Here is a 54,910-nt window from a genome sequence, read left to right on the forward strand (position 1 = left end):
CTATAGGCGGCACCATCTTTCCCGGCCATGTTATGAATTAACGCGATTCGCATCAAGCGGCTCAACGTCCGCAAAATGGTGCCCAGAAGAGGACTCGAACCTCCACGCCGTTACCAGCGCCAGCACCTGAAGCTGGTGCGTCTACCAATTCCGCCATCTGGGCACGGGGTAGGCGGCGCGCTTAGCGGCTTTCGATTGTTGATGTCAATCCAAAGCGGGGCGCATGACGCATTATTTAACTTAAAATCGCAACGCCGGGGCTTGGGCGTTCGATAAGTATCAGCGGCAGGTCGCCATCGGGTGTTCGGTAACCCTGTTCTACTACAGAGCGCACATGGCCAACCTTGTCGGCGCCAAGTATCGCTACACAAGCCCCGCCAAAGCCGCCGCCGGTCATCCGTGCGCCGCCCTGCGGCCCAATCGCTGTTTGCAATAATGCAACAAGCTGATCGATCGCAGGGACCGTAATTTCAAAATCTTCGCGCATCGATGTATGGCTTTGCGCCATTAAAACACCAAGTGTTGCAAGGTCACCCTTGGCAAGTGCGGCTGCCGCATCAAGAGCGCGCTTGTTTTCGCCGATGACGTGGCGGGCACGGGCGCAGGTTATAGGGTCCAATGGGGTGGCGTTCAGAAGATCCATGTCGGCATCGCGCAAAGCCGTGACGCCCATTGCCTTTGCCGCCGCCTCGCATTGGCGACGGCGTTCATTATAATGTCCTTCCACCAGACCCCTGGTAACGCCGGAATGCACGATCATGATCGCCATATCATCCGGAACCGGCGCGTCGGTCAGGGCGAGTGATCGGCAATCAATCAGCAACGCATTCCCGGCTTTGCCTTGAGCCGAAATGAGCTGGTCCATGATACCGCATTGGGTGCCGACAAAGTCACACTCCGCCGCTTGTGCAATCTGTGCAAGGCGGGTGCGATCGACAGATGTGGCGGTCAGGGCAAGCATGGCCTGCCCCACCGCAACCTCCAGCGATGCCGAGGATGACAGGCCGGCCCCCTTGGGTAAATTGCCGGCTATGGCAAGGTTGGCACCGACCAAAGGAAGCCCAGCTTTTTTCAGGGCATCGACCATACCGCGAACATAATTGGTCCAGCCTTGGGTGGAGGCTGTAATGTGGTCCAGAGCAAAGCTGTCCGTCGCACCTTCAAAATCCGCAGCGATGACATTTACTTTGCCGTCGGTGCGGGCGCTGGCGGCGACCATGGTTGCAGGGCCGATAGCGCAGGGTAGGACAAAGCCGTCATTATAGTCTGTATGCTCGCCGATCAGATTGACCCTGCCGGGAGCGCGGACAGTATAAGCGGGCTGTTCTGCAAAATGTGCCTCGAAGGCTGAAGTTACCCGTTGGCGCAGGGCGTTGTCGGCGGGGGTCATGTCATGCTCCGGAAGTGGACTGGGCTTTGGGCCCGCAACCGGGCGGCTGCGGTTTCTGGGGTCAGGTCGCGTTGGGCTTCGGCGAGCATTTCGTAGCCGACCATGAATTTGCGGACGCTGGCCGATCGGAGCAGGGGCGGGTAGAAATGGGCGTGCAGTTGCCAGTGGGCTGCGTCCCGTTCCGCCGACGGCGCGCCGTGCCAGCCCATGGAATAGGGGAAGCTGGTCCGGAACAGATTGTCATAGGCTGTGGTGATGGCTTTCAGGATGTCGGCGAGGGCGTCCCGCTGCTCGTTGTTAATTCGGCTGAAGCTTGCAGCGGCAAAAAGGGGAAGGAGGAGGACCTCGAAAGGCCAGCTTGCCCAAAAGGGGACGACCGCCAGCCAGTGGGTGTTGGCGGCGACGGTGCGGCTACCGTCGGCATGTTCGGCCTCAGCATAGGCCAGCAACATCGATGCGCCATGTTCATTAAACCATTGTTTTTGCGTAATATTTTCTTGAAAAGGCTCAGCAGGAACATAGCTTGTAGCCCAGACCTGGCCATGGGGATGCGGGCTTGAGCAGCCCATCATCGCACCCTTATTCTCGAATATCTGCACATAGGCGTGGGTTTTCGCCAGTTCCTCTTCTTGCGCGGCCCAGACGTCCACGACGCGGCGGATCGCGGCCACGGGCAATTCGGGCAGGCTCTTGCCATGGTCGGGCGAGAAACAGATCACGCGGCAGGTCCCGTTGGCGGGCGCCGCCTGAAACAGTGAACTTCCGCCGTCCACCGACGCATCATCGCCGGGGATCAGCGCCGCAAAGTCATTGTCGAACACAAACACATCGGCATAGTCCGGATTGGCCACACCGCCGACACGTTCATTGCCGGGGCACAGATAGCATCCGGCATCATAGGCGGCGCGCACGCTATTGTCCGGCTCATCCTGCTGCCCCTGCCACGGCCGCTTGGCGCGGTGCGGGGAGACGAGCACCCATTGCCCGTTCAGCGGATTGAACCGCCGGTGTGGCTGGTCATCAAACGACATCAGGCAGGCTCCAGTCGATGGGGGGTTGTCCGTGCTTTTCCAGAAAAGCATTGGCTTGCGAAAAATGGCGGCACCCCCAAAAGCCGTTATAGGCCGACAAAGGCGAAGGATGCGCCGCCTTCAAAACCAGATGCCGCGACCCGTCGACAAAAGCCGCCTTCTTTTCGGCCTGTTTGCCCCACAGGAGGAACACGACCGGATCGGGTTTGGCATCGACCAGCCGGATGACGGCATCGGTAAAGTGCTCCCATCCCTTTTTGCTGTGCGAGGCGGCCTTTGCCATTTCGACGGTCAGGACACTGTTCAACAGCAACACACCCTGCTGCGCCCAATGTTCCAGAAAGCCATGCGTCGGCCGGGGCAGGCCCAGATCGCTTTCCAGTTCCTTATAGATGTTTACAAGGCTCGGCGGCGGGCGAACACCGGGCTTCACGCTGAAGCACAGGCCGTGCGCTTGACCCGGACCATGATAGGGATCCTGCCCGAGGATCACGACCCGCACCTTGTCGAGCGGCGTGAGGTCCAGTGCACGGAACCATTCGCTGCCCTTGGGGTAGATGGTCTTGCCAGCCGCCATTTCCGACACCAGAAACTGCCGGAGCGCCGCCATATAGTCCGAAGAAAATTCGGGCAAAAGCGGCGCTTTCCAGCTTTCATGAAGTTGGATGTCAGGCATGGGATGCCGCTCGGCTAAATCTTGTAAAAGAGACGGGAGAAGGGGAGGGCGCGGTGTGGGTCATGAATGCCGGTTGTTTGCGATGCGCTGCATTTCGTCTTTGAGCATGGCACAACTTCCATAAACGGATTCGATCAAACCCGGCCCGACGTCCCGATGAATTTCCAAACCCAAGTTGAAGGTCATCTGAATCGGCCCCTCAATGTTAGCAAGTTCTGTCTTCACAAACTTAGCTCTCCCCTTCTCCCGCCTCTTTTACATCATTCTGCTTTTTCCGCCGTCAGCAACGCCGCCCAGGCTTCGACCTCCTTCTTGCTCGCAGGCCCCAGCAATTCCATCGCATGGCGCAGGCGTTCGCGGATGATGTCGCGGCCCAGATGGACGATGGCATCGAACAGCGGCACGCCCTGCGGTTGGCCGGTTATGGCAATGTACATCGGCCGGATCACATCCTTCAGCTTGGTTTCCAGCACTTCGGCGGTGCGGCGCAGGGTGGCTTCGACACCTTCCTTGTTCCATTCGATCAGGCCGTCAAATTGCTGCAGCGCCAGCATATAGGCTGCGCGCTGCTGGTCCTGTTCGATCTTCACGCCATCGCGCAAGGCGTCGGCGGTCAGGCCATCGATACGGTTCATGAAGAACATACCAACCAGACCACCCAGATCCGACAATTTCGTAATCCGCGCCTGCGCCATTTCGGCAATCGGCGTCAGATAGGCGTCGTTCAGCGCCCACGCCTTCACCGCATCGAGAAACTGGCCTACATCCAGTTCTTCGCGCAGATAGCGGCCATTGAGCCAGTCGAGCTTGGATGTATCGAACACAGGCCCGCCCAGCGAAATATTGTGGACGTCAAAACCGTCGATCAAATCTTGCAGACTGGTTTTTTCATCCTCCTCGCTCGCGCTCTTGATGAACAGGCCGAGGAAATTCTGCATCGCCTGCGGCAGATAGCCGGCACGCTGGTAAAACAGGATCGAGGTCGGGTTCTTGCGCTTCGACAGTTTCGACTTGTCGGCATTACGCAACAGGGGAAGATGCGTCAGCACCGGCGGTTCCCAGCCGAAATAGTGATAGAGCAGCAAATGCTTGGGCGCAGACGATATCCATTCTTCGCCGCGCATGACATGGGTGATGCCCATCAAATGGTCGTCGACGACATTGGCCAGATGATAGGTCGGCAAGCCGTCCGACTTCATCAGCACCTGCATATCGACGACGGCATATTCAAATTCGATTTCGCCGCGCAGCGTATCGTGCACCACGCATTTCCCTTCGGTCGGGATTTTCATGCGGACGACATGGCTGACGCCTTCGGCATCCAGCTTGGCGCGGTCGGCATCGGTCAGCGACAGGCAGCTGCCGTCATATTTCGGCGGCTGTTTGGCGGCGACCTGGTGCCGCCGCATCGCGGTCAGCTTTTCCGATGTGCAATAGCATTTGAATGCGTGGCCGTCGGCCAGCAGCCGGTCGCAATGTTCGGTGTAGATCGCGCTGCGTTCGGATTGGCGATAGGGTCCGTGGGGGCCGCCGACATCGGGGCCCTCGTCCCAGCTAAGTCCCAGCCAGCGCAGCGAATCCAATATCATCTTTTCCGATTGCGGCGTTGACCGGGCCTGATCGGTATCCTCGATACGCAGCAGAAATTCGCCGCCATGCTTTTTGGCAAAGCAATAATTGATGAGCGCGATGTAAGCGGTGCCGACATGGGGGTCACCAGTGGGCGAGGGTGCTACGCGGGTACGAACGGTCATGGGTAACAAAAGCCTTTGGTTTGATTTGCCAGCGCTCTATCAAGGTGAAACGGCATTGTCATCTTTCGGGTGCAGCCTAAAGCCTGCAAAGTTAAGGAGCCTTTCATGAACTTCACCCGCCGCCAATTGGGTTTCGGCCTTGGCAGCATCGCCTTTGCCGGACTTGCCGCACGGTTGATCGCGCAGGCGCCCGTCGCCGGTATGAACGAGGTTACAGGCTATGGGCCATTGGTGCCCGACCCTGACAATCTGATCGATCTGCCCAAGGGGTTTGACTATCGGGTTATCTCGCGGCTGGGCAATATCATGGATGACGGTTTTCTGGTTCCCAATGCCGCCGATGGCATGGGGGCGATTGATTTGGGGAAGGGCAAGATTGCCCTTGTCCGCAACCATGAATTGAGCGTCGACGAATATGGCTCTGGTCCTTTTACGGGGAACGTTCCGCAGGATATTCTGACCTATGACAGAATGGCCGATGACAAATCCCGGCCTTTGCCCGGCGGTACAACGACCCTGATTTATGATATGAAAACGGGGCGGCGGGAGGCGGAGTGGCTTAGCCTGTCGGGCACAATCCGCAATTGTTCGGGCGGCATCACGCCATGGGGCAGTTGGCTGAGCTGCGAAGAAAATGTCACCCGTGCCGGAAATGGGGTGGGCAAGGATCATGGCTATATTTTTGAAGTGTCGCCAAGAACAAGGGGGCTCGTCGACCCTGTGCCGCTTAAAGATATGGGCCGTTTCAACCATGAAGCTGCGTGCGTCGATCCGCGCACCGGCATCGCCTATCTGACCGAAGATCGCGGCGATGGATTATTATACCGGTTCTTGCCCAACCAAAAGGGCGAATTTGCCAAGGGCGGACGTCTGGAAGCACTGGCCTTTGTCGAAACCGGCATCACGGATTCGCGCAACTGGGCCGAAGCGCAGGTTAGCAAAGGCAGGCAATATAAAGTGCGCTGGATACCGCTGACCGACCCCGAAAGCCCCTATGATGATTTGCGGAAACAGGGCGCGGCCAAAGGCGCGGCGCTCTTTGCGCGTGGCGAAGGGATTTTCTGGGGCAAAGGCGAACTGTTCTTTGCCTGCACCAATGGCGGGGCTGCGAAATATGGGCAGATTTTCCGCTATGTTCCGTCAGTGAACGAAGGTGCGTCTGGTGAAACCGATGCACCCGGTTTGATTGACCTGCATATGGAATCAACCAACCCTGCCTTTTACAATTATGGCGACAATCTGGCCATCATGCCCAATGGGCATCTGCTGGTGTGTGAAGACCAATATACCGACATATCCGCCAATCATCTGCGCGGGGTGAATGGCAAAGGTGAAACCTATATGGTCGCCCGAAGCAAGGTGCAGACCGAATTTGCCGGTGGCTGTTTTTCACCTGATGGATCGACATTGTTCGTAAACCTATACGAACCGGCGATGACACTGGCGATCAAGGGGCCGTGGGGACGGGTGTCGGGTTAGGGAAACAAAAGGCAGAAATCCCCCTCCCGCCTGCGGGAGGGGTTAGGGGAGGGGGCGGGCCGAAGGCACGCCTTGCGACTTCGCCGTGTCACCCTCCCCCAGCCCCTCCCGCAGGCGGGAGGGGAGTAGCAGATACTAAATCTCGCTCGCGTCACCCCGAAACCCAAATCTCCGTCACCCTGAACTCGTTTCAGGGTCTTAGTTTTCAACGCCGCAATACTAAGACCCTGAAACGAGTTCAGGGTGACGGGTAAATAGGATTCAACGGGAAGGGAACGAAGGTTCAGGATGAAATCTACCTCCTCCGCGAACTCCGCGAACTCTGCGTGAACCAAAAAAAGCGGCGTTGATAGGTTCACGCAGAGTCCGCGGAGGAACGCAGAGAGAGTAAAAAGAGCGTCGCCTGTTCACCAAATCTTTGTGCAAACCAATCCCCCTCCCGCGTGCGGGAGGGGAGTTAGCGGGCTGAAATCTCGCTCCCGCCACCCTGAACCTCCCGAACCGTCACCATGAATCCCCGTCCCGTCACCCTGAACTTGTTTCAGGGTCCATCGCGCCGCCCGCCCACCGCAAGAAAGCAAATCCAACCGCACGTCGTCACTCGGCGAGCCACGACAAGGCAGAAATGGGCTGATAGATAGACCCTGAACCAAGTTCAGGGTGACGGTTTTGTGTTGGTGTAGGGGGAATGGAGGACGGTTGTTGAAACTCTGCTTCATGTGTTCAAAAATGCAGAATATTTCACGCAAAGGCGCGAAGGTTTTTAAGAGGTCAGTCAAGCGCATCAAAGTCACTCACGCCAAAGCGCGCGTGACATATTCATTAGGCAACCGCCCTCTTGAAAATCTTCGCGCCTTTGCGTGAAACTATCCCCGGATAAGGTCAACTCAAAGATTTCCCTCACGCACCCCGTCACCTTTCCCGAAAAACCATAACACCGCCAAAAACCCGAACAAAGGTACCATTTCAGCACCACATCACAGCCCTCAATTCCAAAAAACCTAACCTTACAATCACATACATTGTAAGACTATGTTTATATCTTTTGTTGCTATATGATTGCTGGCTCTTTGCCCCCGGCCTGTGTAACATTTGGAACTTATGATGTCTCTCCCCCCCCGTTTGCGTGCCGTTGGCACGGCTTTGCCTGCACATCCGATTACCCAAAAACAGGTTCTCGAAATCCTCGCGCAGGCCAAAGGCACGAATTTGCCGCCGCGGCTCGCCGATATTCTGGGTAATACCGGAATATTAAAGCGGCACATTGCGATGCCGCCGGAATATTATTTTTCCGAACGATCATGGCCGGACCGCGCCCGTGTCTATCAGGAAACGGCGTCCCAAATGTTTCAGGCCGCAACATCAATAGCGCTTGAAAAGGCAGGTTTAACCGCCGCCGACATTGGCCAGATTGTCTTTGTATCGACGACCGGTACGATGACGCCCAGCCTGCCGAGCCGGATGATTGCGACAATGGGCTTTGCGCCGGACACACGCTGCATACCGTTATTTGGCTATGGCTGTGCAGGCGGCGTCATCGGACTTGGCGTGGCCGCCGATTTGTATCGCGCATCGCCCGAAAAGCCCGTGTTGCTCGTCAGCCTCGAACTGTGCAGCATTGCCTATGACCATAGCCGGATGGACAAGAAGGACATGGTTGCGCTCGCGCTTTTTGCCGATGGCTGCGCTGCTGTGGTGATCGGTGAAGGAGAAGGCCCCGAAATATCGGCCTTTGCGAGTCATATCTGGCCGGATACGCTTGACATGATGGGGTGGGAAATTGGCGATACAGGCTTTGATCTGGTGCTGTCGCGCAATATTCCGCAATTTGTGAACAGCCATTTCGCGCCGTCTTGCGATGCGTTTCTGGCCGGGCAAGGGTTGGACAAGGCGGATATGGCAGAATCGGCCTGCCATCCCGGTGGTGGCCGTGTCGTCGATGCGCTGGCGGACTATATCGGCGATGACCTGAACGAAACGCGCGCGATTCTGCGCGATCATGGCAATATGAGCTCGCCGACCGTCCTGTTCGTCCTCGAACGGATTTTGGCGAAGGGACCGGTGACCAAACCGATGTTGATGACCGCGCTTGGTCCCGGATTTGTCGGCGCGATGGGAGTATTGCGGCCATGACTGTTTTAGACTGGCCATTATGGGCGCAGATCGTGTTTGCCTATGTCGTCATTCAACGGCTGGCGGAGCTTGTCTATGCAAACGCCAATACGCGGCGTTTGCTGTCTGAAGGGGGTCAGGAACATGGCGCGCGCCATTATCCCTTGTTCATTATATTACACGGCGGATGGCTGATATCGATCGCGCTCTTTGCAGTTCCCGAAACCCAGCCCAGCCTGTTTCTCCTCAACGCCTTTATCGCCAGCCAGACGTTCCGTTTCTGGACGTTGGCGAGTATCGGCCGCTGGTGGACCACCCGCATCATCAGCGCGCCGCACTTCCCCAGGGTCAAAAAGGGGCCGTACCGGTTTATCAAGCATCCAAATTATGCGCTGGTGATCGTCGAAATCGCCCTGCTGCCCTTGCTGCTTGGTGCGCCGGCGATGGCGATTACATTTTCGGTCCTGAACGCGGCATTGTTGTGGTGGCGGATACGGGTGGAGAATGCGGTGCTGGTGGAACGGCAATCTTGAGATGTGCGGTGTGCCTCCACTATTATTTTGTTGAACCTTGACCCAAAACCAAACCGGCGCTAATGGCGCGCCTTCGCGGGCGGATTGGGGATGATTCCCGAATGCGTCGTGAAAAATCAATATAGCTCGCACATTATGTGTCAGGTCGGGTGGATCAAAGGCTGAGCCTCCACCGCAACAACGCCTTGCCACCTAAAGTAACCGCTTAACAAAGGTGAAGATATGCCAACGATTAACCAGCTGGTCCGCAAGGGCAGGACACCGCAGAAGACCAAGTCCAAGGTCCCTGCGATGGACCAAAATCCACAAAAGCGCGGTGTTTGCACCCGCGTGTACACGACGACCCCTAAAAAGCCGAACTCGGCTTTGCGTAAGGTTGCGAAGATCCGTCTGACCAACCAGCGCGAGGTTATTTCCTACATCCCTGGCGAAGGCCACAACCTGCAAGAGCATAGCGTTGTGCTGATCCGTGGCGGTCGCGTTCGCGACCTTCCCGGTGTGCGCTACCACGTTCTGCGCGGCGTGCTCGATACGCAGGGTGTCAAGGACCGCAAGCAATCGCGTTCCAAATATGGTGCAAAGCGTCCGAAGTAATTCGTACCGCTTCCCATTGGCGGATCGGTTTGGCGCGCTTCGGTGCGGCCAAGCGGTCCACAGAGATAAAGGAAATACAATATGTCACGTCGTCGTCGTCCCGAAAAGCGCATCATTCTGCCGGATCCCAAATTCGGTGATATCGTGCTTTCGAAATTCATGAACAACCTGATGCTGGACGGTAAGAAGTCCGCAGCAGAACGTATCGTTTACGGTGCATTGGAAACCGTAGAATCGCGCGCGAAGAAAGATCCGTTGCAGACCTTCCATGAAGCGCTTGATAACGTAAAGCCCGGCATCGAAGTCCGCAGCCGCCGCGTTGGCGGGGCCACCTATCAGGTGCCTTGCGAAGTGCGTCCCGAACGCGCGCAGGCATTGGCGATCCGGTGGTTGATTTCGGCCGCACGTAACCGCAGCGAAACCACTATGGCCGCCCGTCTTTCCGGTGAGTTGATGGATGCTGCGTCAAATCGCGGCAACGCTGTCAAAAAACGGGAAGATACGCACCGTATGGCCGAAGCCAACCGTGCATTCGCACATTACCGCTGGTAACCTAAACAGGGCCGTATTGGCGGTCCACACTTCGGAGTAACGATCATGGCACGCAGCCATCCACTGAATATGTATCGTAATATCGGTATTATGGCGCACATCGACGCCGGTAAGACCACGACCACCGAGCGTATCCTTTTTTACACCGGCAAGTCTTACAAGATCGGTGAAGTCCATGATGGCGCTGCTACCATGGATTGGATGGAGCAAGAGCAGGAACGCGGGATTACGATCACGTCGGCTGCCACCACCTGCTTTTGGAACGATCACCGGATCAACATCATCGACACCCCCGGCCACGTTGACTTCACCATTGAAGTTGAACGCTCGCTGCGCGTGCTCGATGGTGCGGTTGCGTGCTTTGACGGTGTTGCCGGTGTGGAGCCGCAATCGGAAACCGTATGGCGTCAGGCTGACAAATACGGCGTTCCGCGCATGTGCTTCATCAACAAGCTGGACCGGACCGGCGCGAACTTCAAATATTGCGTGCAGTCGATCATCGACCGTCTCGGCGCAAAGCCTGCGGTGCTTTACATTCCGATCGGCCTTGAATCCGAATTGAAAGGTCTGGTCGATCTGGTCAACAACCGCGCGATCATCTGGAAAGATGAAAGCCTGGGTGCAGACTTTTTCTTCGAAGAAATCCCCGCTGATCTGGCCGCTGAAGCCGCCAAATATCGTAGCGATCTGATCGAACTTGCTGTCGAGCAGGACGATGACGCCATGGAAGCCTATCTGGAAGGGAATGAGCCTGACGTTGCAACGTTGAAGGCCCTGATCCGCAAGGGTACGCTCAACCAGTCATTTGTCCCTGTCTGCTGTGGCTCTGCGTTCAAGAACAAGGGCGTCCAGCCTCTGCTCGACGCAGTGGTGGATTATCTGCCTTCGCCGCTCGACATCGAAGATGTTCAGGGCGTGCACATGGATACGCTGGAACCAGACAGCCGTCCGCCAGCTGACGATGCCCCGTTCTCGGCATTGGCCTTCAAGGTCATGAACGACCCGTTTGTGGGCTCGCTGACCTTCATCCGCATCTATTCAGGTTCGCTCGTCAAGGGCACCTATCTGAACTCGGTCAAGGACAAGAAGGAAAAAGTCGGCCGTATGCTTGAAATGCACGCCAACGAACGTAAGGACGTTGACGAGGCATTTGCAGGCGACATCATCGCGCTTGCCGGTATGAAAGAAACAACGACCGGCGACACGCTGTGCGCCGAACGTTTTCCGATCATTCTTGAACGGATGGAATTCCCTGATCCGGTTATCGAATTGTCGGTGGAGCCCAAGACCAAGGCTGACCAGGAAAAGATGGGCATTGCGCTTAATCGTCTGTCGGCTGAAGATCCCTCGTTCCGCGTATCGACCGATCATGAATCGGGCCAAACGATCATCAAGGGCATGGGCGAACTTCACCTCGACATCATCGTCGATCGTATGCGTCGTGAATTCAAGGTAGAAGCCAATGTCGGTGCGCCGCAGGTTGCCTATCGCGAATATCTCGCCCGCGAAGTCGACATTGATTACACCCACAAGAAACAATCGGGTGGTTCGGGTCAGTTCGGCCGCATCAAGTTCACCGTAAAACCGGGCGAACGCGGTTCGGGCATCACCTTCAAGGATGAAGTCAAGGGCGGTAATATTCCGAAGGAATATATCCCCTCGGTCGAAAAAGGCATGCGCGAGACTGCCGAATCAGGTTCGCTCATCGGCTTCCCAATCATCGATTTCGAAATCATCCTCTATGACGGTGCCTATCATGACGTCGACTCGTCGGCGCTGGCCTTCGAAATTGCTGGCCGTGCCGGTATGCGTGAAGCCGCGCAGAAGGCAGGTATCAAATTGCTCGAACCGATCATGAAGGTTGAAGTTGTTTCTCCGGAAGAATATCTGGGCGACGTCATCGGCGATATGAATTCGCGTCGTGGTCAAATCCAGGGCACCGACAGCCGCGGTAATGCTCAGGTTGTTGAGGCTATGGTGCCGCTGGCTAACATGTTTGGATATGTAAATCAGCTCCGCTCGTTCACGCAAGGGCGTGCCAACTATTCGATGTTCTTCAATCATTATGATGAAGTTCCGTCAAACGTTGCAGCGGAAATCAAGGAGAAGCTTGCCTGATAGGCAAAAGCGGATTAAGGGCGGCGCCTGATTCAGCAGGCGTCGTCCCAACTGATCAATATATTACCTAATCGAAAGAAGGTTTGATAAAATGGCAAAGGCTAAATTTGAGCGGACGAAACCGCATTGCAACATCGGCACCATCGGTCACGTTGACCATGGTAAAACAACGCTGACCGCAGCGATCACGAAGATCATGGCAGACGCATTTGGCGGTACTGCTGTTGATTTTGCCAACATTGACAAGGCACCTGAAGAGCGTGAGCGCGGCATCACCATTTCGACGGCCCACGTTGAATATGAAACTGCTGGACGCCATTACGCGCACGTCGATTGCCCAGGCCATGCTGACTATGTGAAGAACATGATCACCGGTGCTGCCCAGATGGACGGCGCGATCCTCGTTGTGAACGCAGCCGACGGCCCGATGCCACAGACTCGCGAGCACATCCTGCTTGCCCGTCAGGTTGGCGTTCCATCGCTTGTTGTTTACATGAACAAGGTTGATCAGGTCGACGACGAAGAAATTCTCGAACTCGTTGAAATGGAAGTGCGCGAGCTTCTCTCCAGCTATGATTTCCCAGGCGACGATATTCCAATCGTAAAGGGATCGGCTTTGGCTGCTCTCGAAGGCCGTGACGACAATATCGGCAAGGAATCGATCCTTGCGCTGATGAAGGCTGTTGACGATTACATTCCGCAGCCTGACCGTCCTATTGACAAGCCATTCCTGATGCCAGTCGAAGACGTGTTCTCGATCTCCGGTCGTGGTACGGTTGTGACCGGTCGCGTTGAAACCGGAATCGTCAAGGTTGGCGAAGAAGTTGAAATCGTTGGTATCAAGGACACAAAGAAAACGACCGTTACCGGCGTTGAAATGTTCCGCAAGCTGCTCGACGAAGGCCGTGCCGGCGACAATATTGGTGCGCTTGTTCGTGGCGTAGGCCGTGAAGAAGTTGAGCGTGGTCAGGTTCTCTGCAAGCCCGGTTCGGTTACGCCGCACACCGAGTTCTCGGCAGAAATCTACGTGCTTTCGAAGGATGAAGGCGGCCGTCACACGCCGTTCTTTGCGAACTATCGTCCGCAATTCTACTTCCGCACAACCGACGTAACCGGCGAAGTGATCCTTCCTGAAGGCACGGAAATGGTTATGCCAGGCGACAACGTAACCATCTCGGTTAAGCTGATTGCACCAATCGCTATGGACCCAGGTCTCCGCTTCGCAATTCGCGAAGGTGGCCGTACTGTCGGTTCAGGGGTTGTCAGCGCAATCTCTAAGTAATATAGGCCGCGCATCCCGCCCGATTCTCTGATTCGGGCGGGCCGGCTATTAGATTTTCAGAACAGCTGCTCCGGCTTCCAAAAGGCAAGTCGGACATGCTGTTTTTCGGCTCTTTGATATTGATAGAATTTGGAATTTGGTGAACCCATGGAAACGCAGAATATCCGCATCCGCCTGAAAGCATTTGACCATCGCGTTCTCGATCAGGCCACTGGCGATATCGCAGACACTGCACGCCGCACTGGCGCGCTTATCCGTGGACCCATTCCACTTCCTACCCGTATCGAAAAGTTCACGGTAAACCGTGGACCGCACGTCGACAAAAAGTCACGCGAGCAGTTCGAAGTTCGCACTTACAAAAGGTTGCTCGACATTGTGCAGCCCACGCCGCAGACCGTTGATGCTTTGATGAAGCTTGACCTTGCCGCCGGTGTGAATGTCGAAATTAAGCTGGCGTAAAAATCAGCTGTCACCCTGAACTCGTTTCAGGGTCTTAATTAAGATGCTGAAACAAGTTCAGCATGACGAATTGGGGCTTCGGCCCTGAGGACATAGGAATACCGCCGGAGAATCCTCCAAGGATTTGCCCGGGCTGCGTTCCCCGTCTTACCGAATGGCTCTCCTATTGAGCCATCGGTGCCTAGCCCGGACGGGGCATGCTTTAAAATTCAGGGCTGGATTTAGGCGTCACGCCCTCCTGGCAATCCTGCCAGCCGGGCCTCTGACATAAGTTGGAGTATGGATCATGCGTACTGGCGTGATCGCGAAAAAGATGGGTATGATGCGCCTCTTCAATGAAGATGGCCGCCACGTACCCGTGACCGTTTTGGCGCTGGAAGGCTGCCAAGTGGTCGGAGCCCGCAGTCAGGAAAAAGACGGCTATTTTGCTGTTCGTCTTGGTGCCGGCGCCCGTAAAGCGAAAAATGTAAACAAACCGCAACGTGGCGAATTTGCCAAGGCACAGGTTGAGCCCAAGGCGCGCGTTGCCGAATTCCGCGTTGATAATGCCGACGGCCTTCTGCCTGTTGGCGCATCGCTTTCTGCTGACCATTTTGTTGATGGTCAGTTGGTCGACATTACCGGCCACACGCAGGGTAAGGGCTTTGCCGGTGCCATGAAGCGTTGGGGTTTCGGCGGTATGCGTGCATCGCACGGTGTGTCGATTACCCACCGTGCCCATGGTTCGACTGGTCAACGCCAGGATCCGGGCAAGGTGTTCAAGAACAAGAAAATGGCCGGCCATATGGGCGACCGTCAACGCACCCAGCAAAATCTTGAGGTTGTCCGCACCGATGTGGCGCGCGGTCTCATCTTTGTGAAGGGCTCTGTTCCCGGCGCGAAAAATGGCTGGTTGATGGTGCGTGATGCCGTCAAGCACCCTGTTCCTTCGGAGGCACCTTTTCCCGGTGCGCTGAAGAATGACAATGAAGCTCCTGTGGTCGAAGAAGAAATCGTCGTCGCCACTGAAGAGGTCGTTGCCGACACTCCCGCCGTAGAAGCCGAAGCGCCTGCCGCTGAAGCTGCTCCCGCTGTCGAAGCTGCTGCTGATGAAGCACCCGCTGCCGATGCCGGTGAAGAAAAGAAGGAGGGCTAAGCCATGAAGCTCAAGGTTCAAACCCTCGATGCCAAAGCCAAGGGCGACATCGATCTGAATGACGATGTGTTCGGCCTAGAGCCGCGCGCAGACATTCTGCATCGTGTTGTTACATGGCAGCGTGAAAAGGCCCGCGGAACGGCCCGCCCAACGCGTGAGCGTTCGGATGTTGCCCGTACCGGCAAGAAATTCGGCAACCAGAAGGGTGGCGGTACGGCCCGTCACGGTGACCGCGCTGCCCCGATCTTCATCGGTGGTGGTAAGGCCCATGGTGCCCGTTTGCGTGACTTTAACCCGTCGCTGAACAAGAAGATCCGTTCACTGGGTCTGAAGATGGCGCTTTCGAGCAAGGCCAAGTCTGGTTCGTTGATCGTTCTTGAAAATCTCGATCTGGCTGCTGCAAAGACCGCGGCGCTCAAGGGTCAAGTGGGCAAGCTCGGTTTCGGCAAGTCGACACTGGTTATCGATGGCGACGCCGTCAGCGACAATTTCCGTCTGGCTTCGGCTAATTTGGTCGGCATCAATGTGATGCCTGCCGTTGGTGCGAATGTTTATGACATCCTGAAGCATGACACTCTGGTTTTGACCCGCGCTGCGGTTGAAAAGCTTGAAGCACGCTTCGCCCTCACGGGAGGTGCCAACTAATGGCTAAGGATAAAGCAATCGACGTGCGTCATTACGACGTGATCGTTGCCCCGCACATCACTGAAAAGGCGACGCTGCTGTCCGAAAACAACGCCGTTGTTTTCAAGGTAAACGGCAATTCGACCAAGCCGCAGATCAAGGCCGCTGTTGAAGCCTTGTTCGACGTCAAGGTTCTGAACGTCAACACGCTGGTGCAAAAAGGCAAAACCAAGCGCTGGAAGGGCAAGCCCTACACGCGTTCGGACGTCAAAAAAGCGATCGTTACTTTGGCTGAAGGCCAGAGCATCGACGTGACCACCGGAATTTAAGGGCAGGAAAATGGCACTCAAAAGCTACAAACCAACTAGCCCCGCCCGTCGCGGTCTTGTGCTTGTTGATCGTTCGAGCCTTTATAAAGGTAAGCCCGTCAAGGCGCTGACCGAAGGCAAGAGCAAAACTGGCGGCCGTAACAATAAAGGCCATGTCACCTCGCGCGGCATCGGTGGCGGTCACAAGCAGAAATATCGTTTGATCGACTTCAAGCGTCGCAAATGGGATATGCCTGCAACGGTCGAGCGTCTGGAATATGACCCCAACCGTTCGGCGTTTATCGCGCTTGTGAAATATGAAGACGGCGAACTCGCCTATATCCTCGCGCCGCAGCGCCTCGCCGTTGGCGACAGCGTTGTTGCCGGTGAAAAGACCGACGTGAAGCCAGGCAACGCCATGTTGCTGAGCCAGATGCCGGTGGGCACCATCTGCCATAACATCGAAATGAAGCCCGGCAAGGGCGGCCAGATCGCCCGTTCGGCAGGCACCTATGTGCAACTCGTCGGCCGTGACGGTGGACGCGTTATCGTGCGTTTGAATTCGGGTGAACAGCGTTACATCCTCGGGACCTGCATGGGCACCGTTGGCGCTGTGTCGAACCCGGACAATTCGAACACCACGCTCGCCAAGGCTGGCCGCAATCGCTGGCGCGGCATTCGCCCGCTGACCCGTGGTGTTGCAAAGAACCCAGTCGATCACCCCCATGGTGGTGGTGAAGGCCGTACCTCGGGTGGCCGTCATCCGGTTACGCCTTGGGGCAAGCCAACCAAGGGTGCGCGTACCCGCAGCAACAAGTCGACCGACCGGATGATCATCCGTTCGCGGCATGCTAAGAAGAAGAGGTAACTCATGTCTCGTTCCGTCTGGAAAGGTCCGTTTGTTGACCTCTATCTGCTGAAAAAAGCAGAAACCGCTCAGGATGCCGCGAAAGCTGCGCCGATCAAGACCTGGTCGCGCCGCTCGACAATCCTGCCGCAATTCGTTGGCCTGACGTTCAGCGTCTATAATGGCCACAAGTTCATTCCCGTTTCGGTGAATGAAGACATGGTTGGCCACAAGCTGGGTGAGTTCGCTCCTACGCGTACCTATCACGGCCATGGCGCAGACAAGAAGGGCAAACGCTAATGGGCAAGGCATCCGCACCCCGTCGCGTCGCCGACAATGAGGCTTTGGCCGTCGGCACCACCATCCGTGGTTCGGCGCAAAAGCTGAACCTGGTTGCTGCGCTGATCCGCGGCAAAAAGGCCGAAGACGCGCTCAACATCCTGACCTTCTCGACCAAGGGCATGGCGCCTGATGTCCGCAAGGTTCTGGCATCAGCTATCGCGAACGCCGAAAACAATCACAATCTTGATGTCGACAGCCTGTTTGTTGCCGAAGCGAGTGTTGGCAAGGCACTGACCATGAAGCGTTTCATGGCCCGTGGTCGTGGTAAATCGAGCCGGATTGTTAAACCATTCAGCCGCTTGCGTATCGTTGTACGCGAAGCCCAAGAAGAGGCGTAAGTCATGGGTCAAAAATCAAATCCTATCGGGCTTCGCCTGCAAATCAACCGGACATGGGATAGCCGCTGGTACGCCGAAGGTGCGGACTATGGCCGCATGCTTCTGGAAGATATCAAGATCCGCAAGTTCATCTTCGAAACCCTGCCCCAGGCAGCGATTTCGAAGGTGGTGATCGAGCGTCCGGCAAAGAATTGCCGCGTATCGATCTATGCTGCCCGTCCCGGTGTTATCATCGGCAAGAAGGGTGCGGACATTGAGAAGTTGAAGAAGCAGATCAACCAGTTCACCAGCGCCGACGTTTCGCTGAACATCGTCGAAATCCGCAAGCCGGAAGTCGATGCCAAGCTTGTTGCACAGGGTGTTGCCGACCAGTTGATCCGTCGTATCGCATTCCGTCGTGCCATGAAGCGTGCCGTTCAGTCGGCTCTGCGTCTGGGTGCGGAAGGTATCAAGATCACCTGCGGTGGCCGTTTGGGCGGGGCAGAAATTGCCCGCGTCGAATGGTATCGTGAAGGCCGCGTTCCGCTGCACACCCTACGTGCGAACGTAGACTATGCCGAAGCCGAAGCTTTGACCGCTTATGGCATCATCGGCATCAAGTGCTGGATCTTCAAAGGCGAAATCCTGGGTCATGACCCGATGGCAACCGACCGGCTGATGATGGAAGCGCAGACTTCCGGCGTCCGTCCGCAGTCCGATCGCCGCTGAGTTTAGGAACTAGACATGCTGCAACCAAAGAAAACCAAGTTCCGCAAACAGTTCAAGGGCCGCATCAAAGGCGAAGCCAAGGGCGGTTCGGATCTGAACTTCGGCTCCTATGGCCTGAAGGCACTGGAACCCGAGCGGATTACCGCACGCCAGATCGAAGCGGCTCGCCGCGCGATTACGCGCCACATCAAGCGTCAGGGACGTTTGTGGATCCGCATCTTCCCGGACGTTCCGGTCACGAAGAAGCCTGCCGAAGTCCGTCAGGGTAAGGGCAAGGGTTCGGTCGAATATTGGGCCGCCAAGGTCAAGCCCGGCCGTATCATGTTTGAACTGGACGGCGTTCCCGGCCCGATCGCGGCCGTCGCTTTCCAGCGCGCTGCGATGAAACTGCCAATCAAGACCAAGGTCGTGGCGCGTCTCGGCGACACCTCGCATCTGGGAGCATCATAAGATGAGCAAGACTGAAGATCTGCGCGTCAAGACAGACGACCAGCTCGCCGTTCAACTCGGCGAACTGAAGCGCGAAGCGTTCAACCTGCGTTTCCAATCGGCCACCGGCCAGATGGAAAAGCCGGCCCGCGTCCGTGAAGTGCGTCGTGACATCGCCCGCATCAAAACTTTGCAAGGCGAGCGTCAAGCCGCCGCTGCAAAAGCAACGGCATAAGGAGCGAACCGATGCCAAAACGTATTCTCACCGGGACCGTGGTCTCCGACAAGAATGACAAGACGATTGTCGTTCTGGTCGAACGCAAGGTAAAGCACCCGCTTTACGGCAAGATCATCCGCCGCACGAAGAAATATCACGCCCATGACGAAAACAACGTCGTCAAGGAAGGCCAAGTCGTCCGCATCGAAGAGTGTGCGCCGATTTCGAAGAACAAGACCTGGCGCCTGGTAGCTGACGCTGCTGCGGCTCCTGTCGCTGCTGCAACGACGGAGGATTGATCCCATGATTCAGATGCAATCCAATCTCGATGTCGCAGACAATAGCGGTGCAAAGCGCGTTCAGTGCATCAAGGTGCTGGGCGGTTCCAAGCGTCGCGTTGCAGGCGTTGGCGACATTATCGTAGTGTCGATCAAGGAAGCCGCACCGCGTGGCAAGGTGAAGAAAGGCGACGTGCACAAGGCTGTCATCGTTCGCACCCGCAAAGACATCCGCCGCGCCGATGGCTCGGTCATTCGTTTCGACTCCAACGCTGCTGTTTTGATCGGCAACAACAAGGAGCCGATTGGCACCCGTATTTTCGGACCGGTTGTTCGCGAATTGCGCGCCAAGAACCACATGAAAATCATCAGCTTGGCACCGGAGGTGCTATAAAAATGGCTCTCGCTAAAATCAAAAAGGGCGACACGGTTGTCGTGCTCGCCGGTAAGGACAAGGGCAAGTCGGGCGAAGTAACCGCCGTGATGCCAAAGGACAGCAAGGTCGTCGTATCCGGCGTCAATGTTGCCGTGCGTCACCGCAAAGCTAGCCAGGCAAATCCTCAGGGTGGTCTCGACCGCTTTGAAGCTCCGCTGCACATCTCGAATGTTGCATTGGCCGACCCCAAGACGGGCAAGGCGACGCGCGTTCGCGTTGAAACCAAGGACGGCAAAAAGGTCCGTGTGGCCGTGAAGTCCGGGGAGACGATCAATGGCTGATAAGAAATATACTCCGCGCATGAAGCAGCGTTATGACGACATGATCGTCAAAGGCTTGACCGAGAAATTCGGTTACACCAACCGCTTCGCTGTGCCGAAAATCGAAAAGATCACACTCAACATGGGTGTGGGCGAAGGTTCGCAGGACAAGAAGAAGGTTACGACCGCGCTTGCCGAGATGGAATTGATCGCTGGTCAAAAGCCCGTCATCACCAAGGCGAAGAAGTCGATCGCAGGCTTCAAGCTGCGTGAAGGCATGCCGATCGGCGTGAAGGTCACGCTGCGCGGCGCCCAGATGTACGAATTTCTCGACCGTCTGGTGACCATCGCAATGCCGCGTATCCGCGACTTCCGTGGCCTGAACCCGAAGAGCTTCGACGGACGTGGCAATTTTGCCATGGGCCTGAAAGAACAGATCATTTTCCCAGAAATCAGCTATGACGCCATTGATACGGTGCGCGGCATGGATGTTATCGTAACGACTTCGGCAAACACGGACGACGAAGCGCGCGAACTGCTCAAGCTGTTCGGCTTCCCCTTCCCTGTAGAAGAAGCTGAAGAAAAGGCGGCTGCATAATGGCTAAACTGAGCTCCATAAACAAGAATGAGCGTCGCAAGAAGCTGGCAAAAAAATATGCCGGTCGTTATGCGAAGCTGAAGGCGATGGCGAAGAATGAATCGCTGGACGAAAGCGAGCGTTTGATCGCCCGTTTGAAGATGGCGGAAATTCCGCGCAACGGAAATCCGCATCGTGTTCGCAACCGTTGTGAAACAACCGGTCGCCCCCGTGCTTATTACCGCAAGTTCCGGCTGTGCCGTATCCAACTGCGTGATCTGGCCAATAAGGGCCTGATCCCGGGCGTCACAAAGTCAAGCTGGTAAGGATAGAAGAAGATGTCATTGACCGATCCTTTGGGTGATATGCTCACCCGTATCCGCAACGGCCAGCGGGCGAAGAAAGACTCTGTCGTTTCTCCCGCGTCCAAGCTGCGTGCCCGTGTTCTCGATGTTCTACAGCGTGAAGGTTATATTCGCGGGTACAGCGAAGAGACCGTTGGCCAGCATCTCGGCCTGCGTATCGAACTGAAATATTTCGAAGGCGCACCTGCTATTCAGCATGTTGCCCGCGTCTCGAAACCCGGCCGCCGCGTATATTCAGGGAGCCAGGAGCTTCCCGTCATCCGCAACGGTCTGGGTATCACCATCGTATCGACGCCAAAGGGCGTTCTGTCCGACGCCGAAGCGCGCGCCCAGAACGTTGGCGGCGAAATCCTGGCGGAGGTATTCTGATGAGCCGCATTGGTAAGAAACCTGTTCCGATTCCTGCTGGCGTTACTGCAAGCATGGATGCCGGTACGCTGTCGATGAAGGGCCCCAAGGGCGAACTCAAAATGCCGATGAGCGACCTCATTTCCTATGAAATGAAGGACGAAGGCCTATCAGTCATGCCTGCCAATGGCAGCAAGGCGGCTCGCGCTTTCTGGGGGATGCAGCGGACGTTGGTGCAAAATCTGGTCACTGGTGTGACCGAAGGATTTACCAAGGTTCTCGAAATCACCGGCGTCGGCTATCGTGCAAATGCACAGGGCAAGATGTTGAAATTGCAGCTTGGCTACAGCCATGATGTCGATTTCGCGATCCCTGAAGGTATCGAAATCAAAACGCCCGATAACACTACGGTGGAAATTTCGGGCATGGACAAGCAGAAGGTCGGTCAGGTTGCTGCCGAAATTCGCCGCTGGAGGAAGCCGGAGCCTTATAAGGGCAAGGGCATCAAATACCGTGGTGAATATATCTTCCGCAAAGAAGGAAAGAAGAAGTAAGCCATGGCGAACCTATCTCTTTTTGCAAAGCGGCGCCTGCGCGTTCGTTCAAAGTTACGGGCCCAGGTTGCTGGCCGTCCGCGTCTTTCGGTGCATCGTACCGGTCGCCATATCTATGCCCAGATCATCGATGACAGTAAGGGCGTGACCGTTGCTTCGGCATCGACCCTGGACAAGGATGTCAAGGCGAAGAACGGCTCGACCGCAGAAGCGGCTGCCGATGTCGGCAAGCGCGTTGCGGCTGCTGCCCAGAAAGCTGGCGTTTCCAGCGTAGTTTTTGATCGTGGTGGTTTCCTCTTCCACGGTCGCGTCAAGGCGCTTGCCGATGCGGCGCGCGAAGGCGGATTGGAGTTCTGATGATGGCTGACGAAAATACCCAGACAGATGCGCCAGTCGTTGACGGTGGCGCTCCGGTAGAAGCAGCCGGTGAGGGCCAGCGTCGCGGACGCGGTGGTCGTGGCGGCGGCGGTGGCGAAGGTCGCGGTCGTGGCCGTGGCGGTCGTGACGATCGTCGCCCTGCACAGGAAGAAGATGATGGCACGATCGAAAAGCTCGTGCACATCAACCGCGTTTCGAAGACCGTTAAAGGCGGTAAGCGTTTTGGTTTTGCAGCACTTGTCGTCGTTGGTGACGGGCAGGGCCGCGTAGGCTTTGGCCATGGCAAGGCACGCGAAGTGCCGGAAGCCATTAACAAGGCGACTGCGGCTGCGAAGAAGTCCATGATCCGCGTTCCATTGAAGGATGGCCGTACCTTGCATCATGATGGCCGCGGCCATTTTGGTGCCGGTAACGTCACCGTTCGTTCGGCACCTGCCGGAACGGGTATCATCGCCGGTGGTCCAATGCGCGCTGTGTTTGAATCGCTGGGCGTTGCAGACGTTGTGACCAAGTCGGTTGGTACGTCAAACCCCTACAACATGATCCGCGCAACCTTTGCGGCCTTGTCTGACCAGACAAGCCCGAAATCGGTGGCGCAGCGTCGCGGCAAGAAAATCGCCGATCTTTTGGGTCGCGGTGGCAGCAAGTCTGCTGAAGCCGACGCCGAAGCTATTGCGGAGTAATTGACATGGCGAAGATCAAACTGAAGCAGATCGGTTCACCCATCCGCCGCCCCGCATCGCAGCGCGCGACCTTGAAGGGGCTTGGCCTCGACAAGATGAACCGCGTTGTCGAACTGGAAGACACCCCCGAAATTCGCGGGATGATCCAGACGGTCCGGCACATGGTAGAAGTGGTAGGGTAAATCGCCAAAGGGTGAAGCACATATCCATTTGTGTCGAGCATAGTCGAGACACCAACCGGTAGTGTGTAACCTTGAGGCATCTCGACTTCGCTCGATGCGAACGGGGTCGGAAAAGCGGGAAAGGCCCTGACAGGCGGATCCGAAACATCAGCGCGTAGTAAAGCGAAAGCGAGTGCACGACATGAAATTGAATGACATCCAGGATAATGAAGGCGCCCGCCATCGCCGTATGCGCGTGGGCCGTGGTATCGGTTCGGGCAAGGGCAAGACTTCGGGTCGCGGTCAAAAGGGCCAGACCAGCCGCTCAGGCGTTTCGATTGCCGGATTTGAAGGTGGCCAGATGCCCCTTCACATGCGTATTCCGAAGCGCGGCTTCAACAATATCTTTGCCAAAGACCATGCCGAAGTGAATCTGGGCATGATCCAGAAGTTCATCGACGCCAAGAAAATCGACATCAAGGCAGTGGTAGACCACGCCGCGCTCAAGGCCGCTGGCCTGGCACGCGGTGGCAAGGATGGCGTTCGTTTGCTGGCTAAGGGCGAACTCACTTCAAAAGTGAACTTCTCTGTAGCCGGTGCCTCAAAGGCTGCTGTTGAAGCTGTCGAAAAGGCCGGTGGCAAGGTTGACATTCTGGTCAAGGTTTCGGCTTCAGAAAAGGCGGCGGCGAAAAAATCGTCGGTTAAAAACGCCGCGAAGAATGCCCAAAGCGCAAAATAAGACAGGCGGCGACGACTTCGCTCTTGTCATGCCAGCCCCGCTTCCCGATATGGGCTGGCGGGGTTTGACATTTCCGGAGGATAGCCGATGAGTGTCAGGCAAAATTTGGGATCTGGTGTTGCTGAACTGATCGTGTGAAGCGCTTCTGATCCGGGAATAAGGAAAGTAACACATGGCATCTCGGGCCGACCAAATGGCTTCGAACCTCAATCTTTCGAAGTTCGGGCAAGCGACAGAATTGAAGAACCGCATCTGGTTTACCATCGGTGCTCTCATCGTTTTCCGGCTTCTCAGCTTCGTTCCTCTGCCTGGCGTTGATCCGATTGCCCAGGCCGCGCTCTATGCCAATAATGCGAGCGGGGGCGTTCTTGACATTTTCAATACATTTTCAGGCGGTTCGCTTGAGCGGATGAGCCTTATCGCGCTTGGCGTCATGCCATATATTACGGCTTCAATCGTCGTACAGCTTGCAGCATCATTGTCCCCGACACTCGCGGCCATCAAGAAGGAAGGCGAGAGCGGACGCAAGAAGCTTAACCAGTATACGCGGTACGGGACGGTTTTCCTGACGGCGTTGCAAGGATATTTTCTGGCTGCCGGCCTCGAAAGTCTTGCGGCGGCCAATGGTATTGGTGCGGTTGTCGAACCCGGGTTGATGTTCCGCATTGTCGCGACAATCAGTTTGATTGGCGGCACCATGTTTCTTATGTGGCTGGGCGAACAAATTACATCACGCGGTATTGGTAATGGTATTTCACTCATCATCATGGCAGGGATTGTGGCGCAATTGCCGCGTCTGGTGGTCAATCTTCTCGAAGGTGCGCGCACCGGATCGATCAGCGGTTTTCTGATTATTGGTTTCATCGGCATGTTTGTCGGATTGACGCTCATCATATGCTTTATGGAGCGCGGGCAACGTCGTGTGCTGATTCAATATCCAAAGCGTGCGACGCAGCGCGGCATGATGCAGGCGGATCGGAGCCATTTGCCGCTCAAGATCAATACTGCGGGCGTTATTCCGCCAATTTTTGCTTCGTCGCTTTTGCTGCTGCCGCTTACGATCACGCAATTATTGGGTAACAAGGTCGCGGGGGAAAGTGCGTTTGGTGACTTCATCATTACGCTCAATCAATATTTGCAACATGGGCAGCCAATCTATCTTTTGCTTTATGGCCTTGGAATTGTGTTCTTCTGCTTTTTCTACACGGCTGTGGTTTTTAATCCGGAAGAAACTTCGGAAAATCTTAAGAAAGCAGGCGGTTTTATACCGGGGATTCGTCCGGGAAAAAATACTGAATCCTATCTGGATTACGTGCTGACGCGCATTACGGTTTTGGGCGCTGCCTATTTGACGCTTGTATGCTTGCTGCCCGATTATGTCTTGGGCGCTACCGGCTTGCGAAGTGTGTTTGCTGTCGGCGGGACAAGCCTGCTGATTTTGGTCAATGTGACGATCGACACCATTTCTCAAATACAAAGCCATTTGTTGGCACACCAATATGGTGACTTGCTCAAAAAGGCGAAACTGAAGGGTGGCCGCGCCCGTTAAGAGGCGCGTTGTCGGAACGATTGGGGGTAGGGCGTTTCATGAATATCATCCTGTTGGGACCGCCGGGCGCGGGTAAGGGCACGCAAGCCAGCCATTTGGTCGATACTCTCGGCATGGCACAGCTTTCCACCGGAGACATGTTGCGCGCCGCGCGCAAGGCCGGAACTCCCTTGGGGGACCGGGTCGCGTCTGTCATGGATTCAGGGGGTCTTGTTTCGGATGATATTGTTGATGATCTGATTGGTGAAAAGCTGGATTCAATGCCTCAGGACCAAGGGGCGATTTTTGACGGCTACCCCCGCACCGCTGCACAAGCCCATTCGCTCGACCGGATCCTGTCGGAACGCGGTCGGACACTGGATTATGTGATCGAGTTGGAAGTAGACGAAGACGCTTTGGTGGATCGCATTACCGGCCGTTACACATGCGCTTCATGCGGTGAAGGCTATCATGACCGCTATAAACTGCCGAAGGCCGCAGGGGTCTGCGACAATTGCGGAGCGACAGAATTCAAACGCCGTCCTGACGATAATGAAGAAACAGTGCGAACGCGGATGGGGGAATATCGTGCCAAAACTGCACCTATTTTACCCATTTACGAAGCACGCGGCCTCGTGCGCCGTATCGATGGAATGGGCGCGATCGAGGATGTAACAAGGGCGATCGAAGCCATCATTGGCTGAAAATGGTTTTTGGCTATTGCGATTGGGTTCGCGAAAAGCCAAAAACCTGAATATGAAAATTTTTCTTTTCGCCGCGCCGACACTGGCTGCATTATCATCGCCCGCCTTTGCCGAAGTCAAAGCATCGTCCGAAAGCGGATTCAATATCGTCCATATTGCAACCGTGGACGCACAACCGGATGACATCTGGAAACGCCTGGTCGCGCCAAAGGATTGGTGGAACAAGGCGCATAGCTGGTCAGGGTCGACCGAAGGCTTCTACATCGATGCCCAGGCCAATGGCTGCTTTTGTGAACTGTTTCAGGAAAAAGGGGACGATGATAGGCTGAAAACGGTCGGCAGCGTCGAACATATGCGCGTGATATTCGCGCAACCCCCCAAGGTTCTGCGTATGCAAGGCGCCTTGGGCCCGCTGCAGTCCGAAGCGGTGACGGGCACGCTCACCGTCGCGATGGAGCGGTCGAAAGATAGCGCGGCGACAAAGATCAGTTTCTCCTACGTCGTGGGCGGCTATATGCGCTACAAAGTTGCCGAAATTGCCCCGGCGGTGGACAAGGTATTGGGGGAACAATTTCGCAATCTGCTGACGCCCTATAAGCGTGTGGAAGAAGTTGCCGGCAAAACCGAAGGATTTTCGCTAGACGTTGAAAATCTGGAAGATGCAAAGGCCATGGCGGGTCCGGCGGATGACCAGAATAATGCGGACGACGGGCCGATGGAAATCGATCCGCAAGCCAGCCCGCAATAGCTTTCAATGACGGCCGCAACCAAAAACCACAGCAGTAAAAAAGTCGAGATCGGCTGGTGTGAAATGGTAGATATTCCCAGCCTCGGTCTGCTTCAGGTGCATGCAAAAATGGACACGGGCGCGGCTACGTCGTCGATCCATGCGACACGGGTTAAGCCCGTGATCCGCAACGGTGCGGCTTATGTCGAATTCTGGTTCCGCCTGAACGCCGGTGAAAAGCCCAAGCGATATGAAGCGCCGATCATTGATCGCCGGACCGTCAGAAGCTCGAACGGCGAAAAACAGGAGCGTTATGTCATCGCAGCGCAATTTTGTTTCGGTAAGCTATGCTGGAATGGACAGCTCACCTTGGCAAACCGGCGGTCAATGGCGTTTCCCTTGCTAATCGGACGGAGGGCGTTAAGGCGCGGCTTTCTGGTCAACAGCGGACGGCGTTGGGTTCTCGGCAAGCCGACGGAATAAGGAATAAAACTCAGATGAAAATCGCGATGTTGGCGCGAAACGCCAACCTATATTCCCACCAACGACTGGTGGAGGCGGCCGTTGCGCGTGGGCATGAAATCGACGTGCTCAACACGCTCAGGGTGACGATGAATATTACATCGCACCGGCCTGAAGCTTTCTACCAAGGCCAGAAACTGGGCAGATATGATGCCGTCATACCGCGTATCGGGGCGTCCGTCACATTTTACGGGCTTGCTGTTCTTCGCCAGTTTGAAATGATGAATGTGTGGTCGCTGAACGAAAGCGTGGCAATCGGGCGGTCGCGCGACAAGTTACGATCATTGCAGATATTGGCGAAAAAGGGACTTGGTCTGCCGGTCACAGCTTTCGCCCATGACCCGAAACAGACCGATGAAGTCATCAAAATGGTCGGCGGCGCGCCTGTCGTCATCAAATTGCTTGAAGGAACCCAAGGTATTGGTGTGGTGCTGGGCGAAACCGAAAAATCGGCGCGGTCTGTTATCGAGGCGTTTCGAGGGGCCAATGTGAACATTCTTGTTCAGGAATTCATCAAAGAAGCCAACGCTACAGATATCCGCTGCTTCGTCATCGGGAGCAAGGTTGTCGCGGCGATGCAGCGTAAGGGAGCCGATGGTGATTTCCGGTCGAACTTGCATCGTGGCGGCTCGGCAGAAGTCATCCGTATTACACCCGAAGAACGATCGACCGCGGTACGCGCCGCGCGTGCCATGGGTCTGAATGTAGCGGGGGTGGATATGCTCCGTTCCAACCATGGTCCGGTCATCATGGAAGTAAACAGTTCGCCCGGACTCGACGGCATCGAAAGGGTCAGTGGCAAAGACATAGCGGGGAAAATCATCGAGTTTATCGAGGAAAATGCCGCCGGTGGTAAAACAAAAACAAAGGGCAAAGGGTGAAAAAAGGGCGACCTGATGGCCGCCCTAAATTCTAGCCCGTCAATATTTCGCAGTTACCCCGACGAAGAAATTCCGTCCCACAGCCGAAACCGGATAGGCCGCCTCGGCCTTGAATGGGCGTTCATCGGTGAGGTTGTTGATACCCCCACGGATGGTGAACCTGTCATTCAATTCATAGGATAAATTCAAGTCGTGCGACCAGAAGCTCCCGTCACGATTGGGCTCTGCAAATCCCGACGGGTCTTCAACATCAACGCCCTGGAAAAACTGCCTGGACTGCCAAAAACTTTCCCATTCAATACGCAATCCGTCCTTGTCCCACGCAAGGCCGGTGTTGAATGCAACTTCGGGCGACTGTGCTTCGCCAATGAAATCATTTTCCGAGGCGGGATCTGACACCGATGTGAAATTTGATCCTTTCAGCGCATAGGTTCCGCCAATGCGGGCCGTAATGTTGCCCGAATCCGACCCGAGCTGGAAACGATACCGTGCCTGGAAATCAATGCCCCGCGCTTCGAAACGGGCAAAGTTGACCGGTGCGTTTTCGAGATTATCAAACCCAAGGAATGTCGGTGAATTGGCATTGCGATTGCGGCTGAACAGCTTGCAGAATCCATTGTTGGGGAAATCCACAGAGTCATAGCAGCCAGCAACAATATCATCGGCAGGGACGTTGGCGATGGCATCCTTGATGCTATATTCCCAATAATCCACCGTCGCAGTGAAGCCCGGCAGGAAACTTGGCTGGAAAATTGCCCCTACCGTAAGGCTTGTCGACTTTTCTTCCTCAAGCAAAGAATTTCCGCCCTGTCGTCCGGTTATGCGCGCCGTCAACGGGTCCGTAAAGCCGACCGGGATTCCATCCGCACGGCAATTTGCCAGCCGTGCCGCAGGGTTCGGTCCACGATTGATCTGATCGGCGTCGCAAGGATCAATGGGACGAAAGGTTGCTGGCGTGCTCGGTGAAAAGAGGTCGTTGATATTGGGTGCGCGAATGGCCTTGGCATAGCTGGCGCGCAACGACAGATCCTTGACCGGCCGATACAATCCGTCAATCGCCCAGGTGAACACGCCCTTGGTATTGGTCAGCGAATATTTGGAATAGCGCGCCGATCCCTTCACCGTCAGCAGGTCTGCAAATCGTTGGTCGGCGAGCAAAGGCAGTTCCAATTCGCCAAAAACTTCGGCCACATCAAAACTTCCTTTTTCCGGTTGGGTCCCAGATTCGAAGAAAAAGCCTGCCTGATCGAAAGGATCAATCTGGAAACTGCTTCGCTCTTTACGATATTCCCCGCCGACAACGACAGCCGGCGCACCGCCGGGCAAGGTGAAAAAGTTTTCGGTCGTCCCGGAAATAAATGCCTGGGCAACAAATTGTTCCAATGTCGTCCTGTTGGTCGATGACGGATTTACAAAAGCCACGGCTTCAGCGCTCGGTGCGCCAAAACCGAACAAGTTGAGCGGGCGGCACGTGCCGTCATTGGTGCGAAAAGTGTCAGGTTCAAAAATGCCGTCGCCATCGGGATCCGCATCATAGAGGGGGAAGGGCGATGTGCCGGGAATGACGCCTGCATTCAATGATGACCGGCAAACAATTTTTCCGGTAACCGGATCGCGCACAGCGTCGACCGCGGCGTAGAACCGGTCTTCGAGACGGCGGTTTACCGTCGTGAAACGCTCTTTGGTGCGGCCATAGTTGAGCGACGCTTCATAGGACCAATTGCCCCCAATCTCGCCATTCACCCCGCCGACAATGCGAAAGGTGTCGCGCCTGACTTCGCTTCGGTTCGAACCAAAGTCGGTATTGTCACGGCTCAGCAAAATCTGGCCGTCAGCGGGATCAAAGCTGGGGTCTGCTGCGTAAAATGCGGTGATTGCATCACGCAATTCGGTGGGTATGAACGGATTGTCCAGCCGGATAGGTATCGTGTCGTTAAAGCTGTTTACATTGTTTACCGACGACGCATTGGTCCGTGAAAACTTGCTTTCGAAAAATGGTTTGAACGCCGGGCTGACTTCATAATTCATGTTCAGATTGACATTGAACTGTTCAACACCCGGAACGATTTCTTCATTGTCGAGAAATACCGGAATACCGTCGCCACCAAAACTATTGGCAAAGCCAGCAATCAACCCATCCTTGAAAGGACGGACCCGTCCATTTTCAGTAACGTAACAGCCAAATCCGGTAAATGCGAAATTATAAGTCTGGTCGCAATCATTGACCCCATTCCGGTCGAAGTCGGTGCGTGGATCATCGGGGGCGAAGTCACCGTCTGCATCAAATCCGATGAGGCCCAGCGCCGATGAGATGGAGAAGTTACGGCCGGGAAGGAAAGCGCGTGCGGCCGCACTTCGGGCGCGGGCGACGAGCGCCGACGGGGCATCGCTTGCAAAGTTTAAAATGCGGTCACCGACAATCGCACCCGCCGCGATAAGTTCAGGCGTCAGCTCGCCTTGCTGAATCCGCAAGGCCGGGTTGGCATCGTCATCCAGTCTTTGGTTGCCGCGCAAATAGTCCCGATCACCATAGCTGATGGCGTTCGAACGGTTATATTGGGCCGCGATCGTGATGTTACCGCGTCCATCCGCAATGTTCATACCATAGGCGCCGGATAGCGAATATTTACCTGCATCGCCGCGTTCGCTGACACCAGCCTGCGCGTTCAGGCTTAGCCCTTCGAAATTTCGTTTGAGGATATAATTGACGACGCCAGACACGGCATCGGATCCATAAACCGATGATGCCCCGCCGGTAAGAACATCCACCCGGTCAATCAAGACAGTCGGAATTGTATCCACATCGACAACCGCCGTTCCGGACGACCCGGCAACATGACGCCGACCGTTAACAAGCACCAGCGTTCGAACCGAACCTAGGCCGCGCAAATCCAGCTGCGTACCGCCCAATAATGTTCCGCGCGTTGCGGACAGGTCACTGTTAGTGGAGCTGAAAAGGGCGGGGATATATTGGATGACATCGCCCGCAGCGGTATTGCCTGACTCGGTCAGAATATCGCTTGTCAAAGTCGTAACGGGCGCTGCTGATTCCAACTCGGGCCGTGCGATGCGTGAACCTGTGACTATAATCGCAGATTCTTCTTCCTTCGCTTCCGGGGCGGCTTCTTGCGCGTAAGTTGCCTGTGAGGCAAAAACGGTCGCTAAGCCGGCGATGCTGCATAGCAAATGTGCCGATAAAGTGCGCGATTTTGTCATAAATTCTCCTTGAGTGAAAAGGTGTCTGATCCGTTCGCCCGCGAAGTCAGCATCAGGTTCGTTCACTTTTCTCGCCCCCAAGGGACTCATTTATCTTAGAGCGATACCCAATGGCGGAATGCTAATATCAAACTCGCCAAGCGCAATATGTCACTAGATTACATGACCTTATTCTTTTGTACCGTTGCCATAATGCAACGGTGAACGAATATATGGTCAAGCTTGACTTCCAGCCCGACTCACAGTAACGCAGCATCAATTCCGATCATCTGGTGCCGCCAGCAGCGCTTTATCGCGTCCGCTGGTTTTGTGCGTTTCGGAATGTCATCAGCGTTGAGATAGGGTTCGTCTTTCGGGGCACCTGTGGAGCAGGAGTAAGTAAATTGGCTCGTATTGCCGGGGTTAACATACCAACGAATAAGCGCGTGATCATTGCGCTTACCTATATTCACGGTATCGGTCGCACAAAAGCGCTCGAGATTGCGGATAAATTGGGAATTGATCATAGCCGCCGTGTGCAGGATCTTTCGGATGCCGAAGTTCTGCAAATCCGCGAAACCATTGATGCGGGCTACACCGTAGAGGGCGACCTTCGCCGCACCACATCGATGAACATCAAGCGTCTTATGGACCTTGCCTGCTACCGTGGCCTGCGCCACCGTAAGGGTCTTCCGGTCCGTGGCCAGCGCACGCACACAAATGCGCGCACCCGCAAGGGCAAGGCCAAGGCAATTGCTGGCAAAAAGAAGTAAGCGCGAGCCTCGCTCGTCTACTTTTTTACGCATATTTCGAATAGGATACACATTTTATGGCACGCGAACCACAGCGCATTAAAAAGCGGGAACGCAAGAATATTTCGGCCGGTGTTGCCCATGTCAACGCCAGCTTCAACAACACGATGATCACGATCACCGATGCCCAGGGCAACGCGATCAGCTGGTCGTCTGCCGGTACCATGGGCTTCAAGGGCAGCCGCAAGTCTACCCCTTATGCTGCACAGGTTGCTGCAGAAGACGCCGGCAAGAAGGCCGCCGAACATGGCGTCCGTACGCTCGAAGTCGAAGTCAAGGGCCCCGGTTCGGGTCGTGAATCGGCTCTGCGCGCTTTGCAGGCCGTGGGCTTCACGATCACCTCGATCCGTGATGTTACCTCGATCCCGCACAACGGCGTTCGTCCTTCGAAACGCCGCCGCGTCTGATATTGTAGGGACTGTCCCCTTGGGGACTGTCCCGGCTCTCGTTTCGGGACAGTCTTCAAAGAGGCGGTCCCAGTGAAGTTTCAATCGGATTGACCGGACGGTGCACCAAAAACCGGTTCAGTCCCAACCTAGCTAGGGGAAATCCATGTCCGTCAATATCAAGAACTGGCAGGAACTGAAAAAGCCCAACGCCCTCGAACTCAAGTCTGGCAGCGATGCGAAGCGTAAAGCTACCTTCGTCGCCGAACCTCTGGAACGTGGCTTTGGCCTGACATTGGGCAATGCGCTGCGTCGCGTATTGCTCTCGTCGCTGCAAGGTGCAGCGATCACGTCGATCAAGATCGAGAACGTGCTGCACGAATTCTCGTCGCTTGCCGGCGTGCGAGAAGATGTCACCGACATCGTTCTCAACATCAAGCAGGTCGCCCTGAAAATGGAAGGCGAAGGCCCTAAGCGGCTTCAGCTTTCGGCCACTGGCCCCGGCGCGGTTACCGCAGGTGATATCTCTGTTTCCGGCGACATTCAGGTGATGAACCCGGATCTGGTTATCTGCCATCTCGACGACGGCGCGACGCTGAACATGGAAATCACCGCCGACAGTGGCAAGGGCTATGTTCCTGCCGTCGCCAACCGTCCGGCCGATGCACCAATCGGTCTGATCCCGGTTGACAGCCTCTATTCGCCGGTCCGTCAGGTCGCCTACAAGGTCGACAATGCGCGTATCGGTCAGGAACTGGATTATGACAAGCTCAGCCTGACCATCGAAACCGACGGCACCGTCACCCCCGAAGACGCCGTGGCCTATGCCGCGCGTATCCTTCAGGACCAGTTGCAAGTGTTCGTCCACTTCGAAGATTCGATGGCCGCAAGCTCGCCGATGATCGGCATGGCCGCCCCATCGGCATCGTCGGAAGAATCGGACGCGAACCAGCTCAACCGCTACCTCCTGAAAAAGGTGGACGAACTGGAATTGTCGGTCCGCAGCGCAAACTGCCTCAAGAACGACAATATCATCTACATCGGCGACCTCGTCCAAAAGAGCGAAGCCGAAATGCTCCGCACCCCCAATTTCGGTCGCAAATCGCTGAACGAAATCAAGGAAGTGCTGTCATCCATGGGTCTGCGCCTCGGCATGGATATCCCCGGCTGGCCGCCTGAAAATATCGAGGAAATGGCCAAGAAGCTCGAGCAGGAACTGCTGGGTTAATTGCCGGAAAGGAGAGGGCGCGCCCCTCTCCGCTGCGACTAGGGTCTGCGGTGCAGCCCCAAGTCTCGCTCCTCTCCCCTGAAGGAGAGAGGGCACGTGATTTTCCCTCTCCCCTTCAGGGGAGAGGATATGAAGCCTTAGCCGTCAGGCATAAGCGTAGTTGGAGAGGGGGAGGGGCCGCGCTGGCATCTCCGCCGATCAAAAACGGGCAATGGCTCCCCCTCAAGCGGGCCTGGATCGGGTTACCTCATACGGACCCCCTACGAACGAAGGAACTATTTATGCGCCATAAAGTTGGCCACCGTAAGCTTCAGCGCCCCACCGCGCACCGTAATGCAATGCTGCGTAATATGGCGGCGTCGCTGATCAAGCATGAGCAGATCAAGACCACCCTGCCAAAGGCGCGCGAATTGCGGCCCTATGTTGAAAAGCTGATCACATTGGCGAAAAAGGGTGGCCTGTCCAACCGTCGCCTGGCGATGAGCCGCTTGATGGACGATGTCCAGCTGGTGAAATTGTTCGACACGCTGGCCGCCCGCTATGCCGACCGCAATGGTGGCTATAGCCGCGTGGTCAAAGCCGGCTTCCGCGGCAGCGATGCGGCACCGATGGGCATCATCGAGCTGGTCGATCGCGATGTATCGGCCAAGGGTCAGGACAGCGGCCCTGTCGAAATGATGGACGACGACGCCGAATAAACCCGGCCTTCGCAGATAGATATTAAGGGCGGCATCCATGGCGGATGTCGCCCTTTATTGATTTGGGCCAGAAAGAATAGGAGAAGTGGATAGAGAGGGGCTTCCGATTTTTGCGCTATTACGTGAAAAATCCTGCACCGTTTCCGACAATCGTTGGAGTTAAAGGGAAAAGCTATTCTTTTACAAACGCGTCACCTTTGGCTCGAAGGCGTGGACAGCCTATCGCCTGCTGGCCCGTTTACGGTACAGGATGCCTGGAGAACGGATAGGGGTCCGGAATTGGACATTTCCGGACGTAGTTGGGCAAAATTTGCAGTTCATTATATTGTCATTCACGCATTCTCGCCTACATTGCATCTAATGTCCCGTCGCACTTTGCGCCGGTGAAGAAAATCAAGGCGTAAATGATGAACGACGAACCGGAGTCCAAAGGCAATCCGCTGTTGCGTAACATGGCGATCTGGTCGGCAATCATTGTCGCCATTTTGTTGGTTGCATCCATTTTTGGGGGATCATCGGAACCCGCCAAAGGCATCAGCTATTCCACCTTTCGGGATAAGGTTGAGGCTGGCGAAGTCAAATCGGTTGCCATCGCACCGGAACGGATTTCGGGTAAACTGCAAAATGACGAGATTTTCGTCACTATTCCTATCCCTGGTGATAACACGCTTTACCCGCTGCTCGATGAAAAGGGCGTGGATGTGCAGGGGAAGGCCGAAGAGCAGCCCAGCCTGCTGTTGATTCTGGTCTATCAGGCCCTGCCTTTTCTTTTGATCCTTGGCATCGCTTTCTTCGTTCTGCGCCAGATGCAGAAGGGCGGCGGCGCTGGCGGGGCGATGGGCTTTGGCAAGTCCAAGGCGAAGTTGCTGACCGAAAAGCATGGCCGCGTCACTTTTGAAGATGTCGCCGGTATCGACGAAGCCCGCGAAGAGCTTCAGGAAATCGTCGAATTTTTGAAAGATCCGCAAAAATTTTCGCGGTTGGGCGGTAAAATCCCCAAGGGTGCGTTGCTCGTCGGTTCACCCGGCACGGGCAAGACCTTGCTCGCCCGCGCAATTGCCGGTGAGGCAGGCGTACCTTTCTTCTCCATCTCCGGTTCGGACTTTGTCGAAATGTTCGTCGGCGTCGGCGCAAGCCGCGTGCGCGACATGTTCGAACAGGCCAAGAAGAACGCACCGTGCATCGTCTTCATCGACGAAATCGACGCCGTGGGCCGTAGCCGTGGCGCAGGCCTTGGCAACCAGAATGATGAGCGCGAGCAGACATTGAACCAGCTGCTCGTCGAAATGGACGGCTTTGAAGCCAATGAAGGCATCATCATCGTCGCCGCTACCAACCGTCCCGACGTGCTCGACCCTGCCTTGTTGCGTCCCGGCCGTTTCGACCGCCAGGTCGTCGTGCCGCGCCCCGACATTGATGGCCGCGTCAAGATCCTCGAAGTGCATATGAAGCGCGTACCGCTCGCCCCCGATGTCGATGGCCGCGTCATTGCCCGTGGCACCCCCGGCTTTTCCGGTGCGGACCTTGCCAATCTGGTGAATGAAGCGGCTCTGCTGGCCGCGCGCCGTGGCAAGCGCCTGGTCGCGATGCAGGAATTTGAAGACGCCAAAGACAAGGTCATGATGGGCACCGAGCGCAAGTCGATGGTCATGACCGAAGACGAAAAGAAAATGACCGCCTATCATGAGGCTGGCCACGCCATTGTGTCCATCCACGAAACGGCGTCCGATCCGATCCACAAGGCAACGATTATTCCGCGCGGCCGTGCGCTGGGTATGGTGATGCGCCTGCCGGAACGTGACAGTTATAGCTACCACCGCGACAAGATGCACGCCAACCTGTCGGTATCGATGGGCGGCCGCGTCGCCGAAGAGCTGATCTTCGGTTACGACAAGGTGTCTTCGGGTGCGTCGAGCGATATCCAGTACGCCACCAGCCTCGCGCGCGACATGGTCACCCAATGGGGCATGTCCGACGAAATGGGCCCGCTGCAATATGAAGAGCGGCAGGATGGCTATCTCGGCTATGGCATGTCGCAACGCTCGGCCATGTCGGACGAAACCGCGAAGAAGATCGACGCCGAAATCCGCAAGTTGGTCGAAGGCGGCCATAAGCGGGCGACCGACCTGCTGAAAAAGCACAGCAAGCAGCTGCATCTGCTGGCCAATGCGCTGCTCGAATTTGAAACCCTGTCGGGTGAAGAAATCAAGTCGCTGCTGGCCACTGGCAAGTTCGAGCGTGACGATGGCGCGATTGCCAAGCCGTCGAGCATCCCGCAAATCGGCACTTCTATTCCGAAGGCAGGCCGCCGCAAGACGGGTGACGTATCGGGCGAACCCAAGCCGCAAGGCGCGTAAGCACCGACCCGGTCCGGCACCATGCCGATCTATTGCGATGAATCAGGCGGCGTTGGCCGGGGTGTCATGACCCTGGCCGGGCTGTCCATCGAAGCCGCGGATGCCGAAAAAACCCTCGCCCGTTTCCGCGAAGTCACCGGCCTGACCGGCGAACTGAAGGGCAGCCGGATCGATCTGGCGGAACGCGCCTTGCTGTTTGAACTGTTGGGCGATGGTCCTTGGTCAGCGACCGTCGGCATCGCGATATCGGTGCTGACCCCAGCGCAGGGCAGCGACCGGGGCGACCATGACGCCGCTATCTATGCAGCTTTGTTGCAGGATGTGATTGGTGCGATGACCCCTGCGACTGACGGGTGCGTTAACGTATTTATCGACGATGGCCGCTATGGCCCCGACACGCTGGCGCGTGTCCGCAAGGATATCGCTACGATCATCGGCCCATGTGGGACAGCGCAACTGGAATTGAGTCACCGCTTGCCCGGCCTGCAAATTGCAGATGTCATCGCCAACACATTTTTCAACCGCGCCATGGTGACCGAACGGCAGGCGCGCATGGCGGCCATTGTCGCGCCATGGTTGGAAAGCGGCAAAATCAGAATGCTGCTTCTGTCAGATCCCGCCAAAAGCGAGGACAAAAATGCGAAATGATCGGCTTGCCGTCACGGCAAATGAAAATTTGCACCAGCGATAGTTTTGGCGTCGATTTCAGAATGAAGCGCGCAGGCGTTCGATCATGGCGTGCGGTTCGGATGCAGGGGCCGTGCGTGCGCGCATCTTGGTGCTGATCCGTTGCAGCCGGAAATAGAGGTCTTCACTTGCCGCGATCAGCGCTTTGGCTTCATCGGGAAAGCGTTGGACCTGAAAATCATCGCTGGCAGGTGAATAGCCAAGGTCGCGTTCATCTCCATGGCTGTCATGCTGCGAAATCTCTCCGGCGCGCATCGCTTTCTGGTTTAGCAACCAGGCTATGCTGTGCATCAGGCGAGTGGTTACCTTTAACGATTCGCACGAAAAGGCGACCGAGATTTCCGGCGAAGCAATCGCGGTGACCTGATCGCGGTCGAAATAGGAACGCGCCTCGTCGGCGAGCACCATCGCTTCGACATAGAGCGAGTCGAGCAGCTTGGGTGTCAATTCGTGATGCGGGCGTTCCATGGCCGGTCTATGCCACCACAGACGGGTTTTTGTTAGCTCAAAAAAGTCATAATCAAGGTTAACGTCGCGACTGTACCGGGATGAAACGCCTGATAGATAAATGTAAACCGCGAAGGGTCAGGCGATAATGTCTGGAACAAGCTGGTCTTCAAGCCGCATGATGCGGTCTTTCAATCCAAGCTTTTTCTTCTTCAGCCGGGCGATTTGCAACTGGTCTACACGCGTTTGCAGCATGAGCGCGCGAATGGCGTCATCAAGATCGCGATGTTCGACCTTGAGTTGTTCAAGAAGTTGCTGATACCCCTCGTCATTCATGCTCCCCTCTAGCCATATTAAAGTTAACAAGTCACCGTCAAAATGTGGCGCTACGCCGCTTTGGACCGATTGCGACATATTTGGGGAAGACAGTAGGATGCATTCGTGATTTACTGCCTACCCAATCGTCGAGTCTTACGAAAAGGAGTATGAGGTGAACAACAGCCATATATCCGCGCTACGCACGAAACATGCCCAATTGCAGGCCAAGCTGGAACGCGAAGAGGTGCGGCCGATGCCCGATACCAGCCTGATCCACACTCTCAAAAAACAGAAATTGCACGTGAAGGACATGTTGCGGCAGGAATCATCCCCTGCCTGAAGCGCGGTGGCTAGGTCCTGACCCTAATCTGAAACTATTTTAAGCAATGGGTATCGCTTGCCCACGACGCATCTGTTAGATGAGGTGCATGGAAAACGCCACCCGTTCTGCCCGTAACATATTGACCGGCCTGCACGAAGTTATGGCTTCGAAAAGCCATGCACAAACGAAGCTCAATCATGTCGTCAACATTATTGGCGAAGCACTGTCGAGCGAGGTGTGCTCCATCTATCTGTTGCGTGACGGTGCGCTGGAGCTGTTCGCGACGCGCGGGCTGAACGAAGCAGCGGTCCATGTCACCCGCCTTGGCCTTGGCGAAGGGCTGGTCGGGACCATCGCCGAAAATGTCGAGACGCTGAACCTGGACGAGGCCGCGGCCCACCCCAATTTCCGCTATGTCCCCGAAACCGGCGAAGAACGGTTTCACAGCTTTGCAGGTGTCCCTATTGTCCGGTCAGAACGCGCCGTGGGGGTGCTGGCGGTTCAGCATGTCGAAACTCGCAAATATGACGAGATCGAGATTGAGGCATTGCAGACGGTGGCGATGGTCCTTTCCGAACTAATCGCCAATGCCGACCTGATCGACGACCCCGAAACAGGCGGCGGCATAGAAACCGGAACAATCATTCTGACTGGCCTGCCGCTGGTCAAGGGGGCGGCGGCAGGGGTTGCGATATTCCACCAACCCAATGTCCGTATAGAACACACGGTTGCCGAAGATACAGAGGCAGAGCGCCAGCGGGTTTATTCCGCCTTTGACAAAATGCGCGAACAAATTGACCGCATGGCGAGCCAGATCGATTTTGGCACCGGCGGCGAACATGAAGAGGTCATCGCGACTTACAAGATGTTTGCCTATGACGAAGGCTGGAGCCGCCGCATCAACGAAGCCATTGACAGCGGCCTGACCGCCGAAGCCGCGATTGAGCGCGTGCAGCAACGCACGAGAATGCGGATGCGGCAGATTGACGATCCGCTGCTCGCCGACCGGATGCACGATCTGGAAGATCTGTCGAACCGGTTGCTGCGGATCGTGTCGGGGCAGATGAGCACGGCGGCGCAGCTCGGTTTGAAAAAAGACACAATCTTGCTCGCGCGCAATCTGGGGCCGGCTGAACTGCTGGAATATGACAAAAGACGGCTGCGCGGGGTCGTTCTTGAAGAAGGGTCTTTGACCGCGCACGTCGTAATCGTTGCGCGCGCAATGGGTATTCCGGTGCTGGGCCGGGTTCGTGGCATCCGCCACAAGGTGCGCGATGGCGATATGCTGCTGCTGAATGCCGATGACAAAAGCGTTATCGTCCGGCCCGCCGCCGGGACCGAAGAATTGTTCCAGCATGATCTGGTCGACCGGCAAAAGAAAAAGGCCCGCTATGCCGCCATGCGGGACGACGCATCGGTCACAAAGGACGGCGTTCCGATTACCCTGATGATAAACGCCGGGCTACGCGACGATATGTCTGCGCTGGCGACGACCGGGGCCGAGGGCGTGGGCCTGTTCCGCACCGAATTCCAGTTCCTGATTTCCGCAACCCTGCCGCAACGCGAACGGCAGCAGCGATTTTACCGCGATGTGCTGGAGGCGGCGGGGGACAAGCCGGTGATTTTCCGCACGCTGGACATTGGTGGTGACAAGGCGCTGCCTTATCTGAAAGACGAAACCAGCGAAGAGGAAAATCCGGCGTTGGGCTGGCGGGCACTGCGCCTGTCGCTTGACCATGCAGGGTTGATGAAAACGCAGGCGCGTGCGTTGATCGAGGCTTCGGCCGGTCGCACATTGCACGTGATGTTCCCGATGGTGTCGGAACCGTGGGAATTCGACGCCGCAAAAGCCATTTTTGAAGGGCAGATGAAGTTTCTGGGCAAACAGAAAAAGCAGTTGCCCAGCAAGATCCGCTATGGCGCGATGCTGGAGGTTCCCGCGCTTGCCGAAACGCTCGATATTTTGCTGCCCAAAATCCAGTTTCTGTCCATCGGCACCAATGATCTGACACAATTCCTGTTCGCCGCCGACCGCGCCGACCCGCGATTGGCGGAGCGCTATGACTGGTTAAGCCCGGCCATTTTGCGGTTTATCAAACGCGTGGTCACTGCGACGCAAGGCCATGATGTGGATGTCGCCATCTGCGGCGAAATGGGCGGACGCAGTCTGGAAGCACTGGCGCTGATCGGCCTTGGCATCCGCAGACTGTCGATCACGCCTGCGGCTGTCGGGCCGGTCAAGGCGATGATCCGTACCGCCGATCATGCCGCCATCGGGGCCAAGATGACCGAGTTGCTGGCGATGCCGACCGCCAATCTTCGCACCGAATTATCGGCATGGGCCGCAGCCCAGGGCATTGAAACCGGCTGATATCGCACCCTTTATCGATTGACTTTCAACAGCGGGATGCCATTGTCCGCGCATCCGCCCGGAGAGGTGGAGGGACATAGGGTTGTGGAGATTGCAGTGGGTGAAGATTCACCGAGTGAAGACGAGTTCCGGTTTCACACCGTCGGCGAACAGCTAAAGGCGGAACGAGAGCGCTTGGGTTTTAGTCTGGCCGATCTTGCAGCGCGCACGCGGGTGCCGATGCGACATCTGGAATCCATTGAAAAATCCGATTTTTCGGCGCTTCCCGGCTCGACCTATACGTTGGGTTTCGCCCGGTCCTATGCCCGCGCGGTGGAACTAGATGCGATTAAAATCAGCGCCGATTTGCGGTCAGAACTCGCCCAGAGTGGGCATGAGGGATATCAGGCGCCATTGCAAAATTACGAACCGACCGACCCCGCGCGTGTACCCTCGCGGACACTCGCCTGGACAGCGGCGGCCATCGGCGTGCTTTTTGTGGCAGGCTATTTCATATGGCGCAGTATGACGCTTGATGGTTCGGTGGACATTACAATGCCGGTCCCATTTGCCGAGAAATCGCAAATTGCAGCTCCGGCCCCCAAGGCAGCCCCACCCCCTTCGCCCGATATGACGGCGATGAAAGGACCTGTGATATTGACCGCAACCGACACGGTCTGGGTCAAGGTTTATGACGCCGAAAACAAGCGGCTTTATGAAAAAGAAATGCAATCGGGCGACAGCTATACCGTGCCGGCCGACGCCAACAAACCGATGATCGTAACTGGCCGGCCAGAAGTGCTGACCGTGACCGTCGGCGGAAAAACCGTTCCGTCATTAGGCCCACCGGAAAAGACCGTCGCCGATCTGGAAATCAGTGCTCAAGCCCTGTTGGCAAGAACCCCGACGGCAAATCCCGCACCCTGAGCTTGTTTCACCACCGGTGACTGCGTTCCAGCGTCCCATTTGCAGCGGCCATGAGTGGGACGCCACCCAAAGCGGAGTTACAGAGTGAGGCGCCGGATAACCGGCCTTATTCGAAACTTTACATAAATACATTGCGATAGGCCTTTATTGCCTGAATCGGGCAGGCTATAGGATCAGCTGTTGGTCAGCATTCTGGGGAGAAGCCCAATGATATTTCGAATTTTTTTAATGGGCAGCGCCGCGTTGATGTTGAGTGTTCCGGTGCACGCACAAGATGCCAATATCGACGGCCGCGTCGGCAAGCTGGAAAAGGAAATGCGCGCCGTGCAGCGGCAGGTATTCCCCAATGGCGCCGGAAAATTTCTGGAACCTGAAATCCAGACACCCAATGCGCCGAAACCGACAGGCTCTGCGTCCACGGCGACGGCAGATTTGTTGGCAAGGGTCGATACGCTGGAAACCCAGTTGGCAACATTGACCGGGCAAATTGAACAGCATGAAAATGTGATGCGATCAATGGAAAGCCGGTTGAAGACATTAGAGGCGCAGTTAAAGGCGCAGTCCGAAGCAACCACTGTCGAAGTGACAGAGCCGCCCGCAGCGGCTGCGATTATTGTGCCTGCGCCCAAACCGACGCCAGCAGCTGTAACCGTCCAGACCAAGCCCAAAGTTGCAGCCGTCGTCCCTGCGGCCAAGCCGTCGGCGGCACGCACGGCGGCGGTGGCGGCGGTGGAAAAACCGGCGACCGGCGATGTCTTTGAAGATGGCTACACTTACGGATACCGCTTGTGGGAGGCGAAATTTTATCCCGAGGCGCAGGTTATGCTGGAAGAAATCATCAAGAAAAATCCCAAGCATAAACGCGCCAGCTATGCCCGCAATTTGCTGGGCCGCGCCTGGCTTGATGACAAGAAGCCGGCCACGGCGGTGAAAGTTTTCTATGAAAATTACAAAAATGAACCGCGCGGCGACCGTGCAGCGGACAGCCTGTTCTACCTTGGATCTGCACTAACCGATCTGGGTAAAGCGGCCGAAGCGTGCGAAGCCTTTGGCGAATTGGCCAAGGCCTATCCCGATGTTGCCAGCGGACGACTGGCCGAACGGATGACAGCTGGCAAAATCAGGGCCAAGTGCACATAAAAATCCCCTGCGACGGGTTGGACCGGTTCCGTCAGGCGCTGGCCGATCTGGGTGTATTGAGGCAGGACCGGTTGATGCTCGCCATATCGGGTGGACCGGACAGTCTGGCATTGCTGTTGCTCGCCAGCCGGGTACTGCCGGGTCAGGTGGTGGCGGCTACTGTCGATCATCAACTGCGTCCCGAATCTGCGGATGAGGCGGATTTTGTCGGTGCCTTGTGCCTGGATCTGGCGGTTCCGCATGATATCATGCGGCCCGCGCATCCCATTGTCGGCAATATCCAATCCTCTGCCCGCGCGGCACGCTATGCCTTGCTGGAACAGGCCGCGGATGCCCATGGTTGCGCCTATATTGCGACCGCACATCATGGCGATGACCAGATTGAAACCCTGCTGATGCGGGTGGCGCGGGGCAGCGGCGTCGACGGCATGGCGTCAATTCGCGCCAAGAACGGCCGGATCATTCGCCCGATACTGGGCTTTGCCAAGGCTGAGCTGGAAGACATCTGCGCCGCCGCAGGCATAGATCCGGTGCGCGACCCCAGTAATGACAATGCCGATTTTGACAGGGTTGCGATGCGCCAATGGATCGCACAGACCGATCATCCGTTCCAAATTGACCGAGCCAACCGGACGGCGGCGGCGTGCGGCGATGCGGCAGATGCGCTGTCATGGATGACGCGGACGCTCGCAGATGAACGGATAACGCAGACGGACGACGCCATAACCTGTGATGCCCAGTCACTGCCCCGCGAAATCCAGCGCCGCCTGCTGCTGGAATCGATCCACCGCCTTGACCCCGGCCTGCACCCGAAGGGCGGGGCCATCGACCATCTGCTCATCCAGTTGCAATCCGGCAAATCGGCGATGATCGGCAATTTGATCTGCAAGGGCGGGCCGCGCTGGACCCTATCGCCTGCCCCCCCGCGTCGCACTGGCGGGCCTTGAAGCAAGGGTCGGTATCCTGACCCTAAGTTGTAAGCTTGCTATTTATCAAACAACCCATCCTGCGAACCGGCAGGCGGGTTGAGGCCCAGATGCTTCCATCCCGGTGCATTGAGTGCACGGCCACGCGCGGTGCGGGCGATGAGGCCGAGTTGCAACAGATAGGGTTCCACCACATCCTCGATTGTATCGCGTGGTTCGGACAAGCCCGCGGCCAGCGCCTCGACACCGACCGGTCCGCCCCGATAAATATCGGCAATCATGTATAGATACCGCCGGTCCATGGCATCCAGTCCCAGTGCATCAACCTCCAACCGGTTGAGCGCGGCATCGGCAATTTTTGCGGTGACCACCGGTTCGCCCGCAACATTGGCAAAATCGCGCACACGGCGCAGCAAGCGACCCGCGATCCGGGGCGTGCCCCGCGCGCGCTTGGCAATTTCATTCGCGCCGTCGGGCGCAATGCCCAGATCGAGCAAGCGGGCGGCGCGGGTTACAACCAGTTCCAGTTCGGCATGGGTGTAGAAATTCAGCCGCACCGGAATGCCGAAACGGTCGCGCAACGGCGTCGTGAGCAGTCCCTGCCGCGTTGTCGCCCCGACAAGCGTGAAGGCGGGCAAATCGATCCGCACCGACCGCGCCGATGGCCCTTCGCCGATCATGATATCAAGCGCGCGGTCTTCCATGGCAGGATAGAGAATTTCCTCGACCACCGGACTTAGCCGGTGGATTTCGTCGATGAACAAAACGTCGCCATCTTCCAAATTGGTCAGCAGCGCCGCCAGATCGCCCGATTTCGCAATGACCGGACCTGATGTCGCGCGGAACCCGACGCCCATTTCCTTGGCCACAATTTGCGCCAATGTGGTCTTGCCCAAGCCCGGCGGCCCAAAAAACAGGACATGGTCCAGCGGCTGCCCGCGACCTTTCGCCGCCTCGATAAAGACTCGCAAATTATCGCGCGCCGCGGCTTGGCCAATAAATTCGGCGAGCGTCTTGGGACGCAGCGCGGCATCGACATCTTCGGGGCGTTTGTCTGGCGTGGTGAGGCGGTCTTCAGTCACTGCTTCGCTTCCCTTAACGCCCGCTTCACATCCATGGCATGATGGATAATCCGGATAATAACTACGACATCATCCTGCACATGATAAATTATCCTATGTTGCCGGTGTGTAAGCTTTCGGATGCCTTTCCCCAGATCGGGTTCCAGCAGTCCAGCCTTCGGATGACGACGCAGCAGATCGAACAATTCGTCAAAGCCAGTAAAATAGCGATCAGCTACATCGGCGCTGAATTGCTCGATGCTGTATTTACGAATTACCACAAAATCTGCCCGAGCCGCAGAGCTTAATTTTACCCTAGTCACCACGAGCCGGATGCTCGGCCATAATTTCGCGCAGAACAACCTCGGGCTCTTTTTCTATGACACCCGATGCCAACCCTTCGGCAACCAATCCGCGCAGCCATGCAGAGTCGTCCATGGCTGCTTCCTGGTCGCGTCGGACCAGATCGCGCACATAGTCGCTTGCGCTGCTGTAGCGGCCTTCCAAAACCCTCGAATCTACCCAATCTTTGAGCGCGGGCGGAATGGATAAATTGAGCTGGGCCATCATATGAATATACAAATCCGCACAAATTTGTCGAGTAATTTCTCAATATTGTATTAATCATGGCTTCGAAGCCTTCTTCAACGCCAGCCGGACCAGCGCATCCAAGCTCGCATCCGCCCCCAATTCCTCAACCGCCAAGGCCACGGCGGCCCCCGCCTCTCCGGGTTTGAAGCCCAGATTGGCAAGCGCCGACAGGGCATCGCCCGCATGTCCGCCGCCACCAGCCGCAGCCGCCAATTTTGCCCCGCCGCCAATTCCGGCAAGCGCGCCGACCTTATCCTTCAATTCATTGACAATCCGGCTGGCGAGTTTCGGACCAACGCCATTGGCGCGCGCGACCATCGCGGCGTCGCCGCTGCCAATCGCAAGCGCGAGATCCTGTGGTTCGATGGCGGACAATATCGCAAGCCCCACCTTGCCGCCCACGCCTTGCACCCCAGTTAAAAGGCGGAACCAGTCGCGCTCTTCGCGGGTGGCAAAGCCGATCAGGCGCATGTCATTTTCGCTGACCTGCATTTCGGTGAATACGGTGGCGAAATCATCGGTCTTGCCAAGCGCCGCCAACGTCCGCGCGCTTGCCTGTACCAGATAGCCGACGCCATTTACGTCGATAACCAGATGGTCAGCGCTTGTTTCGTCAATCCGGCCATATAGCTTTGCGATCATGTCCGCCCCTTCATGCCAGATGGTTAGCCTGCCAAAAGTTCAAGGGCAAGAAAAAGAGAACAAGAAGTGAACTAGCCCCGCATATGATGCGCGTGGGTAATCGCCACGGCCAGGGCATCGGCGGCATCCGGTCCGGCCAGTTTGAGGCCCGGCAGCAATATGCGGAGCATTGCCTGAATCTGATCCTTGTCGGCCTTGCCCGTGCCCACGACCGATTTCTTCACCAGCCGCGCGGCATATTCGGTGACGATAACCCGCGCCTTGGCCGCCCCGAGCAGGACGACCCCGCGTGCCTGACCCAGCTTCAATGTCGTCTGCGGGTTTTTGTTCACGAACACTTCTTCGACCGCCACCGCGTCGGGACGGAAGCTGTCGATCACGGCATTCAGCTTGGCATCGAGCAGCAGCAGGCGGTTGGCCAGCGGCAATTTGGCGTCCGTTTCAATCTCGCCATTGTCGATGTGGGAAAGGCGGTTGCCTTCCTTGCGAATAACGCCCCAGCCGGTCGTACCCAGGCCGGGGTCAAGTCCGAGGATGATCATAGTCGAAATCCGTTCGTGTCGAGCGAAGTCGAGACAGCGATCGGCCGTGCGCGGTCTAGCGGCATCTCGACTGGGCTCGATGCGAACGGTACTGGGTGCTTAGCCAAGCTTCGCCATGACCTCGTCGGACATGTCGTAATTGCCCCAGACCGTCTGAACATCATCATCGTCTTCCAGCGCGTCGATCATTTTCAGCAAGGTCGCGGCATTGGCTTCGTCAACTTCCACGAGGATTTGCGGCTTCCAGGCAAGCTTCGCGCTCTCGGCCTCGCCAAGGGTTGCCTCGAGTGCCTTCGAAACTTCGTGCAAACTATCCATCGCAGTCCAGATGCTGTGTTCGTCTTCGCCCGATTCCACGTCTTCGGCGCCTGCCTCAAGAGCAGCCTCGAACACATGGTCGGCATCGCCGACACTGGCGGGATAGGTGATCAGGCCCATACGGTCGAACCCGTGGCTCACCGCACCTGACGCACCCAGATTGCCGCCATTCTTGCTGAATGCCGTGCGTACATTCGTCGCCGTGCGGTTGCGGTTGTCGGTCAGCGCCTCGACGATGACAGCAACGCCGCCGGGGCCATAGCCTTCGTAGCGCACCTCTTCATAATCTTCGCCGCCGGCGGCATTCGCCTTGTCAATCGCGCGCTGGATATTGTCCTTGGGCATTGACTGCGCCTTGGCCGCGTTGACCGCCAGCCGCAGGCGCGGGTTCATGTCGGGATCCGGCATCCCCATTTTCGCCGCTACAGTGATTTCGCGGCTCAATTTGGAAAATTGGGCCGAACGTTTCTTATCCTGCGCGCCTTTGCGATGCTGGATATTTTTGAATTTACTATGGCCTGCCATGGCTCTTTTCTTTGAAGCTAAAGTGAAGTGAAGGCGCGCCCTTACAACAGGGACGGGGGCAAGGGCAAGCGGGGCGCTTAACCCAGCTTCACCGCTGTGCCCGATGCGGTGACCATCAACATCGAACCTTCCTTGCCCAGCACCTCATAATCAAGGTCGATACCGATCACAGCGTCCGCACCCAGATTGCGGGCTTCGTCGGCCAGCTCGGCTAGCGCCGTCTGGCGGGCGTCACGCAGCGAGCTTTCATACGCCCCCGACCGTCCGCCCACAATGTCGCGGATGCCGGCGAACAGATCCTTGAAGATATTGGCGCCCACAATGACTTCGCCGGTAACCACGCCGAGATATGCGCGAACGGGTTGGCCTTCAATGGTGGAGGTGGTGGTCATCAGCATAAGGAATCTCGCTCCTGAAATTTAAATAGGATTTTTTCGCCTCTGATCATTGGCCTAACTCGATGTCAGCCTCAAGTCTTGAGCAAAGTTAAATTGCAATTTTCTTGATCGAATGGTTGGGGAAGGGTCGGAGGTATAAAATGATGATCAACAACGACTTAAGACAAACATTTTGCGGAGTTTTGGGATATGATGCCTTAGAGGCAATGATAAAAATGGAGACGAATGACAACCAACCGGCGCGGCGCGATTTCGTGCGATCCGCTTTTGCCGCAATTGAAGGCTGGCTATGGTTGTATCGACAAAACATTCAGGAAATGGTGGCTTCAATCCGCGGACTGACGCCATTGGAACGATCCGCATTTGAAGAAAAAAGTTTTAGCATTAGCGAAACTGGCAAACTCAAAGAGCAAGAGAGATTTGTTCCCCTAGCGGTCATGTTCCGTTTTGTTGTCAAACTAGCCGAGAAGGAGTTTGGCGAACGGCTCATCGATTTTTCATCCGCGGACTGGCAAAATTTTAGACATGCAATCCGCATCCGAAACCGTATTACGCACCCCAAGACCAGTGAAGATCTGAATTTGTCAAAGAAAGATATCGAACTTGTAAGGGGTGCGCTTTTATGGACATTTGCTAATGTGGTCACTGGGAGTGAGCGAGCTCAGCTTGCCTTGACCAATCATGTCGGTTCTATGCGAGAAGTTTTAGACGAACTGGCAACCGGCAACCCCGAGACAATAGCTCTGTATCAGTCTGTTCTATCAGGCGTCAGCTGACACCATCAATTTCAAGCTTACGCCAATCCCAAAGCCGACTTATAAACGTCGAGAAGTGCTTCCATCTCTTGGCGATCATCATTGCTCATTTTGCGCAGCTTCAATATTTGGCGCATGATTTTTGTATCGTAACCTTGACTTTTAGCCTCAGAAAAAACGTCGCGAATATCGTCAGAAATTCCCTTTTTCTCTTCATCCAAACGCTCAATGCGCTCCATAAATAGGCGCAGTTGTTCATTGGAAACAGCGGCATCTGCCATAATATTCTCCTGTTAGTTGGGTGAGTGCCGATGATTGTCGGCGGCCCGAATCAGATTGGCACCCGCTTAATGCGACGCTGCGTTCTTCGCTATGCTTTCCTGCATCAGTTGCAGCTTTTCCGGCGTTGCTTCGCTCTGGTAGCGGGCCTTCCATTCTGCGGCCGGCATGCCGTGGATCAGTTCGCGGGCCTCGTCCTTGGTGAAGTTGCCATTGGCCTCCATCACCCAGTCGGCCAAGCAGTTGCGGCAAAATCCGGCTAGGCCCATCAGGTCGATATTTTCGGCATCATGCCGGTGCTGCAGATGCGCCACCAGGCGGCGGAATGCAGCGGCGGCGGCTTGGTCGGTCAATTCTTTCATCGGTGAATACCTATTCTTCGTTCGCGAAGGCCTTTCGCCTTGATTCCCTTGTGCTATAGCTCGTCAAATTACATTTTCCAGCCAACGGAGCGGATGCTTGACACAATATTCGAAACCACGTGCCCGCAAGGTCCGAATTCTTGCCACTCTTGGCCCCGCCAGCGACACGCCGGAAATGATCGAAAAACTGTTTCTTGCAGGTGCCGATGCCTTTCGCATCAATATGAGCCACGGTGAGCAGGCGGACAAGGCAAAGCTTGTCGAGCATATCCGCGGGCTGGAAAAGAAATATGGCCGCCCGACCACAATATTGGTCGATTTACAGGGACCCAAATTACGCATCGACAAGTTCGCCGACGGTAAGGTTGAGCTGAAAACCGGATCAAAGTTCACATTGGATGCGGATAAAACACCCGGCAACGCAAACCGCGTATACCTCCCGCATCCCGAAATTTTTGCTGCCCTCGAACCACAAACCCGGCTTTTGCTGGACGATGGCAAATTGGTATTGCGCGTATTGACGGTTGCGCCGCAAAAAATTGAAACAATGGTCGAAGTCGGCGGCATGTTGTCTGACCGCAAGGGGCTGAATGTCCCTGATGTGGTGGTGCCTGTGGCTGCGCTGACCGAAAAAGACAGATCCGATCTTGCCTTTGCCGTGTCGCAACATGTCGACTGGATCGCCATGTCCTTTGTGCAGCGGCCCGAAGATGTGGCCGAGGGCAAGAAGCTGATCGGCGGCAAGGCGGCTTTGTTGGCAAAGATTGAAAAGCCGGCGGCCATTGGGCGGCTCGAAGAGATTCTGGAGCTGGCCGATGCGGTGATGGTGGCGCGCGGTGATCTGGGCGTCGAACTGCCGCCTGAACAGGTGCCGCCGTTGCAGAAACGGATCGTCAGCACCGCACGGCGGATGGGCAAGCCGGTGGTCGTCGCCACGCAAATGCTCGAGTCGATGATCACCTCGCCGTCGCCAACACGTGCCGAAGTGTCGGACGTGGCGACGGCGATTTATGACGGGGCGGATGCGATCATGCTGTCGGCTGAAACCGCCGCAGGGGCCTGGCCCATTGAGGCAGTGTCGATCATGGACCGGATCGCGATGCAGGTCGAAAGCGACCCTGACTATCACGCCCGCGTCCAGTTCACCAAGATCCGCGCCGATGCGACCACCGCCGATGCCCTGGCGGCGTCTGCGGCGCAGATTGTGCAGACCATCGATACCAGCGCGATCATCTGCTTCACCTCGTCCGGATCAACCGCGCGGCGGATCGCGCGGGAACGGCCGATGGTTCCGGTACTCGTGCTGACATCGCACATCGCGACCGCGCGGCGGCTGGGTCTGCTCTGGGGCGCGCATAGCGTGCGGACCAAGGACATTGGCAGCTTCGAAGAAATGGTCGCCAAGGGCCGCCGCATGGCGCTGCGCCATCATCTGGGGACGGCGGGCGCGCGGATCATCATCATGGCCGGTGTTCCCTTCGGCACACCGGGCTCGACCAATGTGCTGCACATCGTCCGCCTGACGGGGGATGAGTTGAAGGGGCATTGATCCGATTTTGGGGTGATTTTGCTTAGAAAGGAAAATGGGGTGGGGATTACATTTCCTCTCCCCGACTGCCTTTGCCCCCCGCTTTTAGGGACCTATCTCGGCTAACTCCGGTCACTCTTCCAAATCCAGCGCAGCTCACACCCTAACCCTGAAACAAGTTCAGGGTGACGGTGGATGGGTGGTTCGGATTGCGGTCGAAGGAGCATATTCAGGGTGAACGCAGTTGTGAATTTACGGGTTTGTGGCGGACATTCGCTCTTCTTCTTTTTCCCCTTATTCCTTCTGACGAAAAATTTTCAACATTTCTTCTGGTTCACTGCGCCTGATCAGGCCGGCAGCAACAGGCTGGAATCACCATAAGAGTAAAAGCGATATTCGCTGGCAATGGCATGGACGTAAGCGGCCTGCATGGTTTCGCGGCCCATCAGCGCGCTGACCAGCATGAACAGGGTTGATTTGGGCAGGTGGAAATTGGTCATCAGACCCTGGATGGCCTTGAATCGATAGCCCGGCGTGATGAAGATGTCGGTGTCGCCCGAAAACGCGCTGATGGTTCCGTCGGCGTCCGCCGCGCTTTCGACGAGCCTGAGCGAGGTTGTTCCCACCGCTATGAGACGCCCGCCATATTCGCGAACCTCATTCAGCTTGCGCGCCGTTTCTGCGGGTATTTCACCCCATTCATGGTGCATGACATGTTCAGTGGTGTCGTCGGCTTTGACCGGCAGAAAAGTACCTGCGCCAACGTGCAATGTCAGGGTCGCGGTTATGATACCGGCCGCTGCGACCGCCGCCATCAATTCGGGGGTGAAGTGTAAAGATGCGGTCGGGGCGGCGACGGCGCCGTCTTTTTGGGCAAACATTGTTTGATAATCTTGCTCATCACGCGCGTCGGTCGGGCGCTTGCCCGCAATATAGGGCGGCAATGGCATTGTTCCGGCGCGGCCTAGCAACAATTCAACGGGTTCATCCCCCTGAAAATGCAGCGTAAAGCTGCCATCGTCATGGCGCGTTTCGGCCAGCGCGGTGACGTTCGATCCGAAATCCACAATTTCACCGACGCGCAGGCGTTTGCCATTGCGGATGAATGCCTGCCATCGGCGCAGGTCGATGCGTTTGTGCAATGTCGCCCCTATTTTCGCTGCACCGCGCTTACCTTCCAACTGGGCCGGTATGACACGGGTGTCGTTGAAAATCAGGCAGTCGCCGGCGCGCAGGGCAGACGGTAAATCGCGGACATGGGCATCACGCAGCGCCGCCTGTCCTGAAACAAGCAACATGCGTGCGGAATCGCGCGGGACCGCAGGGCGAAGGGCGATCCGTTCGGGTGGCAAGTCGAAATCAAACAGGTCAACGCGCATATGGCCTGCCCTGATCCCCTGCGCTTACCCTAATCATTCATGATCTGGGGCGCGGCGACCAGCGGCGGGGTGACATTGTCCGCCCCGATGGAAGCCTGCAAGACCTTGCTTGGGCTTTCGGGGGGTTCGCCGCGTTCAATCGCGTCGACATATTGCATGCCTGAAATGACACGGCCGAAGACGGTATATTTGTTGTCCAGGCTGAATCGCGGTTGAAAACAGATGAAGAACTGGCTGTTGGCAGTGTCGGGTTCATTGGTTCGCGCCATGGACACTGTGCCGCGCAAATGCGGGGTTTTGTTAAACTCCGCCTTTAAGTCGGGCAGTTGCGATCCGCCTTGTCCGGTCCCGGTAGGATCGCCGGTTTGGGCCATGAACCCGTCAATCACGCGATGGAATATGACTCCATTGTAAAACCCCTGCCGGGCGAGCGTTTTGATGCGTTCGACATGCATCGGCGCGATTTCGGGAAAGAGCTGTATGGTCACGCGGCCCCCCGTCGACAGATCAAGGTGCAGGATATTTTCAGGCGATGGTGCCTCGGCTACTGCTGGTGCAACAGGGGCTTCTTGGGCGCGCAAATTGGCAGGTAACAGCAGGGTTAAGGCAAGAAAGACAGCGGAAATAGCGCGGGCGAACGGGTAGCAAGCAGACATCAGGATGGGGTATCTCCACAACAAGGTTGCGACGCTATTAACGAAAGCCGCTGTCGCTGTCATGAATGAAATAACACGGCCCGCGGTGGGGACCAGCTAAATACTGAATGCTGATGTTCCGTATAGAAAATCTTGTCTGGTCGATTTATCGAATCTGGCCCGGAAATACTGTGGCAAAATTACTACATGCTTTAAAATTTCCCGTCTCGATTCAGCAATTTCTTTGCGCGATGCAGGCTTTTCGGCCAAAGCTAAGGTAACCTAGAGTGGTTTCGTCCGCCGTTTAGCATGCCCGATGCTTGCGGAGTGGGTGAAAATCTGGGGCATTGTACAAGCTTTGCAAACGCGACCCAAGTGTTTGCATCACCCAAATAGCTATGGAGGGCTATGCCGTGAAAACTACACGTATCAGCAATTTGAAATATGCTGCAGCACCGATTGCAATCGGTCTGGCGCTGATTTCCACACCATCGTTCGCGCAAAATGCGGTCGAGGAAGAAGCCAGCGAGGCAATCATCGTCACAGGTTCGCGCATTGCGCGCCCCAATCTGGAATCTTCAAGCCCTATCACTGTTGTAAGCAGTGAAGACATCAAGCTTCAAGGAACCGTCCGGGTTGAAGATCTGTTGAATTCACTTCCATCGGTTTTTGCAAGCCAGGCTTCGACTTTGTCGAACGGTGCGGACGGAACAGCTTCTGTCGACCTTCGCGGTCTTGGAACAAGCCGTACATTGAGCTTGGTCAATGGCCGTCGCCTTCTTCCTGGCGACCCTAGCCCAACAAGCGGTTCGGCTGCGGATATCAATATCATTCCGGCCGCTATTCTAAAGCGCGTTGAAGTGCTGACCGGTGGTGCCTCGTCGACCTATGGTGCGGACGCTGTTGCAGGTGTTGTCAACTTCATCATCGATACAGATTTCACCGGTATTCGTTTTGACGGCCAGTACAGCCTGTTCCAACACAATAACCGGAACAAGTTGTTGCCACCCTTGCTCGATGCGCGTCAGGCGCAAGGCCTTGCCGGCTATGGCTATCCTGAAGGAAGCGTGACCGATGGTGGCGCGTTTGATGGCACGGTTTCCATCGGCAGCGGCTTTGACGGTGATCGTGGACACGCAGTGGTCTATTTCGGCTATCGCAACGTAAAGCCTGTTGTTCAGGCAAATCGTGACTACAGCGCCTGCGTTCTTCAGAACACCGGCGGTGGCGCGAACCAGTGCGGTGGCTCTGCAACTTCACCCGAAGGCAATGTCCTTGTTTTCGATGGCGGCACTTCGACCTTTTATTCGTTCGCACCAGGCGGCGGGTTCAACAATGCGGCAACGCGGTTCAACTTTGCCCCGACAAATTTCTTCCAGCGTAACGACGAACGGTACACTGCGGGTCTTTTCGCGAATTATGAAATCAATGATGCCATCAAGCCTTATATGGAATTCATGTTCATGGACGACAGAACCGTCGCCCAGATCGCGCCATCGGGTAACTTTGGCAACACATTGACGATCAACAGCGACAACCCGCTGATTTCGGCAGCCCAGCGTGCGGTCATTTTCGACAATGAAAACCTCATTAACGGCTTCCTTGGGACATTCCCGCTCGCCGTGGGTGCGCCATACAACCCTAATCCGGGCGCCGCTCCAATCAACTTTATCGACCCGACAACGGGCCTGCCGTACAACCGGGCCTATTTCCAGTTGCTGCGTCGTAACATTGAAGGCGGTCCACGTCGTTCCGATTTGCAACACACCAACTTCCGCGCTGTTCTGGGCAGCAAGGGCGATTTGGGCAAGGCATGGTCTTACGACGCCTATTATCAATATGGCCGCTCTAATTATTCGCAAGTTTACACCAACGAATTTTCGGTTGCCCGCCTGACCAAGGCACTGGACGTTGTTGCCGGACCAGGCGGCGTGCCAATCTGCCGTTCGGTTCGTGATGGCACCGACCCCAATTGCGTACCGTATAACGTATTTGCAGGTCTGGGTGGCGCGAGCGCCGCTGCAGTCAATTAC

General features: G+C 56.2%; 65 protein-coding genes and 2 tRNA genes (2 of these 67 running past the window's edge). 48 read left to right on the forward strand and 19 right to left on the reverse strand.

Features of this window, described 5'->3' with window-relative positions; genetic code table 11:
- Window positions 1–15 (forward strand) — tRNA-Thr (locus tag EUU23_RS13375); it begins 61 nt to the left of the window's first position.
- A gap of 61 nt (window positions 16–76) precedes the next feature.
- Here the strand turns inward: EUU23_RS13375 and EUU23_RS13380 are convergent.
- From EUU23_RS13380 to gltX, 5 genes are all read right to left on the reverse strand, one after another.
- Window positions 77–163, reverse strand: a tRNA-Leu gene (locus tag EUU23_RS13380).
- A 72-nt stretch (window positions 164–235) separates the two neighbouring features.
- Entirely contained in the window at window positions 236–1,390 is a 1,155-nt protein-coding gene (gene galK / locus EUU23_RS13385) for a galactokinase (protein WP_160354555.1), read from the reverse strand.
- On the reverse strand, window positions 1,387–2,421 hold the full coding sequence (locus EUU23_RS13390; protein ID WP_160354556.1) for a UDP-glucose--hexose-1-phosphate uridylyltransferase: 1,035 nt from the start codon (window positions 2,419–2,421) through the stop codon (window positions 1,387–1,389). Before EUU23_RS13390 ends, galK begins: the two co-directional genes overlap by 4 nt.
- Complete coding sequence (gene ung, locus EUU23_RS13395) at window positions 2,411–3,097, reverse strand: uracil-DNA glycosylase (RefSeq protein ID WP_160354557.1); 687 nt, start codon at window positions 3,095–3,097, stop codon at window positions 2,411–2,413. Before ung ends, EUU23_RS13390 begins: the two co-directional genes overlap by 11 nt.
- Window positions 3,098–3,357: 260 nt before the next feature.
- Window positions 3,358–4,851 carry a glutamate--tRNA ligase gene (gltX, locus tag EUU23_RS13400; protein ID WP_160354558.1) on the reverse strand — a complete coding sequence of 498 codons (1,494 nt, stop codon included), beginning with the start codon at window positions 4,849–4,851 and terminating at the stop codon, window positions 3,358–3,360.
- Window positions 4,852–4,956: 105 nt separating this feature from the next.
- On the opposite strand from gltX, the gene EUU23_RS13405 reads away from it, so the two are divergent.
- From EUU23_RS13405 to rimK, 33 genes are all read left to right on the forward strand, one after another.
- Window positions 4,957–6,330 carry an alkaline phosphatase PhoX gene (locus tag EUU23_RS13405; RefSeq protein ID WP_160354559.1) on the forward strand — a complete coding sequence of 458 codons (1,374 nt, stop codon included), beginning with the start codon at window positions 4,957–4,959 and terminating at the stop codon, window positions 6,328–6,330.
- A gap of 1,101 nt (window positions 6,331–7,431) precedes the next feature.
- Window positions 7,432–8,463, forward strand: a complete 1,032-nt coding sequence (locus tag EUU23_RS13410) for a type III polyketide synthase (protein WP_160354560.1) — start codon at window positions 7,432–7,434, stop codon at window positions 8,461–8,463.
- Window positions 8,460–8,975, forward strand: coding sequence for an isoprenylcysteine carboxyl methyltransferase family protein (locus EUU23_RS13415; protein ID WP_160354561.1), 516 nt, complete (start codon window positions 8,460–8,462; stop codon window positions 8,973–8,975). The genes EUU23_RS13410 and EUU23_RS13415 overlap by 4 nt, the downstream gene beginning before the upstream one ends.
- 222 nt (window positions 8,976–9,197) lie before the next feature.
- On the forward strand, window positions 9,198–9,569 hold the full coding sequence (rpsL, locus tag EUU23_RS13420) for a 30S ribosomal protein S12 (protein ID WP_143776737.1): 372 nt from the start codon (window positions 9,198–9,200) through the stop codon (window positions 9,567–9,569).
- Window positions 9,570–9,650: 81 nt separating this feature from the next.
- A complete protein-coding gene (gene rpsG, locus EUU23_RS13425; protein WP_160354562.1) occupies window positions 9,651–10,121 on the forward strand; it encodes a 30S ribosomal protein S7 in 471 nt (156 codons plus the stop codon).
- Between the two features lie 45 nt (window positions 10,122–10,166).
- On the forward strand, window positions 10,167–12,239 hold the full coding sequence (fusA, locus tag EUU23_RS13430) for an elongation factor G (RefSeq protein ID WP_160354563.1): 2,073 nt from the start codon (window positions 10,167–10,169) through the stop codon (window positions 12,237–12,239).
- 91 nt (window positions 12,240–12,330) lie between these two features.
- Window positions 12,331–13,521, forward strand: a complete 1,191-nt coding sequence (gene tuf, locus EUU23_RS13435; RefSeq protein WP_160354564.1) for an elongation factor Tu — start codon at window positions 12,331–12,333, stop codon at window positions 13,519–13,521.
- Between the two features lie 147 nt (window positions 13,522–13,668).
- The gene (rpsJ, locus tag EUU23_RS13440) at window positions 13,669–13,980 is read left to right on the forward strand and encodes a 30S ribosomal protein S10 (RefSeq protein ID WP_022672862.1); all 312 of its coding nucleotides are present in this window, start codon (window positions 13,669–13,671) and stop codon (window positions 13,978–13,980) included.
- Between the two features lie 286 nt (window positions 13,981–14,266).
- Window positions 14,267–15,115, forward strand: a complete 849-nt coding sequence (rplC, locus tag EUU23_RS13445; protein WP_160354565.1) for a 50S ribosomal protein L3 — start codon at window positions 14,267–14,269, stop codon at window positions 15,113–15,115.
- A 3-nt stretch (window positions 15,116–15,118) separates the two neighbouring features.
- Entirely contained in the window at window positions 15,119–15,760 is a 642-nt protein-coding gene (rplD, locus tag EUU23_RS13450; protein WP_160354566.1) for a 50S ribosomal protein L4, read from the forward strand.
- Window positions 15,760–16,068 (forward strand): 50S ribosomal protein L23, encoded by a 309-nt coding sequence (locus EUU23_RS13455; protein ID WP_160354567.1) that lies wholly within the window; start codon window positions 15,760–15,762, stop codon window positions 16,066–16,068. Before rplD ends, EUU23_RS13455 begins: the two co-directional genes overlap by 1 nt.
- Window positions 16,069–16,078: 10 nt before the next feature.
- Complete coding sequence (gene rplB, locus EUU23_RS13460; RefSeq protein ID WP_160354568.1) at window positions 16,079–16,915, forward strand: 50S ribosomal protein L2; 837 nt, start codon at window positions 16,079–16,081, stop codon at window positions 16,913–16,915.
- Between the two features lie 3 nt (window positions 16,916–16,918).
- A complete protein-coding gene (gene rpsS, locus EUU23_RS13465; protein ID WP_158902171.1) occupies window positions 16,919–17,194 on the forward strand; it encodes a 30S ribosomal protein S19 in 276 nt (91 codons plus the stop codon).
- Window positions 17,194–17,574 carry a 50S ribosomal protein L22 gene (gene rplV / locus EUU23_RS13470; protein ID WP_160354569.1) on the forward strand — a complete coding sequence of 127 codons (381 nt, stop codon included), beginning with the start codon at window positions 17,194–17,196 and terminating at the stop codon, window positions 17,572–17,574. Before rpsS ends, rplV begins: the two co-directional genes overlap by 1 nt.
- 3 nt (window positions 17,575–17,577) lie before the next feature.
- On the forward strand, window positions 17,578–18,282 hold the full coding sequence (rpsC, locus tag EUU23_RS13475; RefSeq protein WP_143776727.1) for a 30S ribosomal protein S3: 705 nt from the start codon (window positions 17,578–17,580) through the stop codon (window positions 18,280–18,282).
- Window positions 18,283–18,297: 15 nt separating this feature from the next.
- Window positions 18,298–18,732, forward strand: coding sequence for a 50S ribosomal protein L16 (gene rplP / locus EUU23_RS13480; RefSeq protein WP_158902175.1), 435 nt, complete (start codon window positions 18,298–18,300; stop codon window positions 18,730–18,732).
- 1 nt (window position 18,733) lies between these two features.
- Window positions 18,734–18,946, forward strand: a complete 213-nt coding sequence (gene rpmC / locus EUU23_RS13485; protein ID WP_160354570.1) for a 50S ribosomal protein L29 — start codon at window positions 18,734–18,736, stop codon at window positions 18,944–18,946.
- An 11-nt stretch (window positions 18,947–18,957) separates the two neighbouring features.
- Entirely contained in the window at window positions 18,958–19,227 is a 270-nt protein-coding gene (gene rpsQ / locus EUU23_RS13490; RefSeq protein ID WP_143776724.1) for a 30S ribosomal protein S17, read from the forward strand.
- A gap of 4 nt (window positions 19,228–19,231) precedes the next feature.
- Window positions 19,232–19,600 carry a 50S ribosomal protein L14 gene (gene rplN / locus EUU23_RS13495; RefSeq protein WP_125229589.1) on the forward strand — a complete coding sequence of 123 codons (369 nt, stop codon included), beginning with the start codon at window positions 19,232–19,234 and terminating at the stop codon, window positions 19,598–19,600.
- 2 nt (window positions 19,601–19,602) lie between these two features.
- Window positions 19,603–19,923, forward strand: a complete 321-nt coding sequence (rplX, locus tag EUU23_RS13500; RefSeq protein WP_158902181.1) for a 50S ribosomal protein L24 — start codon at window positions 19,603–19,605, stop codon at window positions 19,921–19,923.
- Window positions 19,916–20,500 (forward strand): 50S ribosomal protein L5, encoded by a 585-nt coding sequence (gene rplE, locus EUU23_RS13505; RefSeq protein WP_160354571.1) that lies wholly within the window; start codon window positions 19,916–19,918, stop codon window positions 20,498–20,500. Before rplX ends, rplE begins: the two co-directional genes overlap by 8 nt.
- Window positions 20,500–20,805, forward strand: coding sequence for a 30S ribosomal protein S14 (rpsN, locus tag EUU23_RS13510; protein WP_160354572.1), 306 nt, complete (start codon window positions 20,500–20,502; stop codon window positions 20,803–20,805). Before rplE ends, rpsN begins: the two co-directional genes overlap by 1 nt.
- A 12-nt stretch (window positions 20,806–20,817) precedes the next feature.
- Window positions 20,818–21,213 carry a 30S ribosomal protein S8 gene (rpsH, locus tag EUU23_RS13515; RefSeq protein ID WP_160354573.1) on the forward strand — a complete coding sequence of 132 codons (396 nt, stop codon included), beginning with the start codon at window positions 20,818–20,820 and terminating at the stop codon, window positions 21,211–21,213.
- Window positions 21,213–21,746 carry a 50S ribosomal protein L6 gene (gene rplF / locus EUU23_RS13520; protein WP_160354574.1) on the forward strand — a complete coding sequence of 178 codons (534 nt, stop codon included), beginning with the start codon at window positions 21,213–21,215 and terminating at the stop codon, window positions 21,744–21,746. Before rpsH ends, rplF begins: the two co-directional genes overlap by 1 nt.
- A gap of 3 nt (window positions 21,747–21,749) precedes the next feature.
- Window positions 21,750–22,103: a 50S ribosomal protein L18 gene (gene rplR, locus EUU23_RS13525; protein ID WP_160354575.1), complete on the forward strand. Its 354-nt coding sequence runs from the start codon at window positions 21,750–21,752 to the stop codon at window positions 22,101–22,103.
- Between the two features lie 2 nt (window positions 22,104–22,105).
- Entirely contained in the window at window positions 22,106–22,807 is a 702-nt protein-coding gene (gene rpsE, locus EUU23_RS13530) for a 30S ribosomal protein S5 (protein WP_160354769.1), read from the forward strand.
- A gap of 5 nt (window positions 22,808–22,812) precedes the next feature.
- A complete protein-coding gene (gene rpmD / locus EUU23_RS13535; protein WP_160354576.1) occupies window positions 22,813–22,989 on the forward strand; it encodes a 50S ribosomal protein L30 in 177 nt (58 codons plus the stop codon).
- 181 nt (window positions 22,990–23,170) lie between these two features.
- Entirely contained in the window at window positions 23,171–23,707 is a 537-nt protein-coding gene (gene rplO, locus EUU23_RS13540; RefSeq protein WP_160354577.1) for a 50S ribosomal protein L15, read from the forward strand.
- Between the two features lie 172 nt (window positions 23,708–23,879).
- Window positions 23,880–25,256 carry a preprotein translocase subunit SecY gene (gene secY / locus EUU23_RS13545; protein ID WP_160354578.1) on the forward strand — a complete coding sequence of 459 codons (1,377 nt, stop codon included), beginning with the start codon at window positions 23,880–23,882 and terminating at the stop codon, window positions 25,254–25,256.
- Window positions 25,257–25,294: 38 nt separating this feature from the next.
- Entirely contained in the window at window positions 25,295–25,939 is a 645-nt protein-coding gene (locus tag EUU23_RS13550) for an adenylate kinase (protein ID WP_160354579.1), read from the forward strand.
- Between the two features lie 52 nt (window positions 25,940–25,991).
- Window positions 25,992–26,687 carry a hypothetical protein gene (locus tag EUU23_RS13555; RefSeq protein WP_160354580.1) on the forward strand — a complete coding sequence of 232 codons (696 nt, stop codon included), beginning with the start codon at window positions 25,992–25,994 and terminating at the stop codon, window positions 26,685–26,687.
- Between the two features lie 6 nt (window positions 26,688–26,693).
- Window positions 26,694–27,149: an ATP-dependent zinc protease family protein gene (locus tag EUU23_RS13560; protein ID WP_160354581.1), complete on the forward strand. Its 456-nt coding sequence runs from the start codon at window positions 26,694–26,696 to the stop codon at window positions 27,147–27,149.
- A gap of 14 nt (window positions 27,150–27,163) precedes the next feature.
- Entirely contained in the window at window positions 27,164–28,069 is a 906-nt protein-coding gene (gene rimK, locus EUU23_RS13565; RefSeq protein ID WP_160354582.1) for a 30S ribosomal protein S6--L-glutamate ligase, read from the forward strand.
- 39 nt (window positions 28,070–28,108) lie between these two features.
- Here the strand turns inward: rimK and EUU23_RS13570 are convergent, their stop codons facing one another.
- The gene (locus tag EUU23_RS13570) at window positions 28,109–31,285 is read right to left on the reverse strand and encodes a TonB-dependent receptor domain-containing protein (RefSeq protein WP_160354583.1); all 3,177 of its coding nucleotides are present in this window, start codon (window positions 31,283–31,285) and stop codon (window positions 28,109–28,111) included.
- 383 nt (window positions 31,286–31,668) lie between these two features.
- Between EUU23_RS13570 and rpsM the strand changes: the two genes are divergently transcribed.
- From rpsM to EUU23_RS13600, 6 genes are all read left to right on the forward strand, one after another.
- Window positions 31,669–32,037 (forward strand): 30S ribosomal protein S13, encoded by a 369-nt coding sequence (gene rpsM, locus EUU23_RS13575; RefSeq protein ID WP_158902205.1) that lies wholly within the window; start codon window positions 31,669–31,671, stop codon window positions 32,035–32,037.
- Between the two features lie 56 nt (window positions 32,038–32,093).
- Window positions 32,094–32,483, forward strand: a complete 390-nt coding sequence (rpsK, locus tag EUU23_RS13580; protein ID WP_125229604.1) for a 30S ribosomal protein S11 — start codon at window positions 32,094–32,096, stop codon at window positions 32,481–32,483.
- Between the two features lie 145 nt (window positions 32,484–32,628).
- A complete protein-coding gene (locus tag EUU23_RS13585; RefSeq protein ID WP_160354584.1) occupies window positions 32,629–33,690 on the forward strand; it encodes a DNA-directed RNA polymerase subunit alpha in 1,062 nt (353 codons plus the stop codon).
- A gap of 281 nt (window positions 33,691–33,971) precedes the next feature.
- Window positions 33,972–34,388: a 50S ribosomal protein L17 gene (gene rplQ / locus EUU23_RS13590; protein WP_160354585.1), complete on the forward strand. Its 417-nt coding sequence runs from the start codon at window positions 33,972–33,974 to the stop codon at window positions 34,386–34,388.
- A 407-nt stretch (window positions 34,389–34,795) separates the two neighbouring features.
- Window positions 34,796–36,745, forward strand: coding sequence for an ATP-dependent zinc metalloprotease FtsH (gene ftsH / locus EUU23_RS13595; RefSeq protein ID WP_160354770.1), 1,950 nt, complete (start codon window positions 34,796–34,798; stop codon window positions 36,743–36,745).
- Window positions 36,746–36,766: 21 nt separating this feature from the next.
- Complete coding sequence (locus EUU23_RS13600) at window positions 36,767–37,393, forward strand: DUF3800 domain-containing protein (RefSeq protein ID WP_160354586.1); 627 nt, start codon at window positions 36,767–36,769, stop codon at window positions 37,391–37,393.
- A gap of 57 nt (window positions 37,394–37,450) precedes the next feature.
- On the opposite strand, the gene EUU23_RS13605 is transcribed toward EUU23_RS13600, so the two are convergent.
- A complete protein-coding gene (locus EUU23_RS13605) occupies window positions 37,451–37,900 on the reverse strand; it encodes a DUF1465 family protein (protein ID WP_160354587.1) in 450 nt (149 codons plus the stop codon).
- Window positions 37,901–38,017: 117 nt separating this feature from the next.
- Complete coding sequence (locus EUU23_RS13610) at window positions 38,018–38,215, reverse strand: YdcH family protein (RefSeq protein WP_160354588.1); 198 nt, start codon at window positions 38,213–38,215, stop codon at window positions 38,018–38,020.
- 154 nt (window positions 38,216–38,369) lie between these two features.
- On the opposite strand from EUU23_RS13610, the gene EUU23_RS13615 reads away from it, so the two are divergent.
- The 5 genes from EUU23_RS13615 (at window position 38,370) to tilS (ending at window position 43,883) form a co-directional block, all read left to right on the forward strand.
- On the forward strand, window positions 38,370–38,537 hold the full coding sequence (locus EUU23_RS13615) for a DUF465 domain-containing protein (protein ID WP_160354589.1): 168 nt from the start codon (window positions 38,370–38,372) through the stop codon (window positions 38,535–38,537).
- Window positions 38,538–38,625: 88 nt separating this feature from the next.
- Window positions 38,626–40,890, forward strand: coding sequence for a phosphoenolpyruvate--protein phosphotransferase (gene ptsP, locus EUU23_RS13620; RefSeq protein WP_246156459.1), 2,265 nt, complete (start codon window positions 38,626–38,628; stop codon window positions 40,888–40,890).
- A gap of 36 nt (window positions 40,891–40,926) precedes the next feature.
- The gene (locus EUU23_RS13625) at window positions 40,927–41,796 is read left to right on the forward strand and encodes a helix-turn-helix domain-containing protein (protein ID WP_160354590.1); all 870 of its coding nucleotides are present in this window, start codon (window positions 40,927–40,929) and stop codon (window positions 41,794–41,796) included.
- Between the two features lie 207 nt (window positions 41,797–42,003).
- On the forward strand, window positions 42,004–42,936 hold the full coding sequence (locus tag EUU23_RS13630; RefSeq protein ID WP_246156460.1) for a tetratricopeptide repeat protein: 933 nt from the start codon (window positions 42,004–42,006) through the stop codon (window positions 42,934–42,936).
- The gene (tilS, locus tag EUU23_RS13635) at window positions 42,927–43,883 is read left to right on the forward strand and encodes a tRNA lysidine(34) synthetase TilS (RefSeq protein WP_160354591.1); all 957 of its coding nucleotides are present in this window, start codon (window positions 42,927–42,929) and stop codon (window positions 43,881–43,883) included. The genes EUU23_RS13630 and tilS overlap by 10 nt, the downstream gene beginning before the upstream one ends.
- A 38-nt stretch (window positions 43,884–43,921) precedes the next feature.
- On the opposite strand, the gene ruvB is transcribed toward tilS, so the two are convergent.
- The 7 genes from ruvB to EUU23_RS13670 all read right to left on the reverse strand — a co-directional run bounded on the left by ruvB (window position 43,922) and on the right by EUU23_RS13670 (window position 47,939).
- Window positions 43,922–44,944 (reverse strand): Holliday junction branch migration DNA helicase RuvB, encoded by a 1,023-nt coding sequence (gene ruvB, locus EUU23_RS13640; protein WP_160354592.1) that lies wholly within the window; start codon window positions 44,942–44,944, stop codon window positions 43,922–43,924.
- Window positions 44,941–45,249, reverse strand: a complete 309-nt coding sequence (locus EUU23_RS13645; protein ID WP_343032726.1) for a type II toxin-antitoxin system RelE/ParE family toxin — start codon at window positions 45,247–45,249, stop codon at window positions 44,941–44,943. Before EUU23_RS13645 ends, ruvB begins: the two co-directional genes overlap by 4 nt.
- Window positions 45,239–45,493, reverse strand: coding sequence for a type II toxin-antitoxin system ParD family antitoxin (locus EUU23_RS13650; RefSeq protein WP_246156462.1), 255 nt, complete (start codon window positions 45,491–45,493; stop codon window positions 45,239–45,241). The genes EUU23_RS13645 and EUU23_RS13650 overlap by 11 nt, the downstream gene beginning before the upstream one ends.
- A 54-nt stretch (window positions 45,494–45,547) precedes the next feature.
- Entirely contained in the window at window positions 45,548–46,156 is a 609-nt protein-coding gene (gene ruvA, locus EUU23_RS13655; protein ID WP_160354594.1) for a Holliday junction branch migration protein RuvA, read from the reverse strand.
- Between the two features lie 71 nt (window positions 46,157–46,227).
- A complete protein-coding gene (ruvC, locus tag EUU23_RS13660; RefSeq protein WP_160354595.1) occupies window positions 46,228–46,698 on the reverse strand; it encodes a crossover junction endodeoxyribonuclease RuvC in 471 nt (156 codons plus the stop codon).
- A 99-nt stretch (window positions 46,699–46,797) separates the two neighbouring features.
- Window positions 46,798–47,541 (reverse strand): YebC/PmpR family DNA-binding transcriptional regulator, encoded by a 744-nt coding sequence (locus tag EUU23_RS13665; RefSeq protein ID WP_160354596.1) that lies wholly within the window; start codon window positions 47,539–47,541, stop codon window positions 46,798–46,800.
- Window positions 47,542–47,618: 77 nt separating this feature from the next.
- On the reverse strand, window positions 47,619–47,939 hold the full coding sequence (locus EUU23_RS13670; RefSeq protein WP_160354597.1) for a heavy metal-binding domain-containing protein: 321 nt from the start codon (window positions 47,937–47,939) through the stop codon (window positions 47,619–47,621).
- 140 nt (window positions 47,940–48,079) lie between these two features.
- On the opposite strand from EUU23_RS13670, the gene EUU23_RS13675 reads away from it, so the two are divergent.
- Window positions 48,080–48,715 carry a hypothetical protein gene (locus EUU23_RS13675; RefSeq protein WP_160354598.1) on the forward strand — a complete coding sequence of 212 codons (636 nt, stop codon included), beginning with the start codon at window positions 48,080–48,082 and terminating at the stop codon, window positions 48,713–48,715.
- Window positions 48,716–48,732: 17 nt separating this feature from the next.
- On the opposite strand, the gene EUU23_RS13680 is transcribed toward EUU23_RS13675, so the two are convergent.
- Window positions 48,733–48,975, reverse strand: coding sequence for a DUF2312 domain-containing protein (locus EUU23_RS13680; RefSeq protein WP_160354599.1), 243 nt, complete (start codon window positions 48,973–48,975; stop codon window positions 48,733–48,735).
- A gap of 66 nt (window positions 48,976–49,041) precedes the next feature.
- Window positions 49,042–49,335 carry a DUF1244 domain-containing protein gene (locus EUU23_RS13685; RefSeq protein ID WP_160354600.1) on the reverse strand — a complete coding sequence of 98 codons (294 nt, stop codon included), beginning with the start codon at window positions 49,333–49,335 and terminating at the stop codon, window positions 49,042–49,044.
- Between the two features lie 97 nt (window positions 49,336–49,432).
- Between EUU23_RS13685 and pyk the strand changes: the two genes are divergently transcribed.
- Entirely contained in the window at window positions 49,433–50,884 is a 1,452-nt protein-coding gene (pyk, locus tag EUU23_RS13690; RefSeq protein WP_160354601.1) for a pyruvate kinase, read from the forward strand.
- A gap of 326 nt (window positions 50,885–51,210) precedes the next feature.
- Here the strand turns inward: pyk and queA are convergent, their stop codons facing one another.
- On the reverse strand, window positions 51,211–52,242 hold the full coding sequence (queA, locus tag EUU23_RS13695; RefSeq protein ID WP_160354602.1) for a tRNA preQ1(34) S-adenosylmethionine ribosyltransferase-isomerase QueA: 1,032 nt from the start codon (window positions 52,240–52,242) through the stop codon (window positions 51,211–51,213).
- Window positions 52,243–52,271: 29 nt separating this feature from the next.
- Window positions 52,272–52,898, reverse strand: coding sequence for a peptidylprolyl isomerase (locus EUU23_RS13700; protein WP_160354774.1), 627 nt, complete (start codon window positions 52,896–52,898; stop codon window positions 52,272–52,274).
- 392 nt (window positions 52,899–53,290) lie between these two features.
- On the opposite strand from EUU23_RS13700, the gene EUU23_RS13705 reads away from it, so the two are divergent.
- Window positions 53,291–54,910: the 5' portion of a TonB-dependent receptor domain-containing protein gene (locus tag EUU23_RS13705; protein ID WP_343032727.1), read on the forward strand. It continues 1,488 nt past the right edge of the window; only the first 1,620 of its 3,108 coding nucleotides appear in the window; it begins with the start codon at window positions 53,291–53,293; the stop codon falls past the right edge of the window.

It is taken from the genome of Sphingorhabdus profundilacus (genome assembly GCF_009769755.1).
Classification (GTDB): Bacteria; Pseudomonadota; Alphaproteobacteria; order Sphingomonadales; family Sphingomonadaceae; genus Sphingorhabdus_B; species Sphingorhabdus_B profundilacus.

Bases quoted from the DNA above. Each gene is read 5' to 3' on its own strand.
- galK (WP_160354555.1), bottom strand. From the start codon at position 1,390: ATGACCCCCGCCGACAACGCCCTGCGCCAACGGGTAACTTCAGCCTTC.
- EUU23_RS13390 (WP_160354556.1), bottom strand. From the start codon at position 2,421: ATGTCGTTTGATGACCAGCCACACCGGCGGTTCAATCCGCTGAACGGG.
- ung (WP_160354557.1), bottom strand. From the start codon at position 3,097: ATGCCTGACATCCAACTTCATGAAAGCTGGAAAGCGCCGCTTTTGCCC.
- gltX (WP_160354558.1), bottom strand. From the start codon at position 4,851: ATGACCGTTCGTACCCGCGTAGCACCCTCGCCCACTGGTGACCCCCAT.
- EUU23_RS13405 (WP_160354559.1), top strand. From the start codon at position 4,957: ATGAACTTCACCCGCCGCCAATTGGGTTTCGGCCTTGGCAGCATCGCC.
- EUU23_RS13410 (WP_160354560.1), top strand. From the start codon at position 7,432: ATGATGTCTCTCCCCCCCCGTTTGCGTGCCGTTGGCACGGCTTTGCCT.
- EUU23_RS13415 (WP_160354561.1), top strand. From the start codon at position 8,460: ATGACTGTTTTAGACTGGCCATTATGGGCGCAGATCGTGTTTGCCTAT.
- rpsL (WP_143776737.1), top strand. From the start codon at position 9,198: ATGCCAACGATTAACCAGCTGGTCCGCAAGGGCAGGACACCGCAGAAG.
- rpsG (WP_160354562.1), top strand. From the start codon at position 9,651: ATGTCACGTCGTCGTCGTCCCGAAAAGCGCATCATTCTGCCGGATCCC.
- fusA (WP_160354563.1), top strand. From the start codon at position 10,167: ATGGCACGCAGCCATCCACTGAATATGTATCGTAATATCGGTATTATG.
- tuf (WP_160354564.1), top strand. From the start codon at position 12,331: ATGGCAAAGGCTAAATTTGAGCGGACGAAACCGCATTGCAACATCGGC.
- rpsJ (WP_022672862.1), top strand. From the start codon at position 13,669: ATGGAAACGCAGAATATCCGCATCCGCCTGAAAGCATTTGACCATCGC.
- rplC (WP_160354565.1), top strand. From the start codon at position 14,267: ATGCGTACTGGCGTGATCGCGAAAAAGATGGGTATGATGCGCCTCTTC.
- rplD (WP_160354566.1), top strand. From the start codon at position 15,119: ATGAAGCTCAAGGTTCAAACCCTCGATGCCAAAGCCAAGGGCGACATC.
- EUU23_RS13455 (WP_160354567.1), top strand. From the start codon at position 15,760: ATGGCTAAGGATAAAGCAATCGACGTGCGTCATTACGACGTGATCGTT.
- rplB (WP_160354568.1), top strand. From the start codon at position 16,079: ATGGCACTCAAAAGCTACAAACCAACTAGCCCCGCCCGTCGCGGTCTT.
- rpsS (WP_158902171.1), top strand. From the start codon at position 16,919: ATGTCTCGTTCCGTCTGGAAAGGTCCGTTTGTTGACCTCTATCTGCTG.
- rplV (WP_160354569.1), top strand. From the start codon at position 17,194: ATGGGCAAGGCATCCGCACCCCGTCGCGTCGCCGACAATGAGGCTTTG.
- rpsC (WP_143776727.1), top strand. From the start codon at position 17,578: ATGGGTCAAAAATCAAATCCTATCGGGCTTCGCCTGCAAATCAACCGG.
- rplP (WP_158902175.1), top strand. From the start codon at position 18,298: ATGCTGCAACCAAAGAAAACCAAGTTCCGCAAACAGTTCAAGGGCCGC.
- rpmC (WP_160354570.1), top strand. From the start codon at position 18,734: ATGAGCAAGACTGAAGATCTGCGCGTCAAGACAGACGACCAGCTCGCC.
- rpsQ (WP_143776724.1), top strand. From the start codon at position 18,958: ATGCCAAAACGTATTCTCACCGGGACCGTGGTCTCCGACAAGAATGAC.
- rplN (WP_125229589.1), top strand. From the start codon at position 19,232: ATGATTCAGATGCAATCCAATCTCGATGTCGCAGACAATAGCGGTGCA.
- rplX (WP_158902181.1), top strand. From the start codon at position 19,603: ATGGCTCTCGCTAAAATCAAAAAGGGCGACACGGTTGTCGTGCTCGCC.
- rplE (WP_160354571.1), top strand. From the start codon at position 19,916: ATGGCTGATAAGAAATATACTCCGCGCATGAAGCAGCGTTATGACGAC.
- rpsN (WP_160354572.1), top strand. From the start codon at position 20,500: ATGGCTAAACTGAGCTCCATAAACAAGAATGAGCGTCGCAAGAAGCTG.
- rpsH (WP_160354573.1), top strand. From the start codon at position 20,818: ATGTCATTGACCGATCCTTTGGGTGATATGCTCACCCGTATCCGCAAC.
- rplF (WP_160354574.1), top strand. From the start codon at position 21,213: ATGAGCCGCATTGGTAAGAAACCTGTTCCGATTCCTGCTGGCGTTACT.
- rplR (WP_160354575.1), top strand. From the start codon at position 21,750: ATGGCGAACCTATCTCTTTTTGCAAAGCGGCGCCTGCGCGTTCGTTCA.
- rpsE (WP_160354769.1), top strand. From the start codon at position 22,106: ATGGCTGACGAAAATACCCAGACAGATGCGCCAGTCGTTGACGGTGGC.
- rpmD (WP_160354576.1), top strand. From the start codon at position 22,813: ATGGCGAAGATCAAACTGAAGCAGATCGGTTCACCCATCCGCCGCCCC.
- rplO (WP_160354577.1), top strand. From the start codon at position 23,171: ATGAAATTGAATGACATCCAGGATAATGAAGGCGCCCGCCATCGCCGT.
- secY (WP_160354578.1), top strand. From the start codon at position 23,880: ATGGCATCTCGGGCCGACCAAATGGCTTCGAACCTCAATCTTTCGAAG.
- EUU23_RS13550 (WP_160354579.1), top strand. From the start codon at position 25,295: ATGAATATCATCCTGTTGGGACCGCCGGGCGCGGGTAAGGGCACGCAA.
- EUU23_RS13555 (WP_160354580.1), top strand. From the start codon at position 25,992: ATGAAAATTTTTCTTTTCGCCGCGCCGACACTGGCTGCATTATCATCG.
- EUU23_RS13560 (WP_160354581.1), top strand. From the start codon at position 26,694: ATGACGGCCGCAACCAAAAACCACAGCAGTAAAAAAGTCGAGATCGGC.
- rimK (WP_160354582.1), top strand. From the start codon at position 27,164: ATGAAAATCGCGATGTTGGCGCGAAACGCCAACCTATATTCCCACCAA.
- EUU23_RS13570 (WP_160354583.1), bottom strand. From the start codon at position 31,285: ATGACAAAATCGCGCACTTTATCGGCACATTTGCTATGCAGCATCGCC.
- rpsK (WP_125229604.1), top strand. From the start codon at position 32,094: ATGGCACGCGAACCACAGCGCATTAAAAAGCGGGAACGCAAGAATATT.
- EUU23_RS13585 (WP_160354584.1), top strand. From the start codon at position 32,629: ATGTCCGTCAATATCAAGAACTGGCAGGAACTGAAAAAGCCCAACGCC.
- rplQ (WP_160354585.1), top strand. From the start codon at position 33,972: ATGCGCCATAAAGTTGGCCACCGTAAGCTTCAGCGCCCCACCGCGCAC.
- ftsH (WP_160354770.1), top strand. From the start codon at position 34,796: ATGAACGACGAACCGGAGTCCAAAGGCAATCCGCTGTTGCGTAACATG.
- EUU23_RS13600 (WP_160354586.1), top strand. From the start codon at position 36,767: ATGCCGATCTATTGCGATGAATCAGGCGGCGTTGGCCGGGGTGTCATG.
- EUU23_RS13605 (WP_160354587.1), bottom strand. From the start codon at position 37,900: ATGGAACGCCCGCATCACGAATTGACACCCAAGCTGCTCGACTCGCTC.
- EUU23_RS13610 (WP_160354588.1), bottom strand. From the start codon at position 38,215: ATGAATGACGAGGGGTATCAGCAACTTCTTGAACAACTCAAGGTCGAA.
- ptsP (WP_246156459.1), top strand. From the start codon at position 38,626: ATGGAAAACGCCACCCGTTCTGCCCGTAACATATTGACCGGCCTGCAC.
- EUU23_RS13625 (WP_160354590.1), top strand. From the start codon at position 40,927: ATGCCATTGTCCGCGCATCCGCCCGGAGAGGTGGAGGGACATAGGGTT.
- EUU23_RS13630 (WP_246156460.1), top strand. From the start codon at position 42,004: ATGATATTTCGAATTTTTTTAATGGGCAGCGCCGCGTTGATGTTGAGT.
- EUU23_RS13650 (WP_246156462.1), bottom strand. From the start codon at position 45,493: ATGATGGCCCAGCTCAATTTATCCATTCCGCCCGCGCTCAAAGATTGG.
- ruvA (WP_160354594.1), bottom strand. From the start codon at position 46,156: ATGATCGCAAAGCTATATGGCCGGATTGACGAAACAAGCGCTGACCAT.
- ruvC (WP_160354595.1), bottom strand. From the start codon at position 46,698: ATGATCATCCTCGGACTTGACCCCGGCCTGGGTACGACCGGCTGGGGC.
- EUU23_RS13665 (WP_160354596.1), bottom strand. From the start codon at position 47,541: ATGGCAGGCCATAGTAAATTCAAAAATATCCAGCATCGCAAAGGCGCG.
- EUU23_RS13670 (WP_160354597.1), bottom strand. From the start codon at position 47,939: ATGCTGATGACCACCACCTCCACCATTGAAGGCCAACCCGTTCGCGCA.
- EUU23_RS13675 (WP_160354598.1), top strand. From the start codon at position 48,080: ATGATGATCAACAACGACTTAAGACAAACATTTTGCGGAGTTTTGGGA.
- EUU23_RS13680 (WP_160354599.1), bottom strand. From the start codon at position 48,975: ATGGCAGATGCCGCTGTTTCCAATGAACAACTGCGCCTATTTATGGAG.
- EUU23_RS13685 (WP_160354600.1), bottom strand. From the start codon at position 49,335: ATGAAAGAATTGACCGACCAAGCCGCCGCCGCTGCATTCCGCCGCCTG.
- queA (WP_160354602.1), bottom strand. From the start codon at position 52,242: ATGCGCGTTGACCTGTTTGATTTCGACTTGCCACCCGAACGGATCGCC.
- EUU23_RS13700 (WP_160354774.1), bottom strand. From the start codon at position 52,898: ATGTCTGCTTGCTACCCGTTCGCCCGCGCTATTTCCGCTGTCTTTCTT.